Source organism: Trinickia mobilis, assembly GCF_017315705.1.
GTDB lineage: Bacteria > Pseudomonadota > Gammaproteobacteria > Burkholderiales > Burkholderiaceae > Trinickia_A > Trinickia_A mobilis.
Window position 1 is genome coordinate 113,289 of sequence record NZ_JAFLRF010000001.1, and the last position, 41,013, is coordinate 154,301.

At 65.6% G+C, this 41,013-nt stretch carries 47 protein-coding genes (1 of these 47 cut by a window edge); 12 read left to right on the forward strand and 35 right to left on the reverse strand.

Annotated features, from left to right (window positions below):
- Together J3489_RS00530 and J3489_RS00535 are read left to right on the forward strand one after the other, a co-directional pair.
- Positions 1–543 carry the final stretch of an ABC transporter permease gene (locus J3489_RS00530; RefSeq protein WP_206995142.1) on the forward strand. The gene continues 1,053 nt to the left of window position 1, outside the view, so the window shows 543 of its 1,596 coding nt (coding positions 1,054–1,596); the start codon falls outside the window, past its left edge; its stop codon occupies positions 541–543.
- Between the two features lie 56 nt (positions 544–599).
- Positions 600–1,670 carry an ABC transporter ATP-binding protein gene (locus tag J3489_RS00535; RefSeq protein WP_206995144.1) on the forward strand — a complete coding sequence of 357 codons (1,071 nt, stop codon included), beginning with the start codon at positions 600–602 and terminating at the stop codon, positions 1,668–1,670.
- Positions 1,671–1,682: 12 nt separating this feature from the next.
- Here the strand turns inward: J3489_RS00535 and J3489_RS00540 are convergent, their stop codons facing one another.
- The 27 genes from J3489_RS00540 to fliE all read right to left on the reverse strand — a co-directional run bounded on the left by J3489_RS00540 (position 1,683) and on the right by fliE (position 23,294).
- The gene (locus J3489_RS00540; RefSeq protein ID WP_206995146.1) at positions 1,683–2,120 is read right to left on the reverse strand and encodes a transposase; all 438 of its coding nucleotides are present in this window, start codon (positions 2,118–2,120) and stop codon (positions 1,683–1,685) included.
- Positions 2,117–3,229, reverse strand: a complete 1,113-nt coding sequence (locus tag J3489_RS00545) for a hypothetical protein (RefSeq protein WP_206995148.1) — start codon at positions 3,227–3,229, stop codon at positions 2,117–2,119. Before J3489_RS00545 ends, J3489_RS00540 begins: the two co-directional genes overlap by 4 nt.
- Positions 3,230–3,241: 12 nt before the next feature.
- Entirely contained in the window at positions 3,242–4,153 is a 912-nt protein-coding gene (gene flgL / locus J3489_RS00550) for a flagellar hook-associated protein FlgL (protein WP_206995149.1), read from the reverse strand.
- A 20-nt stretch (positions 4,154–4,173) separates the two neighbouring features.
- Complete coding sequence (flgK, locus tag J3489_RS00555) at positions 4,174–5,523, reverse strand: flagellar hook-associated protein FlgK (protein ID WP_206995151.1); 1,350 nt, start codon at positions 5,521–5,523, stop codon at positions 4,174–4,176.
- A gap of 101 nt (positions 5,524–5,624) precedes the next feature.
- Positions 5,625–5,969, reverse strand: coding sequence for a peptidoglycan hydrolase (locus tag J3489_RS00560; RefSeq protein WP_206995153.1), 345 nt, complete (start codon positions 5,967–5,969; stop codon positions 5,625–5,627).
- Between the two features lie 11 nt (positions 5,970–5,980).
- Positions 5,981–7,123 (reverse strand): flagellar basal body P-ring protein FlgI, encoded by a 1,143-nt coding sequence (locus J3489_RS00565; protein WP_206995155.1) that lies wholly within the window; start codon positions 7,121–7,123, stop codon positions 5,981–5,983.
- An 11-nt stretch (positions 7,124–7,134) separates the two neighbouring features.
- On the reverse strand, positions 7,135–7,797 hold the full coding sequence (gene flgH / locus J3489_RS00570; RefSeq protein WP_206995157.1) for a flagellar basal body L-ring protein FlgH: 663 nt from the start codon (positions 7,795–7,797) through the stop codon (positions 7,135–7,137).
- Entirely contained in the window at positions 7,794–8,582 is a 789-nt protein-coding gene (gene flgG / locus J3489_RS00575; protein WP_206995159.1) for a flagellar basal-body rod protein FlgG, read from the reverse strand. Before flgG ends, flgH begins: the two co-directional genes overlap by 4 nt.
- A gap of 23 nt (positions 8,583–8,605) precedes the next feature.
- Positions 8,606–9,334, reverse strand: coding sequence for a flagellar basal body rod protein FlgF (locus tag J3489_RS00580; RefSeq protein WP_206995162.1), 729 nt, complete (start codon positions 9,332–9,334; stop codon positions 8,606–8,608).
- Positions 9,335–9,338: 4 nt separating this feature from the next.
- Entirely contained in the window at positions 9,339–10,508 is a 1,170-nt protein-coding gene (locus J3489_RS00585; protein WP_206995163.1) for a flagellar hook-basal body complex protein, read from the reverse strand.
- Positions 10,509–11,309 (reverse strand): flagellar hook capping FlgD N-terminal domain-containing protein, encoded by an 801-nt coding sequence (locus J3489_RS00590; RefSeq protein ID WP_206995165.1) that lies wholly within the window; start codon positions 11,307–11,309, stop codon positions 10,509–10,511.
- A gap of 12 nt (positions 11,310–11,321) precedes the next feature.
- Positions 11,322–11,741 carry a flagellar basal body rod protein FlgC gene (flgC, locus tag J3489_RS00595; protein WP_206995167.1) on the reverse strand — a complete coding sequence of 140 codons (420 nt, stop codon included), beginning with the start codon at positions 11,739–11,741 and terminating at the stop codon, positions 11,322–11,324.
- A 5-nt stretch (positions 11,742–11,746) separates the two neighbouring features.
- The gene (flgB, locus tag J3489_RS00600) at positions 11,747–12,121 is read right to left on the reverse strand and encodes a flagellar basal body rod protein FlgB (RefSeq protein ID WP_206995168.1); all 375 of its coding nucleotides are present in this window, start codon (positions 12,119–12,121) and stop codon (positions 11,747–11,749) included.
- A 17-nt stretch (positions 12,122–12,138) separates the two neighbouring features.
- Entirely contained in the window at positions 12,139–12,930 is a 792-nt protein-coding gene (locus tag J3489_RS00605) for a glycoside hydrolase family 73 protein (protein WP_206995169.1), read from the reverse strand.
- Positions 12,917–13,342: a flagellar protein FlgN gene (locus J3489_RS00610; RefSeq protein ID WP_206995170.1), complete on the reverse strand. Its 426-nt coding sequence runs from the start codon at positions 13,340–13,342 to the stop codon at positions 12,917–12,919. The genes J3489_RS00605 and J3489_RS00610 overlap by 14 nt, the downstream gene beginning before the upstream one ends.
- Positions 13,339–13,623 (reverse strand): flagellar biosynthesis anti-sigma factor FlgM, encoded by a 285-nt coding sequence (locus J3489_RS37265; RefSeq protein WP_242539674.1) that lies wholly within the window; start codon positions 13,621–13,623, stop codon positions 13,339–13,341. The genes J3489_RS00610 and J3489_RS37265 overlap by 4 nt, the downstream gene beginning before the upstream one ends.
- A 29-nt stretch (positions 13,624–13,652) precedes the next feature.
- On the reverse strand, positions 13,653–14,312 hold the full coding sequence (fliA, locus tag J3489_RS00620; protein WP_242539675.1) for an RNA polymerase sigma factor FliA: 660 nt from the start codon (positions 14,310–14,312) through the stop codon (positions 13,653–13,655).
- A gap of 32 nt (positions 14,313–14,344) precedes the next feature.
- Complete coding sequence (locus J3489_RS00625) at positions 14,345–15,640, reverse strand: flagellar hook-length control protein FliK (protein ID WP_206995172.1); 1,296 nt, start codon at positions 15,638–15,640, stop codon at positions 14,345–14,347.
- A 5-nt stretch (positions 15,641–15,645) separates the two neighbouring features.
- Positions 15,646–15,948 carry a hypothetical protein gene (locus J3489_RS00630; protein WP_206995173.1) on the reverse strand — a complete coding sequence of 101 codons (303 nt, stop codon included), beginning with the start codon at positions 15,946–15,948 and terminating at the stop codon, positions 15,646–15,648.
- On the reverse strand, positions 15,932–16,327 hold the full coding sequence (fliS, locus tag J3489_RS00635; protein WP_206995174.1) for a flagellar export chaperone FliS: 396 nt from the start codon (positions 16,325–16,327) through the stop codon (positions 15,932–15,934). Before fliS ends, J3489_RS00630 begins: the two co-directional genes overlap by 17 nt.
- A 22-nt stretch (positions 16,328–16,349) precedes the next feature.
- Positions 16,350–17,732 carry a flagellar filament capping protein FliD gene (fliD, locus tag J3489_RS00640; protein ID WP_206995175.1) on the reverse strand — a complete coding sequence of 461 codons (1,383 nt, stop codon included), beginning with the start codon at positions 17,730–17,732 and terminating at the stop codon, positions 16,350–16,352.
- A gap of 46 nt (positions 17,733–17,778) precedes the next feature.
- Positions 17,779–18,216: a flagellar FliJ family protein gene (locus J3489_RS00645; RefSeq protein ID WP_206995176.1), complete on the reverse strand. Its 438-nt coding sequence runs from the start codon at positions 18,214–18,216 to the stop codon at positions 17,779–17,781.
- Positions 18,213–19,520: a flagellar protein export ATPase FliI gene (fliI, locus tag J3489_RS00650; protein ID WP_206995177.1), complete on the reverse strand. Its 1,308-nt coding sequence runs from the start codon at positions 19,518–19,520 to the stop codon at positions 18,213–18,215. Before fliI ends, J3489_RS00645 begins: the two co-directional genes overlap by 4 nt.
- Positions 19,517–20,260 carry a flagellar assembly protein FliH gene (gene fliH / locus J3489_RS00655; protein WP_206995178.1) on the reverse strand — a complete coding sequence of 248 codons (744 nt, stop codon included), beginning with the start codon at positions 20,258–20,260 and terminating at the stop codon, positions 19,517–19,519. The genes fliI and fliH overlap by 4 nt, the downstream gene beginning before the upstream one ends.
- The gene (locus J3489_RS00660; RefSeq protein WP_206995179.1) at positions 20,257–21,273 is read right to left on the reverse strand and encodes a FliG C-terminal domain-containing protein; all 1,017 of its coding nucleotides are present in this window, start codon (positions 21,271–21,273) and stop codon (positions 20,257–20,259) included. The genes fliH and J3489_RS00660 overlap by 4 nt, the downstream gene beginning before the upstream one ends.
- Positions 21,254–22,885, reverse strand: a complete 1,632-nt coding sequence (fliF, locus tag J3489_RS00665) for a flagellar basal-body MS-ring/collar protein FliF (protein ID WP_206995973.1) — start codon at positions 22,883–22,885, stop codon at positions 21,254–21,256. The genes J3489_RS00660 and fliF overlap by 20 nt, the downstream gene beginning before the upstream one ends.
- Before the next feature lie 82 nt (positions 22,886–22,967).
- Positions 22,968–23,294 carry a flagellar hook-basal body complex protein FliE gene (gene fliE / locus J3489_RS00670; RefSeq protein ID WP_242539676.1) on the reverse strand — a complete coding sequence of 109 codons (327 nt, stop codon included), beginning with the start codon at positions 23,292–23,294 and terminating at the stop codon, positions 22,968–22,970.
- Between the two features lie 823 nt (positions 23,295–24,117).
- On the opposite strand from fliE, the gene J3489_RS00675 reads away from it, so the two are divergent.
- Genes J3489_RS00675 through J3489_RS00705 form a run of 7 tightly spaced genes read left to right on the forward strand, consistent with a single transcriptional unit; the run spans position 24,118 to position 30,378 of the window.
- The gene (locus tag J3489_RS00675; RefSeq protein ID WP_206995180.1) at positions 24,118–24,978 is read left to right on the forward strand and encodes a FliM/FliN family flagellar motor C-terminal domain-containing protein; all 861 of its coding nucleotides are present in this window, start codon (positions 24,118–24,120) and stop codon (positions 24,976–24,978) included.
- A gap of 3 nt (positions 24,979–24,981) precedes the next feature.
- Entirely contained in the window at positions 24,982–25,329 is a 348-nt protein-coding gene (locus tag J3489_RS00680) for a FliM/FliN family flagellar motor switch protein (protein WP_206995187.1), read from the forward strand.
- The gene (fliP, locus tag J3489_RS00685) at positions 25,326–26,066 is read left to right on the forward strand and encodes a flagellar type III secretion system pore protein FliP (protein ID WP_309491303.1); all 741 of its coding nucleotides are present in this window, start codon (positions 25,326–25,328) and stop codon (positions 26,064–26,066) included. Before J3489_RS00680 ends, fliP begins: the two co-directional genes overlap by 4 nt.
- Positions 26,067–26,070: 4 nt before the next feature.
- Positions 26,071–26,343 (forward strand): flagellar biosynthetic protein FliQ, encoded by a 273-nt coding sequence (locus tag J3489_RS00690; protein ID WP_206995189.1) that lies wholly within the window; start codon positions 26,071–26,073, stop codon positions 26,341–26,343.
- A gap of 12 nt (positions 26,344–26,355) precedes the next feature.
- Positions 26,356–27,156 carry a flagellar biosynthetic protein FliR gene (gene fliR / locus J3489_RS00695; protein ID WP_206995190.1) on the forward strand — a complete coding sequence of 267 codons (801 nt, stop codon included), beginning with the start codon at positions 26,356–26,358 and terminating at the stop codon, positions 27,154–27,156.
- Positions 27,149–28,288, forward strand: a complete 1,140-nt coding sequence (gene flhB, locus J3489_RS00700; RefSeq protein WP_206995192.1) for a flagellar type III secretion system protein FlhB — start codon at positions 27,149–27,151, stop codon at positions 28,286–28,288. The genes fliR and flhB overlap by 8 nt, the downstream gene beginning before the upstream one ends.
- Positions 28,285–30,378, forward strand: coding sequence for a flagellar biosynthesis protein FlhA (locus J3489_RS00705; RefSeq protein ID WP_206995194.1), 2,094 nt, complete (start codon positions 28,285–28,287; stop codon positions 30,376–30,378). Before flhB ends, J3489_RS00705 begins: the two co-directional genes overlap by 4 nt.
- Before the next feature lie 61 nt (positions 30,379–30,439).
- Here the strand turns inward: J3489_RS00705 and J3489_RS00710 are convergent, their stop codons facing one another.
- A complete protein-coding gene (locus J3489_RS00710; RefSeq protein WP_206995196.1) occupies positions 30,440–30,667 on the reverse strand; it encodes a SymE family type I addiction module toxin in 228 nt (75 codons plus the stop codon).
- 827 nt (positions 30,668–31,494) lie between these two features.
- Here J3489_RS00710 and J3489_RS00715 point away from each other — a divergent pair.
- On the forward strand, positions 31,495–31,779 hold the full coding sequence (locus J3489_RS00715; protein ID WP_206995198.1) for a hypothetical protein: 285 nt from the start codon (positions 31,495–31,497) through the stop codon (positions 31,777–31,779).
- Here the strand turns inward: J3489_RS00715 and J3489_RS00720 are convergent.
- A complete protein-coding gene (locus J3489_RS00720) occupies positions 31,746–32,837 on the reverse strand; it encodes a hypothetical protein (protein ID WP_206995200.1) in 1,092 nt (363 codons plus the stop codon). The genes J3489_RS00715 and J3489_RS00720 overlap by 34 nt on opposite strands.
- Before the next feature lie 371 nt (positions 32,838–33,208).
- Positions 33,209–33,670: an Lrp/AsnC family transcriptional regulator gene (locus J3489_RS00725; RefSeq protein ID WP_206995202.1), complete on the reverse strand. Its 462-nt coding sequence runs from the start codon at positions 33,668–33,670 to the stop codon at positions 33,209–33,211.
- A 441-nt stretch (positions 33,671–34,111) separates the two neighbouring features.
- Here J3489_RS00725 and J3489_RS00730 point away from each other — a divergent pair, with 441 nt between their 5' ends.
- Together J3489_RS00730 and J3489_RS00735 are read left to right on the forward strand one after the other, a co-directional pair.
- Positions 34,112–35,035 carry an ATP adenylyltransferase family protein gene (locus J3489_RS00730; RefSeq protein WP_206995203.1) on the forward strand — a complete coding sequence of 308 codons (924 nt, stop codon included), beginning with the start codon at positions 34,112–34,114 and terminating at the stop codon, positions 35,033–35,035.
- 100 nt (positions 35,036–35,135) lie between these two features.
- Positions 35,136–36,728, forward strand: a complete 1,593-nt coding sequence (locus tag J3489_RS00735) for an SH3 domain-containing C40 family peptidase (protein WP_206995205.1) — start codon at positions 35,136–35,138, stop codon at positions 36,726–36,728.
- A gap of 23 nt (positions 36,729–36,751) precedes the next feature.
- On the opposite strand, the gene J3489_RS00740 is transcribed toward J3489_RS00735, so the two are convergent.
- The 5 genes from J3489_RS00740 to J3489_RS00760 form a co-directional block, all read right to left on the reverse strand.
- Complete coding sequence (locus J3489_RS00740; protein ID WP_206995207.1) at positions 36,752–37,657, reverse strand: OmpA family protein; 906 nt, start codon at positions 37,655–37,657, stop codon at positions 36,752–36,754.
- A gap of 16 nt (positions 37,658–37,673) precedes the next feature.
- Positions 37,674–38,531 (reverse strand): flagellar motor stator protein MotA, encoded by an 858-nt coding sequence (gene motA / locus J3489_RS00745; RefSeq protein ID WP_206995209.1) that lies wholly within the window; start codon positions 38,529–38,531, stop codon positions 37,674–37,676.
- A gap of 70 nt (positions 38,532–38,601) precedes the next feature.
- A complete protein-coding gene (locus J3489_RS00750) occupies positions 38,602–39,129 on the reverse strand; it encodes a hypothetical protein (protein ID WP_206995210.1) in 528 nt (175 codons plus the stop codon).
- A gap of 131 nt (positions 39,130–39,260) precedes the next feature.
- Positions 39,261–40,241, reverse strand: coding sequence for a flagellin N-terminal helical domain-containing protein (locus J3489_RS00755; protein ID WP_206995211.1), 981 nt, complete (start codon positions 40,239–40,241; stop codon positions 39,261–39,263).
- A 249-nt stretch (positions 40,242–40,490) separates the two neighbouring features.
- Entirely contained in the window at positions 40,491–40,778 is a 288-nt protein-coding gene (locus tag J3489_RS00760) for a hypothetical protein (RefSeq protein WP_206995213.1), read from the reverse strand.
- Between the last annotated feature and the right edge of the window lie 235 nt (positions 40,779–41,013).

The window sequence follows — 41,013 nt, forward strand, 5'->3', positions numbered from 1 at the left end:
TTCCTGCTCGTGCGCTATCCCGGCAGGATCGCGACGCTCTTCGAGCGCACCGTCTTCATCGCGCAGGGCATGCCGGGGCTCGTGATCGCGCTCGCGATCGTCTCGCTCGCCGTGCGCTTCCTGTTGCCGCTCTATCAGAGCGCGGCGCTGCTCGTCGTCGCCTACGCGATCCTGTGCCTGCCGCTCGCGCTCGTGAGCGTGCGCGCCGCGTTGATGCAGTCGCAGCCGCGTCTCGAAGAGACCTCGCGCGCGCTCGGTCTCAACGCCTTGCAAACGGCGTGGCGCGTGCTGCTGCCGCTCGCCGGGCCGGGCCTCGGCTCGGCCGCGGCGATGGTGTTCATCTCCGTCGTCACCGAATTGAACGCGACGCTCCTGCTCTCGCCGATCGGCACGCATACGCTCGCGACGCAAGTGTGGACCGACACCTCCACGCTCGCCTTCGCCGCGGCGGCGCCCTACGCGGCGCTGCTCGTCGGCATCTCGCTCTTTGCGTCGGGCGTGCTGTTCGCGCTGCTCGGCAAATCGGCGGTGCTCGAGCGCTGACGGTGCGCCGGCCGGCACGGCGGCACGGGCGAACGATTTACGAATGAGTCACATCGATGAGCAATCTGAACATCAGCGGCTTGAAGAAGTCGTTCAAGGGCACCGCGGTGCTGCACGGCATCGACCTGACGGTCAAGAGCGGCACGCTGCTCGCGCTGCTCGGTCCGTCGGGCAGCGGCAAGACCACGCTGCTGCGCGTGCTGTGCGGGTTCGAGGAAGCCGACGCCGGGACGGTCGAGATCGACGGCCGGCGCGTGGCGGGTCCCGGCCTGCACATGCCTTCGGAGCAGCGCCGCATCGGCTACGTGCCCCAGGAAGGCGCGCTCTTCCCGCATCTGTCGGTGGCCGACAACATCGTGTTCGGCCTGCCGCGCAGGTTGCGCCGCACGCGCCATCGCGTCGCGGAACTGCTCGAACTCGTGGGATTGCCCGCGTCGTACGCGGAGCGCGCACCGCAGCAGCTCTCGGGCGGCCAGCAGCAGCGCGTCGCGCTGGCGCGGGCGCTCGCGCCGTCGCCGACGCTCGTGATGCTCGACGAGCCGTTTTCGTCGCTCGACGCGGCGCTGCGCATCGAAACGCGGCAAGCGGTCGCCGATGCGCTCGCAGCGGCGGGCGCGACCGCGGTGCTCGTCACGCACGATCAGTCGGAAGCGCTATCGCTGGGCCATGAAGTGGCGGTGCTCTGGCACGGCAAGCTGATCCAGACCGCGACGCCCAAAGCGCTCTACCGGCGGCCGGTGTCGCGCGAGCTGGCCTCGTTCGTCGGGGAAGCGGTGTTGTTGCCGGGGGTGGCGGCGCACGATGCCGTCGATTGCCAGCTTGGGACGCTCAAGCTCGCGGCCCCGGCCAATGCCGGCCCCGTCCATGTGATGGTGCGTCCCGAACAGATCCGCATCCTGCCCGCCGGCGTCGGCGCAGCCTCGCAGGGGGACGGCGATGCGTCGTTGCATGCGGCGACGGTGCGCGAGGTCGCTTTCTTCGGCCAGGACGCCAGCATCGGCCTCATGCTCGACGCGGCGCCCGGCTTGTCGATACGGGCGCGCGTGCCCGGCTATTTGAGCCCGCAAGTGGGCGACAAGGTCAGCGTCGCGGTGGATGGAGAGGTGACGGCGTATCCCTGCGCTTGAGCGAGGCGTGCGCTACTCCGGCGCACGCGCGCCGCTCGCGCGCTGCCTCGACCGCTTCGACAGGCTCAGATAGAGTGCCACCCCGTACTCGCCATACAAACGCTCCGCGAGCTGGCGCAGCGAGCCATCGTTCCGCCAGCGCTGATAGCGCCGATGACACGTTTGATAAGGCGGATAGCGCGCGGGCAGCTTCGACCACCCCTCTCCGCTGCGCATGATCCACAGCACGCCGTTGAGCACGGCGCGCGTGTCCGCAAGCGGGCGGCCGCAGCCGCGATAGGGGCCCGACTCCGGCATCATCGATCGCGCGATCTCCCATTCGCGATCGCTCAGGTCGCGCTGCGGAATCGGCACCTGATGCGCGCGCGGCTCCAGTTGAGTCCGGCTCCCCGTTAGATTTCCGTGCGCGTGCTGCCACGCTTCGCCGTGTCTGTCGAATACTGAGTTCATGAGCCGCTCCGTCTGACGCCGGCCGCGGCGGGCCGCGCTGCCGCCTGCCCCGGCTCGTTGGCCGCCCTCATCGGGATCGGCAGCTTCAGCAGCGAACGCACGCGGCCGGCGTCGATATGCGCGGCTGCCTGGGCGGCCGCCGCGAAACTTTCGAAACCATCCGCCGAGCTCAACTGCGCCTTGAATTGCGCGCTGCAGCCATCGGCCCGGCGCTGTTCGGCAGCCCCTGCCGCGCGCCCGATGGTCTGCTGCGCCCGGTCCAGTTTCGTCTGCAGGGCGGTTTGCACCCGCGCGATCTGCTTGAGCGCATCGGCGACGCCGCGCAACGACTCACGCAGCCCGGCGTCGCTATCCGTCTTCCAGTTTTGCGGCGCAATCGACCCCGGCACGGCCTCGGCCTGAATCCGGTTCGGGCGGCCGCTCGGAAAGCGAATTCCGCCGCCCGCGATCGTCAGGCTGGCCTGAAGCTCCGGCCAAGCCGCTTCCGGGATCGAGAACGTGATGCGGCCCGCGCCGTCGGACGCCGCGGAAATCCCGCCGCGAGCGAGCGCGTAGTTGAGGCGGGCCGCTTGCTCGTCCCCGTACATATCGGCATCGAAGCGCACGAGCATCGGCGCCGAGCTTGCGGCGGTATGAAAGACCAGCGTTTCCGGCTTGTGCGATTGCGTCGAGTACGCGTCGAGCCCGCAAATGCGAAACGCCTGGCGCGCGGATGCGGCCTCGCCGTACTCGAGCTGGGCGCTCAACCGCCCGCCTGTCGCGGCACTGCGCGTCTTCCAGCAAGCCGCGAATTGCGCGATCCGCTCGCCGACGGCGTGGTCGTCCTGCGTTTTGCCGCTGATCCGCGCGACGACCGCGCCCTTGACTTGCGCGAGCTGAGAGGCCGCACGGCTCAGGAACGCCAGCGTCTGCTGGGCGCCCGTGACCTGCCGATTGAGCCGCAGGTGCGCCGCGACCGCGTCGCCGCGCCGATAGCCGGTGAGACTGGGTCCCCGCGCCGGGCCTGCGTTGCGCGCCTTGCCGGCCGCATCCAGACCCGTCGCGGCCGCGGCCGCCGGCGCATTCGCCGCGTGCGCCGCGCCAATCGTCGATAGCCGAACGCTCGTCATGGCTGCCTCGCGTTACAGCACGTCGAACAGCGACATCTGCATGACCCTGCCGTAGACCTTTTGGGTCGCCTGCACGGCGGTCATGTACCCGTTCAGCTCGGTCATCGCCGAACCGTAGTCGACTTGCCCCAGCTGCAGCGTCGCCTGATCGTTGGCGAGGCCGACCGCCTGCTGATTGATTTGCAACTGCGCGAGCATGTTGCGCGACGCGCCCATCTGCGCGGTCTTGGCGCTGACCGTGCCGATTGCCGCATCGATCTGATCGAGACAGTCGGCGAACGCTTGCCGCACGGCGGGATCGTTCGGGTCGACGTCAGGGTCGCTCGCCGTCTCGGCCGCCGCGTCGAGGCGGTTCAGCAACTCGGCCATGTCGTCGAGGCTCACGTTGCCCGCGGCCGTCGTGCCGTTGCCCACGGCCGCCATCTGCGCTTCGGTGTTGCCCGTGAACGTATAGCGCTGGCCGGCCGGCGCGTTCGGGTCGTAGGAGAGGGCCGGCCGGTCCGTGGCCGTGCCCGAGAAAAGGTAGTTGCCGTCGCTGTCGCGCGAATTGGCCGTGATCATGATGCTGTCGCGCAAGCTCTTGATCGACTGCGCCATCGCGTTCAGGTCGCTCGGGGCGGCGCTGCCGTCGGAGGCCCACACCATCAGGTCGCGCGCCGACGTCATGTCCTGCGTGATGCCGCTGAGATAGGCTTCGCTCTTTTGCAGACGGACCCCCAGTTGATCGATGTTCGTCTGGTACTGCGCGAGCTGACCGCTTTGCTGCGCGATCAGCGACAGGCGCACCGAGTTGATCGGATCGTCCGACGGACGCAAGATGCGCTGGCCCGTGGCGATCTGCTGCATCAGGTCCGTCATGTGCTTGTTCGAGTTCTGCAGGGTCGCGTTCATCAATGCGGCGTATTGGGCGGTGGAAACACGCATGCTGGTTTTCTCCCTTGTGATCAGACCGCGTCCATGACGGTCTGGAACAACTGGTTCGCGACCGAGATGACTTTCATGTTGGCCTGATACATCTGCTGGTATTGAACGAGGCTCACCGCCTCTTCGTCCTGGTTGACGCCGCTCACCGACTGCCATGCCGCCACGGCCTGCGCGCGCACCGCGCCCGCGGTATGGGCCGATTGCTGGTTCTTCTGGCTCGCGGCGCCGATCGCGCCGGACATCGCCGCAGTGGCGGAGCCGAATTTGACGGTGCCGAGGCCGTCGAGCGTCACCTCCCGGCTCTCCACGTCGATCAGTTTCAGGAGATTGTCCGTATTGGCCGGCCCGTTCGGGTCGCTGGAGAACGCGAGGTCGTCGGCGGTCACGGACGAATCGATGTTCAAGTTGCCCGATGCCGGGTCGTAGACGAAGAGCGGCTTGCCGGGCCGGCCGTTCATGTCGTAGCCGGCGGCAAGCTGGTCGTTGAAGGTCTGCGCGAATTGCTGCTTGAGCTCGTTCAAGGCCTGCATTTGCGGGCGCAGCGTTTGCGTCTCGTAGTCGTGCAGGCCGGCGAGCGCGCCGCCCAGCTTGTCGGCGGGCACGCCGAAAGTCTGATTGCCGAATTGCACCGAGATCTGCTGCAGGCCGTTGCCGTCGCGCTCGACGCTCATCGTCGCGGACTTGCTGCCCGCGACGAGCGGCTGGCCGCCCGCGAGCGAGACGTCGGCCGTGCCGTTGTCCTGCATCACGACGCGCACGTCGGCGTATTCGCTCAGCCGATCGATCGCGTGGTCGCGCTGGTCCTGCAGCGCGGACGTGTCGCTGCCGCTCGCCTGCGCCGCCGCGATCTGCTTGTTCAGGTCTGCGATCGATTTCGACAGCCCGTTGACCTGATCGACGGTCGACTGGCGCTGCTGCTCCAGCGTGCTCACCTGATCGGAGAACACCCTCGACATGTTGTTGAACGCCTGGCACATGCCGTTGGCCGCGTAAAGCACGCCGTTGCGGTTCGCGCTCGCGGTCGGATCGCCGCTCGCGGCTTGCAGCGCGCTGAAGAGCGCCCCCATGCCGAGGCTCAGGTCGCCCGACGCATCGCCGCCGCCGAACGCCGCCTCGAGCTGGTCGAGATAGGTCTGGCTGGCGTTGTAGTGGCCCGCTTGCGAGTTCGAGGCCCAGAGCTGCTGGGTCTTGTAGGCGTCGTTGAAGCGGATGAGCGCCGGCGTATAGACCCCGCCGGCGGCCAGCGAGGCGATCAGCACGCCCTGGCGCGAATAGCCCGGCGTCATCAGGTTCGCAAGGTTGTTGCTCGACGCGTTGAGGGCAAGCTGCGCGGCAAGCGTGCCGGACAGCCCGATTGAGATCATGTTCATCGTCGTTCCGAAAGTAGTGTGCAACGGCTCCGGTCAGCGCCCGGACGTTGCGGAATTCATCGATCGCTCAACGCTGGTAAGCGACCCGCGCACTGCATTCATTAAGCCTTCGTCTCGAGCTGACCCGGCGCCAACTGCCGCACGATGAAGTCCGAGATGCCGAACGCGTGCTGCGACGCCAGCGCATCGGCGACGAAGGTGCTCGCGTAGTCGAGCATGTCGTTGGCGGCGGTGTCGCGCAGCGGACTGTCCGGCGCGCTCATGGCGCGCGTCGCGTTGTTCATCTCGCGCAGCATCTGCTTGATGAACATCGCTTCGAATTGCTCGCTCGCGTGGCGCAAACGCTTGTCGTCGGCCGGCTGCGGCGCGGGTGCGTCCTGGCCAGCCGGCGCGGCTTGCGCGAGCGGGAACGCCGCGCGGCTCTCGAGAGGTTTCAGCATCGTCATCGTCCGCTCCGTCAGATCACGACCAGTTCGCCGTTCAATGCGCCCGCTTCATCGATCGCCTGCAGGATCGCCATCAGGTCGTCCGGCGTCGCGCCCATGGCGTTGACCGTGTCGACGATGGTTTGCAGCTTCACGTTGGCCGGCCACTTGAACATGTGCGCGCGATCCTGCTCGACCTTCACGGACGTGGCCGGCGACGTCACCGTGCGCCCTTTGCCGAACGCGTTCGGCTGGCTGACTTCGGTGCTCTCCGAGATCACCACCTTGAGCGAGCCGTGCGAAACGGCGACCGGCTTGACCGTCATGCCGTCCGAGATCACGACCGTGCCCGTGCGGGAATTGATCACGGCGCGCGGAAGGCCCTGGCCCGCCGTGACATCGAGTGCGTCGAGCTTCGCGACGAACGCCACGCGTTGCGTCGGATCGGCGGGCGCGGCCACCTCGACCGAGGTCTGGCCCTGCGCCGTCGCCGTTTCGGCGCCGAGCGAGCGGTTGATCGTGTTCACGATGTTGGTCGCGGTCTGGAAGCTCGGGCGCTTGAGGCTCAGGCGCACGGTCGGCTTGTCCGCGAAATCGGTGCCGATTTCGTTTTCGATCGTCGCGCCGTTCGGAATGCGGCCCGCGGAGGTCGAGTTGATCGTGATGCTCGAGCCGCTGTTGCCTTGCGCGTGAATGCCGGGAATCACGACGTTGCCTTGCGCGAGCGCATAGACCCGGCCGTCGACGCCTTTGAGCGGCGTGAGCATCAGCATGCCGCCGCGCAGGCTCTTCGCGTCGCCCATCGACGACACGGTCACGTCGATCTTCTGCCCTCTCGCATAGCCCGGCGGAAACGTGGCGCTCACCATCACCGCCGCGACGTTCTTCGAGCGCAGGTTCACGTTCTCCGGCATCTTGACGCCGAACTGCTTGAGCGTGTTGACGATCGACTGGCCCGTGTACTTGATCTGCTGGCCGTCGCCGGTGCCGTTCAGGCCGACGACGAGCCCGTAGCCGACGAGCTGGTTCTCGCGCATGCCCTCGATGTTGACGAGCGAGCCGAGCGGCGCCGCATCGGCGCTCGCCGCGAGCGGCCCGAAGAGACAGACGGCGAGCGCGAGCACGAGGCGCAGTACCGCGCGCCGAGCGATCCGGTTGATGAGGTGAGGTTTCATGATTGTTCTATTCAGAAAGGCATGAACGCGCTGTTCAACGCACGCGTGAGCCAGCCTGCCTGGTTGGAATCCGCGAGCGCGCCGCGGCCGACATATTGAATATTCGAGTTGGCGATGCGTTGCGAAGACACACGGTTATTCGTATCGATATCGGAGGTGCGCACGTAGCCCGAGAGCCGCACCGCTTCCTCGCCCTGATTGAGCGCCAGCATTTTTTCGCCCTTGACCTCGAGCAGTCCGTTCGGCAGCACTCGATGGACGACGACGGTAATCTCGCCGCGCAGCGCGTTTTGCTGCTCGCTCGTGCCCGAGCCGTCGAAGCCTCGGCTCGCGCCCATCGACGTGTCGAACGGCAGCGTCATCGTCGCGAGCACGCCCGGCTTCACGTCGACGCTGCTTTTCTTGCCGAACGACGTGCCCGCCTTCTTGCGCGCCTGCGTGTCTTCTTCGAGCAGCACGGTGAGCGTGTCGCCGGGACGGAACGCATGGTTGTCGGAGGTCAGCGACCACGGCGCCTGATCGACGAACAAGCCGCCGGACGTCCCCGCCGGCTGCGCCGCGACCGGCGGCATGTCGTAGCCTTCGGCATGCATCTGCTGGGGCATGACCACCGTGCAACCCGAGAGCGCAGCGGCCACCGCCAGCACGGCGGCCGCGGTTGACCGAACGCTCATCTCGCCACCTGCGCCAGTTGCTGAAGCATGTTGTCGGCGGCCGTCAGCACCTTGGTGTTCATCTCATAAGTGCGTTGCGCAGAAATCATGTCGACCATTTCCTCGACCACCTGCACGTTCGAGCCCTCGAGCTGGCCTTGCTTGATCGTGCCGAGGCCGTTGGTGCCCGGATCGCCCTCGTTCGGCGCGCCGCTTGCCACCGTCTCTTGATAGAGGTTGTCGCCGAGTGCGAGCAAGCCCGTCGGGTTCACGAAGTTCGCGAGTTGCAGCTTGCCGAGCTCCTGCGGCGTGGCCGAGCCCTGCACGGTCGCGGTGACGGTGCCGTCTGCGCCGATCGTGACGCCCGTCGCGTTTTGCGGAATCGTGATTTCCGGCTGGATCGGCAGGCCCTGCGCGTTGACGAGCGTGCCGTCCGCGTTCACCTGCAACTGGCCGGCGCGCGTGTAGGCCGTTTCGCCGTCCGCGGTCTGCACTTGGAGAAAGCCGTTGCCGGCGATGGCGACGTCGAGCGGCTGTCCCGTGTTTTGCAGGGCGCCGTTCGTAAATACTTTCTGCGAGTCGACGAGGCGCGTGCCGGTGCCGAGCTGAATGCCCGACGGCGACGCGACGTTCTCGCTTTGCTGGCCGCCCGGCTGCTGCTCGATCTGATAGAACTGATCTTCGAACACGAGCCGGTCGCGCTTGAAGCCCACCGTATTGGCGTTCGCGAGGTTGTTCGCGATCGCCTGCAGCTTCGCGTCCTGCGCTTGCAAGCCGGTCTTGCTGATCCACATTGCCTGATTCATCTTGATCCCTTTCTGCTGTTTCGTTAGCCGCGGATGAGGCGGTTGCCGGCATCGGCGTTGTCGTCGGCCACCTTGAACATCCGCATCTGGACTTCAAAGTCGCGATTGAGCGTCATCGTCTTCAGCATCTCTTCGATCGGCGAGACGTTGCTCGACTCGAGATGACCGGGCGTCACCGCCACCGTTTGGTCGTCGAGGAGCGGCGCGCCGCTCCTCGACACGATGAGACCCTCTTCGTTCTTGATCACGTCGCCGGGCATCGTCGCGACGACGAGCTTGATCTTGTCGGCGATCTGCAGGTCCGTTTCGCCGGGCGCGCGGATCGAGATCGTGCCGTCTTCGCCGATCTTGACGGCGTCGAACTCGGGCAGCACGATCGGGCCCGCTGCGCCGAGCAGCGGGTGGCCGTTCGTCGTGAGCCGGCCTTCGCCGTCGATCTTGAAGTTGCCGTTGCGCGTGTAGGCCTCGCCTTGATCGGTATCGACGGCGAAGTAGCCGCCGCCGCTGATCGCGACGTCGAGGTTGCGGCCCGTTTCCACCATGTGCCCCTGCGACACGTCCACCATGTCGGCACTCAGCGTCACCGAATGCCGCGCGTCGTAGCCGAAGCCCCTTACGCCGCTCGTCTGCGCGAGTTCGAGGTCGGCGCGAAAGCCGTCGGTCTGCGCGTTCGCGAGGTTGTTGGCGTGCATCTGCAGCGAGTACTGCGTGCGGTCCGCCGCGCTCATGATCGTGTAGATGAGCTTGTCCATGGCGTTACACCGCTTGCATGAGCGCCTGCATCATCTGGCTTTCCGTCGAGATCACCTTCGAGTTCGCCTGATAGTTGCGTTGCGCCGTCGTGAGATTCACCAGCTCGGACGTCATGTCGACGTTCGATTGCTCGAGCGCGCCGACCGTCAGCTTGCCGGGCAGGCCGGTGCCCGGCGTGCCGTAGAGCGCCGTGCCCGACGTGTTGGTCGCTTTCCAGCAGGTGCCGTCCACGGCTTGCAGGCCGTCGTCGTCGGGGAACGTCGCGAGCGCGACCTGGCCGACCGTTTCCTTCTGGCCGTTGCTGTAGCGCGCGATGATCGAGCCGTTTTCGTCCAACGAGACGTCGGTGAGCGAACCGGCTTGATAGCCGTCGGTCTTGTTGGTGGTGGTCGTCATGTCGCCCGCGTATTGCGTCGTGCCCGCGTAATCGAGGTTCACGACCAACGCCGCCGCACCGTCCGGCGTGCCGAGATCGAGCGCGACCGGGCCCGTCGGCGCCGTGAGCTTGCCGTTCTCGTCGAACGTCAGGTTCGAGGTCGCTTGCAGGTCGCCGCCGTCCATCGTGTAGTGCACGTCGATCGAACCGTCGTCCTTCTTGACGAAGTACTGCGTGACCGAATGCTCGCGGCCGAGCGAATCGTAGACGGTGGACACCACCGAGCTGTTGAAGGACTGCGCGTCGTCCTTGTCGAACGTCGTCGAGGCGGGCGGCGTCCAGTCGGCGGACATGTTGCCGACATACGAGAGCGAGCCGCTCGCTTTGGCGGGGATCGAGCCCGTCGGCACGCTCATGTCGCCGAAGCCGCCGGCCGCCGAGTAGCCCTGCACGTGGCGGCCGAAGCTGTCGACGACGAAGCCGTCCTTGTCCGTGCTGAAGATGCCCACGCGCGAGTACAGCATCGAGCCGTCGCTATCCTTGCTGACGAAGAAGCCCTTGCCCTGGATCGCGGCGTCCATGCCGCGGCCGGTCTGCAGCACGTTGCCGCCGATGTCGATCGTTTGCGTCACCGAGCCGATGTACACGCCGCTCGGCTGCATGCCGGCATACGCGGCGGCGAAGTTGGCGCGGCCCGCTTTGAAGCCGAAAGTGCCGGTGTTGGCGATGTTGTTGCTGATCGAATTCAATTGGCCGTTGACCGCGTTGATGCCGGACAGTGCGATATCGAAACTCATTTAGAAGACCTTTTTAGAAAAGAGGGAAAGCGGGAGCCGCGGCTCGGGCTTCAAGTTGTGATCGGGGTTGCCGTCCGGGGCGCTGCCTGGATTCCCCAGAAAACGTGTGATGTCTGCCGTCGTGACGTCGCCGATGCCGGCCACGCTCAAGATCACCTGGCCGTTGTCGCCGAGGCGCACGCTCTGGAGCTTGCCCTCGATCTCGACGGACGGCGTCTGCGCAGTGCCGGCGTCGCCGGAGCCCGCCTGCACGGCCACCGTGTAGCGGCCGGCCGGCAAGCCGAGCTGCGCCGGATCGATATCGAACTTGACCTCGCCCGCCTTCTGCGCACCGAGATCGATCTTGTGCGGCACGCCGTCGGAGCCGGTGACGGTGACCGTCGTGCTGTCGGCCGACGCATCGAGATTGAACGCGCCGTGCACCGCGGTGCTGCCGTCGAGATCGACCGCATCGGTCTTGACCATGACGTTCGAGCCGACCTGCCCGCCGAGCGACACCACCAGCATGCTTTCGAGCATCGCGGAATTCACTTGCGACAGCGCCGCCATGTTCTGCATCGCCTCGACCTGGCTCATTTGCGTGAGCTGCGTGACGAACTGCTCGGGCTTCATCGGTTCGAGCGGATCCTGGTTCTGGATCTGCGCAACGAGCAGCTTCGTGAACATGTCGGACATCGAGCCGGAACTGGCCGACGGCATGCCGGTGTTGCCGTTGCCGTCGTCGGCGCCGACCGGGCCGTTCGCCGCCCCGTCGGCCGCGCCGAGCGAATGATAGTGATCTGTGGCAGAAAAGAGCTGCATGGTTTCGGGTCCTTATGATTGGCCGAGTTTCAACAGGTCCTGTTGCATCGCGTTCAGGCGCGAGAGCACCTCCACGTTGGTCGAGAACGCGCGCGAGGCCGACAGCATGTCGGTCATTTCCGCAACCGGATCGACGTTCGAGTAGAAGACGTTGCCGTCGGCATCCGCGAGCGGGCTGTTCGGCTCATAGCGTTTCTTCACCGGCTCCCGGCTTTCCACCACGTCCATCACCTGCACGCGTGCGCCGGCCACGTCGCCTTCGCCGGTCGGCGAATAGACCGTCGCGAACACCGGCTGGCGCGCGCGGTAGACCTGGTCTTCGGTCTTGGCCGACGAATCGGCATTGGCGAGGTTGCTCGCCACCGTGTTGAGCCGGATGGTCTGCGCCGTCATGGCGGAACCGGCGATTTGTGCGATATCCCTGAATCCCATGGCAATCACCCGTTTCCGTTGATGGCCATATTGAGGCCCTTGAATTTGGCGGTCAGGAACGTCAGTCCCATTTGAAAATCGGCGGCGTTCTGCGCGAACGCGGCTTGTTCGACGCCGAGCTCCACCGTGTTGCCGTCGATCGACGGCTGGTTCGGCAGGCGGTACAGCAAGTCGGGCTGCTCGCCGCCCAAGTCGCCGAGCGAGCCCGCTTGCGCCGTGCTCATCTCATGCTGCAGCGCCGCCTTGAAGTCGAGATCGCGCGCCTGATAGCCGGGCGTGGTCTCGTTGGCCAGATTCGACGCGAGCACCTTGCTGCGTTCGACGCGCAATTCGAGCGCCTGCGGATGAACGCCCAGCGCCTGGTTCAGATGAATTCCCATGAATCAACTCCTTATGTTCAATCGTCGGCCGAGACCGCGGACAGCGCGGCCGGCAGCTTCTCGCGGGCGAATGCCGCCGTTTGCGCTTTCACGTCCGCCACGACGCGGGTCAGCTTGTGCGTGTACACCGGGTCGGTGGCATAGCCCCCGCGCGCGAGCGCTTTGGCGAATGCCGCGGCGTCGCTGCCGGTGCCTTGCGCGCGGCTGAAGCGCGGATTCGTCTGCAGCAGGTTCACGTAGTCGGCAAACGCGCTCTGGTCGTCGGCATAAGCGCGAAAGCGCTCGATCGTCTTGATGCCCGCGCCCTTCACGTATTCGGTCGTCGTGATGTCGGCGGTCTTGCCGTCCCAGCTCGAACCGGCCTTCAGGCCGAACAGGTTGTGCGTATCGTTGCCCTTCGCATCGCGCACCGGACGGCGTCCCCAATCGGATTCCAGCGCGGCATGCGCCACCAGCAGATCCGGTGCGACGCCGAGCTTTTGCGCCGCGAGCTTCGCCCACGGGCTCACGCGGTCGACGAACGACGCCTTGTCCCCCACGGGTGCCGAGCGCCCTTGCGTCGCAGCCTGCGCCTGCAGCGGGTTGTTCAGCATCCACGCGGTTGCGGCCGTTTCGGTTACGGCCGTTTCGGTCGCGCCGCTTTGAAAGCCGTTCTTGACGGTGCCTTCGATGTCGCTCTGCAACTGCTGCACGCTCATCGAAAACGAGCCCGCGCCCGGAGCGCCGTTCGGCTGCGGCGCGGCGAAACCGCTCGCCGCGTCGAATACGTTGCCGGCCGCCGGCACGCCGCTCATTTCAGTGCGGAACATAGATGTCGTCCTTCATGGCAAGCGCGCGCTGCATCACTTCGAACTGCGCCATCACGATGCCCGCATTGCGCGTATTGAGCCGCTTGCATTCGGCGACCCGCTTCACCAGGCGCGCCCATTCACGTGCGAGCAGCTCGCGCGGCGCACCCTTGAGCTTGGCGACGAGCGTGTCGACGCTGGTCGGCCGATCGGTCGCGGCGACGACGCGCACGAGCGCGCGCCGCTCCTTCAAGCTGCGGCTCAGCACCTCGGCCAGTTCCAGAATTTCCGCGCCGATGCGGCTCAGTTCAATCGCGTCGTGCTGCAGGGCCGCCGAGAACTGCTGCTCGAGCAGCCCGTTGAATGCTTCGTACTTCGCATGGTCGCGGCGCAGGCTCACGATCAGGTTCTTGAAGGCATCGTTGCGTGTCATTTCTTGCTCCCGTGATAGCGCTGAATCAGTCCAGCCAGCTTCGCGGCGTCGAATTCGATGCGCCCTTCCGCCAGCGCGGCGCGCAACTCGGCGACGCGCCCGGCGTCGAACGCGCGCGCCTCGCGCGGCTTGCCGCGTGCCGCGCCGTGGCCGCCGCGCGCTTGCGCGTCCGGAGCCTGCTGTGGTGTCTGCCGCCCGCTTTCCGCGTCGACGGCACGAACCGGCGCCACGCCGTTGACCGGTGCGATGTCGCGGGCATCTCGTTTGAATGTCACTCGCATGATGGCTTCCTGATTTCCCGAGCGAACGCTCACGCGTCCGCCAATACGACTTTCATCTTCTTGAGCGCGCCGCGCCGGATCTGGCACACGCGAGCCTCCGTCAAATCGAGCACCGCCGCGATCTCCTTCAAGCTCAGGTCGTACTCGTACGAGAGCTGCACGACGCGCTGCTCGCGCTCGTCGAGCTCGATCAGCGCGCGCGCGAGGCTCGAGCGAATCGTCATCTGATGTTCCGGGTCGTTCTCGTCGCGCAATGCGTCGTCATGCAGCTCGTCGAAGCTCACCAGCGACTCCGCGCGCGTCGCCGCGGCGCTTGCCTGGTACTCGGCCTGCGTCACGCCGAGCGCAATGCACATTTCCTTCTCCGTCGGCTCGCGGCCATACTCGCGCGTCAGCGTGCGCGTCATGTCGCGCATGCGGTGCGCGTCGCGCCGCACCGAACGCGGGCGCCAGTCCTGGCGGCGCAGCTCGTCGAGAATCTCGCCGCGCACGCGCAGCCACGCGTAGCCGCCGAATTTCTCGTCGGGAACGCCGTAGCGGCGAATCGCGTGCAACAGGCCGACGAGGCCGATCTGTTCGAGATCCTCACGTTCGCTGATGCCGCCGATCTGCGTGCTCAGTTGCGAGACGATACGCTTGACGAGCGGCGCGTATTCCAAGATCCACTCTTGCTCGACTGCTCTGTTCATTTCAGGTTGTTTAAGCGCTGCGTAGCCCACTTTCATGCCCCTGCTGCGTTGTTGTGATCGGTACCCGATGCGTAGGCATCGTCCAGGGCACGTCCGGGAGTGCGTCGCTCGTCATGCTCGCGAGGCTGGCCGCGTCCTTCGCCCTGCCCCGTCTGGCCGCCGTTGCGCACGACGACGGCGACGTCCGTGTACTGCTTCTGCGCCAATTGGTTCTGCAGCGCCTGGCTGATCGTTTCCAGCTGGCGCGCGACCTCGTCGTGCGTCGCGACGAGATGCACTTGCAACGCGCCGTTCTCGTGACGAATGTCGATCTGCACGCTGCCGAGCATCGGCGGATCGAGCCGGATCGTCGCATTGCCGATGCCGTGCTTCATCTGCACTTCGACGCGTTCGCCGAGCGCGTCCATCAGTTGCCCTTGCCATGCCTGCGGCGCGGCGCCTTTGAGCGCGACCGGCAGCCATTCGCGCGCATCGCCTGCGTGCAACGCGGTGAGCGCACTCCAACCGTTGCCGGCGGCCGCCGCGACAGGCTGCCCGGGCTCGACGCCGCGCGCGCCGCTGTCGGCGCGAGGCTCGGCGGCTTCCTGGCGAGTGCTCGCGGCCGCACGCTCGGTCAGGCGCGCCACGGCTGCCGGTTGCGCCTCGGCATTCGCCGCGCGGTCATTCGCCGCGCGATCGCCGAACGTCGGCGCCACGCCGGCGAGATTCGGCAGCCGGCTTGCCGGCTGCGACACGCCGTCGCCGGCGCCGCGCGCCGTGTCGTTCGAGCGCGTCTCGTCATGCCGTTCTTCCGGCGCTTCGTGCAACGCCCCCAGCGCGGCGCTCGCCGTTTTGCCGAGCGCAGGCAGCGGCGCGCCGCCCGGGACCCGCGCCAGCAGGTCCTGCATCGCGGGCAGATCCGCCGGGAACGCGCCGGCCAAACCGGCCGCGTCGCGGCTCGCTGCACCGCTTGCCGCGCCGGCCTCGAGCGCTTCACCTTCGGCATCGCCACCTTCGGCACGGCCGTCCCCCAACGCGCCAAGCGCCGCGCCGGCCAACCCGGCAGGCGGCTGCATCGCCGACATGGCTTGCGTCATCACCTGCAGCCATTGCGCCGAACCGGCGTCGCTTGCCGCATCGCCGCCGCGAGTGCGCGAGCGCGTCCGCGTGCTGCCGGAATCGGATGCCGATTCGGACGTGCCGGTAGCGGACTCGCCGGCAGCCGCGGGCTTGCGCGCGTCATGCTCCGAATGCGCGCCGGCCGAGTGCGGCTCGCTCATGCTGCTTTCGGTTTGCGATCGCGGCACGGCGAGCTGCACCTGCAATCCGGCTACATTCATTGCGCTCATGTCCATCACCCGTTCAGTTCGGTGTGCCGGCCATAGGCCAGCCGCCCTTCACGCGTCCGGCCAAGCCCGTCGAGCTTCGCTGCGAGCTCGCCGTGGGCGGCGAGCACGAGGCCCATCGCTTCGACGTAGCGCTCGCGGATGCGCGGCAGTGCCTGACGCAGCGAACCGCCCATCGCTTCGCCCTGCGCTGCCTCGGCCAGCAGTGCCGCAAACTCGCCATGCGCGTCTTGCGCCTGGCTCCATTCGGAGCGCCGCACGTGCTCGCCGAGGCGCTTGAGCGCGCGCACCAGTTCAGCGAGCTTGTCCATGAGCGGCCTCCGCGCCTTCCCATGCGTCGTCGAGCACCGTCATCAGCCGCACGACCTCGTCGAGAGGCTCGACGTCGAGCGAGATGCCGGCCTCGTTCAGCCGCCATGCGCAGTAGTCGTAGAGACGCGCGAGATTGCCGACGACTTCGCCGCCCGCGTCGGTATCGAGCGCGCTCGCGAGCCCATTGAGCATGTCGATGCACTTGCCGATGCTCGCGCCCTTCGCTTCGTAGCGGCAGGCGACGATATGCGCCCTGGCGCGCGCCATCTCTTCCAGCAGGCCGGTCGTCAGCAGGTGGACGAGCTGCACCGGCGAAGCGCTTGCGATCTGCGCCTCGAGGTTGGCGGCATGGTAGTTTTGGTAACCCACGGTGTTCATGTTCGTTTCCTTGATCGGGGAATCACTTCTTCGAGGAAGCGGTGTCCAGGCTGTCGAGAATCGACATCGTGTTGGCCATCTGCGCCTGAAGCGCCTGTACTGCCGTGAATTGCTTCACGTACTTTTGGTACATCGATTCCTGCAGGGCGGCGAGGGCGGACAAGTTTTTGTTCGTCTGCTTCTGCTGCTTTTCAACCGTGTCCTGGCGGGACTTCAGTTGACCGTTCCCGGCGTCGAGCCACGTGTCGAGGTAGCTCTCCATCGCGCCGACGAAGCCGGTCTTCGCATCGCCGAACAACTGGTTCAGCGCGTTCGGGTCTTTGTCGATGGCTTTCGCGAGCTTGTCCCTGTCGAGGCTCAGGCGGCCCTCCTTGTCGGCCGAAATGCCGATCGCCAACAAACTCGTGCCGCCGGCCGGCTGGCGCATCAGCTCATTGATCTTGTTGACCAGCGCGGTCATGCCGGAGTCGCCGTACAAGGGGCCCGCCGCTTTGCCGTTGGCCGGGTCCCCGCTGAACGTCAGCGTGTTGAGCGTGTCCTTCAGGCTGTTGTAGGCGTCGACGAACTTTTGCAGCGCGTCGGCAGTGGCATCCGCATCGCTCGCGATCGTCAGCGTCGCGGGGCTTTCGCCGTCCGCCATCGCACGCGTAAACTTCATCGAGACGCCGTCGATGCCCGTGAACGTGTTCGAGGCTTGCGTGATCCGCGTGCCCGTGGTCTTGTCGCCGAGCCAGATCACCGCGTCCTGCGCGGCCACGAGCACTTTGCCGTCGCCGAGCGCGGCCTTCAGGGCCGGGTCGTTCACGTTGCTGGCATCGACCGTGATCTGGCTGTCCGCGCCCGTGTTGGCGGCCGTGATGACGAGTTGCTGCTTGCCGTCGACCGTGATCACCGACGCGTTGAGCTTGCCGCTCGCAGCGGGGTCCTGATTGATCGCACGCGCGATTTCGGCCGGGCTCACCTGGCCGTCGCCGTCCTTGTCCGCCTGGGAAAGGTCGACGTCGATCGTCGTGCCGTCGCCAAGCGATACGGAGAACGAACCGGCCGTGTTCGGGTCGACGGACGGCATGCCGTTCGTGCCGCCGAACGCCTGCTGGTTCGCCGTCGCCAGCTGCTCGACGAAGAATTGATACGTGCCGGGCTGCGCCGAACCGCTGACGGTCGCCGTCCCGATCGTCGGATCCGAAAACGTGCCCGTCTGCTGGATCACGCCGTTGCCGCCGGACACCAGCGCATTGAGCGCGCTTTCGAACGATTGCATCGCGGATTGCAACGACGTCAAGGCATCCGCCGTCGTCTTGAACAACGCCATCTGCATGTTCAGAAAGCTCTGCCGTCCCTGGGTCATGAACTGCACCAGGTAGGAGGCCGAGCCTTTGGGGTCGCTGAAATCGATACCTGCCATTTCCTTCTCCGTTAATGCGTTAAGCGATAAACCGTCCGGCTCGCGTTCAATGCCGCGAGCGCAGCCAGGATTGCGAGGCCATTTCGTCCTGGCGCTTTTGTTCGCGCACGTTCTGCTGACGAACCAGCGCGCCGCGGCGCAACTCGAGCGCCTTTTGCCAGCGCTCGCGTTGCAGCACGAGCTCGGTCAGGCGGCGGCGCGCCGCCTGCAAATCGGCTTCTTGAAGCGCCAGCAGGCGCCGGTGTTCAAGGGCGAGCGTGGCCATCGAGTGCTGATAGCCCGCGCAATTGACGGCCAGCGCCGGCAAGCTGCGGTCCGCCTTCTTGGCCGCGTCGGCGCGCAAGCGGTCGATCGCGTCGATCTGTTCGCGATAGCGGCTGCACGTGCTCTGGCGGTTCGCGACCTCGGTCGTCAAACGGTCGATGCGCCCTTGGCGCGCGGCCATGAGGCCGCCGATGCTCTTGACGGTGCGCTCGGCGGTCATTGCGCGAGCGCCTTCAGTTGCGCGACCGTATCGGCGATCGAAACCGGTTCGTTCGCGCGCTGCCGCAAGAACGCTTCGATGCGGGCAAAGCGCGCGACGGCGCGGTCGGTTTTCGGATCGGCGCCTTGCACGTAGCCGCCAAGCGGGATCAAGTCGCGCACTTGTTCATAGCGCGCGAGCAGTTCCTTCAGCGTGCGCGCGGCCTCTACGTGCTCGCTCGAGACGACCTGGCTCATGCAGCGGCTCACGGAGCGCGACACGTCGATGGCCGGGTAGTGGCCTTGGTTCGCGAGCTCGCGCGACAGCACGATGTGCCCGTCGAGCACGGCGCGCGCGGTATCCACGACGGGGTCTTGCTGGTCGTCGCCTTCGGCGAGCACCGTGTAGATCGCACTCATGCTGCCCGCGCCTTCGCCGTTGCCCGCCGTTTCGACGAGCTGCGGCAAGAGACCGAACACCGACGGCGGATAGCCGCGCGTCGCCGGCGGCTCGCCCAAGGCGAGCGCGATCTCGCGCCGCGCCATCGCATAGCGCGTGAGCGAATCGACGAGCAGGAGCACGTTGCGGCCGGTGTCGCGAAAGTGCGCCGCGATCGAATGGCACAGCTCGGTGGCGCGCATGCGCATGAGGGCAGACTCGTCGGCGGGCGCCACGACGAGCAGCGCTTTCGCGAGGCCTTCGCGGCCGAGCGAATCGTCGATGAACTCGCGCACTTCGCGGCCGCGCTCGCCGATCAGGCCGACCACGACGACATCGGCATCGGTATGCCGCGTCATCATGCCGAGCAGCACGCTCTTGCCGACGCCGCTGCCCGCCATCAGGCCCACGCGCTGGCCCTTGCCGAGCGTCAGCGCGCCGTTGATCGCGCGCACGCCGACGTCGAGCGCATCGCGCACGGGGTTTTTCTTCAGCGGGTTCACGCTCACCGGATCCGCCGCGAGCAGATGCTCGCCGCCGAGCGCGCCGCGCCCGTCGATCGGCTCGCCGACGCCGTTGACGACGCGCCCGAGCCAGCTCATGCCGATGCGCAGTTGCGCGTCGTCGGCGACGGGCAGCACGCGCGCGCCGGCAGCGAGGCCGAGCGGCTTCTTGAACGGCATCAAATACGATTCGTCGCCGCTGAAACCCACTGCCTGGGCCTCGATCCAGTCGCCCGAAGCGGTTTCGATCGTGCAGCGCCGGCCCGTTTCGAGCGCGCAGCCGGTGGATTTCAGAAGCATCCCCGAGACGCCGGTCAGGCGCCCCGTGGGCCGCGCGACGGGGACGTCGGCGAGCTCGAGGTTTTGCAGGGCAGCGGCGATCATGGCGCGCCCTCCTGCGCCGGCGCCGCGGCGTCATCTGCGCTGTGCGCTTCTACGTTGCGCTCCGGCAGCAATTGCTCGCGCACTTGCTCCATGCAGGTATCGAGGCGCTGCTTGCAGCCCGCGTCGATTTCGCGTCCGCCGGCCTTGATCCGGCATTCGCCGAGCTCGAGCCGGGCATCGGCAATCAGGTTCCACGCTTGCGCGCGCTCGGGAGCGAGCGCGGCGATGCGCTCGCACGCTTGCGGCTGCAGATAGATTTCGATCGGATCGGTCACGGGAGGCAGCGTCGCGACGGCTTCGTCGATCAGCGCGAGCAATTGGGCGGGCTGCGCCGTGAGCTCACAGCGAATCACCTGGCGCGCGACCTTCTCGACGAGGTCGATCAGCTCGGTGTGCAGCGCAGCGGCGAACTCGGCCTGCAATTGCTTGAGCGCGGCGACGAGGCCGTCGGCCGTGTGCGCGACGCCTTCGAATGCGGCTTGTGCCGCGCGTTTCGCTTCGTCCGCGCCCTGGCGCAAGCCTTCTTCCTGTCCGCGTGCAAAGCCCGTGTTGCGGCCTTCGATCTCGCCGCGCTCGAAACCCGCTTCGTAGCCGCGCGCCGACGCTGCTTGCGCGTCGTCTTGCAGGACCGACAGGCCGAGGTCGGGATCGTCGCCGCGGCCCGCGCCGGGCACGGTGCTCGCGACGGCCGGCGACACGCTCGTGAGCGGCGGGAACCGGTACGGCACGTAGCGCCTCACGCGACCACCTCTTCGTCGAAGAGCCGCAGTTCGATATCGCCGGCATCGGCAAGCGACTTCACTTCGGCCATGATTTCGCGGCGCGCTTCCTCGATGCGGCTCATCGGCACCGGGCCGCTCCTGCGCATCGAGTCTTCGAGCGATTGCACCTGGCGGCGCGGCATCGCCTTCATGATCGCCTGCTGGATGCCAGGCTCGGCGCCCTTCAAGGCGATGGCCCAGCGCTCGATCGGCACGGCCTCGAAGATCTGCATGACCGTCGCTTCGCTTTGGCGCGACAGCACGAAGAAGTCGTACATGCTGACTTCGATTTCGGCGGCCACTTCCGGATCGGCGGCGCGCATCTGCTCGATGAGCTGCGCGCGATCGCCCGGCAGGCGGTTGATGATTTCGGCGGCCTGCTTCACGCCCTCGACGCTCGTGCCTTGCATGCCGAGGTCCTGCATGCACGAATCCACGACTTCGTTGAGTTCGATGAGCAGGTCGCGGTCGACGTCGCTCATGCGCGCCAGATTCATCAGCACGCCGTCGCGGTGTTCGGCCGGCAGCGCAGCGAGCACTTCGCTCGCGAGCGCAGGCGGCAGGAACGCGAGGAACAGCGCCTGCATGCAGACGTGCTCGGTCATGATGCGCTGCGAGAGCCAGCGCGGCGACACCCACTGCAAGCGCGCCATCTTGGGGCGGATGCTGTCGCCGTAGATGCTGTTGAGCACGCTGTGCGCGATATCCGGGCCGAGCGCGGAATCGAGCGAGCGCTGCAGGAACGTGCGCGATGCGCCGTGTACGCCGCTCTGCTCGCGGTAGTTGTCGAAGAACAGCGCGATCGCCTCGTGCACCGTGCCGACCTTGATGCCCGAGAGACCCGACATCACTTGCGTGACGGCGAGCAGCTCATCGCGCGAGAGGCAGCGCAGCACGCTCGCGGCCCGTTCTTCGCCCATGCTCAGAAGCACGATGGCCGCTTGTTCCACCGTCCCGAGACGGACGCTTTCCTCAACCCGCTGCTTGTCCATTTTTCCGCACCCATTGTTTGACCACTTCAGCGACCCGCTCCGGTTCCTTCTCGGAGAGCGACCGCAAATGCTCGACCATCACGTCGACGCTGGAACCTGCCGGAGGCAGCTCGTAGGCCGCGAGCAGCGGGACCATCGAGCCTTGCGTGGCGGCTTCGAGCGCCGCTTTCGCCGCGTCGCCGTCATCGGCATGGCCTGCTTGGCTGCCGCCGGTGAGCGCCGTTGCCGTTGCCGTTGCCGCCTCGGCAGCGGGCACGCCGTAGCGGTGCTTGGCCCATTGCTGAGCGATGCGCAGCAGCGGACGCACGATCAGCAGGAAGGCAAAGAGGCACCCGAACGCGTAGGCGGCGTAGCGGCCGAGGTCGAACAGCGTGTCGCGGTCCTGCCACCACGGCGCGTCCGCCGCTGCGGCCGGCGCGGGGAAGTCGAGCGCCGTGACGGCCAGCTGATCGCCGCGCGCGCTATCGATGCCGAGGCCGTTGCGCAGGAGCGTGTCGATCCCCTTGAGCTGCTCGGGCGTCCACGGCTTGCCCGCCGCGGGCGACGCCGCGTTGTTCATCACGACCGCCACGGAAAGCTTCTGCAGGCGGCCGCGGCTGCGCTTGATCTGCACGATCTCGCGGTCGTACTGGTACTGGCGGGTCGAAGCGGCGCGCACGGAGCCCGAGTCCGCCGCCGCGGCGGACGCCGCGCCGGAAGCGGGAGGCACCGGCACCGGACGGTTGCTGAGCGAGCCGGGCACGCCGAGCGCCGGGCGGTTGTCGCTGCGCTCTTCGCGCGTCGCCTCGTTGGTCAGCTTCGGCGTTTCGCCGTATTGCTCGCGGGTTTCCTCGACCTTGTCGTTGTTCACCTCGGCGGTCACGCTGGCTTTGAAGTTGCCGGCGCCGACCGTCGGCGCAAGCAGGTCGCGCACGTTGCGCAGCGCCTCGTCGCGATAGCGCTGGCTCGCATCGTGGGTCGCGTCGTAGCTGTCGCTCGAATCCACGCGCGACGACAGGTAATCGCCGGCCTGGTCGACCACCGTCACGTTCGCGGGATCGAGATTCGCCACGCTGTGCGCGACCAGGTTGACGATTGCCGCGATCTGCTCGTTGGTCAGCGTGCGGCCCGCCTTCAGCGTGAGCACGACGGAAGCGGAACTCTTGTCGGCGTCCGAGACGACGAACGAGGTCGATTTGCCGATCGCGAGGTGAACGCGCGCCGCTTGCACGGGATCGAGCGTCGCGATGCTTTGCGCCAGCTCGCCTTCGAGGCCGCGGCGGAACCGCACGTCCTGCACGAACTGGCTGGTGCCGAGCGGATCGTTCTGATCGACGAGCTCGAGGCCCGCGGGCAGCTTCGCGACCACGCCTTTGGCCGCGAGCAGCATGCGCACCTTGCCGAGCTCGGCGTCGGGCACGAGAATCTGCCCGCTGTCGGGGTGAATGCGGTACGCGATGTGCGCGCCGTCGAGCGTCGCCACCATGTCGGTGACCGGCACCTGCTCGTGCGCGCCGAACACCGGCTTGTAGCGGCCTTCGTCGTAGCGCAGGTAGACCGTCGACAACGCCGTGATCCCGATCGCGAGCACGACGATCGGCATGATCTTCGTCATCGCGGCCGGCGTCGGCATCAGCGCCGACACTTGCGAGAGCTTCAGGCCGGTGAGTTTGGATTTCAGAGTGTCCAGCACGTCTTATCCTTTGCGTGACGCGTTACAGCGGCATCTTCAGAAGGTCGTCGAGCGCGCTGACGACCTTGTTGCGGACCTGGGTCAGCATCGAGAACGACACGCTCGCCTGCTGGTTCGCGAGCATCGCGCCCACGAGGTCGTCGGAAGCGCCGCTGTCGACTTCGGTCATCTTGGTTTCGGCGGCTTGCTGCGCGTCGTCGACGCTGCGCACGGCGGACTTCAGCGCGTCCGAAAAAGTCGGGCCGCCGGCGGCGTCCGCCTGCTCGGCGACAGGCCGGGGCATCACGGCGTCCGGCAGGCTGACAGCCGCTTTGCGGATCTGCTCGACATCCATCTGTATGGGCTGCATCTCGCACCTTTATTAATTGGCGGGTTGGGAATCGGGTTTTATCTGCCTCTGCCCGGGTTTCGCGCCGGGCCGGGATATCGCTTTGAATCGGCGACGACTCCGAGGCCTGCCGCACATTCATCCCAAAACTCAACGAAACTTAAAAATCATTTCAATCATGGGAGCGCGGCGAATTCATCCCAAAACATTTTCAATCAACAAGACGAATCATCGACCAAGCCAGCTCATATCCGCCGCCGATTCATCTCAAAACAATTCTGCTTTCGGATTGAATTATGAAGATGCACCGGACTCGATGCCAGGCAATATTCATCAACAAATCGGAATTGTTATGAGATGACCGACAGCCCGTTTTAAGGCGGGGGTTTTCGGCCATTTATCCTTACGCCGAGCGAAGCGCGCGGGGTGCCGCGCTTGAGTCTCACGACGGGCGCTTCAGGAAGATTCAGGGCAATTTCGATTCGATCACATCTATTCGGGCGCCATTGTTTTACCCCGCTGCTAAACTCCGTCCTGTCATTAAACACATTTGAACGCCGCCATCGAGCCACGTGAAATCGATCGCCAAACAGAATGCGGGATCAAGAGACAGCATTGCGCGGACTTAAAATCCGCCGGCCACTTGATAATGCCGCTTTGATCAGCGATCCACCCTGCCCTCCGAGTCAAAGCGAAGCACGGGCCGATACTCCGCGATATTCGAAGGCGGCAAGCATTTAAACTGTTTTGAGATGATTGACGGGCGACTGGAATATCGGCTACCGCATGAATGCCGATATCCAGCCATATATGAACAACCGCTGATACTTATCACCGAATTGCGATGTCAAGGCGATCCCATATCAAGACAGAGAGCGCGCGAACTTTCCAGACGCTCGACCCCTGCACGCTCGGCCGGCCGACGCACCTGCTCGGCCGGTTCAGCGCCACGGCGCAGGAACGGCTCGCGCACTTTTTCGACACGCGCCTGAACCCGCGCTACGGCACCTCGTTCGAGGTCGGGCCGGTCACCTTCGCGACGCGCGGCGGCGCATTGCCGTTCGCTGAACTCCCGGGCGGCACGGCCGCGACAGCCGGCATCGCCGCGGCGCTCGAACGCCCTGTGCTGCTGCGCATTCTCGAATGCCGCTACGGCCGCCACGGCGTCGACAGCGCGCAGGAAGACGGCCGGCCGGTCAAGCCGCACGCGGCCACCGCCTCCGAGCGGCGCATCGCCGCGCAACTGGGTGCCGAGTTGCGCGAGCTGCTCGCCGAATGCATCGGCCGCGACGAACGGCAAGTCGCCGCCAGCCCTGGCGCGCCGCCGGCGCATCGCACGCAGACGGATCTGTCCTTTGCGTGCCGCATCGGCGACTTCACGCAAGGCGAGCTCGGCCGCCTGCATTTCACGCTCGACGCGCAATGGCAAGCACGCGTGTTCGCGCGCCTCTCGTCGGCGCGCAGCCGCGCCAAGCGCGAGCCCGGCGCCGATCTGCAAGCGCGGCTGCCGCTCACGCTCGCCGTGCGCCTGATGGAAACGGGCATGCCGCTCGACGCGTTGCTCAAGCTGCGCGCGGGCGCCGTGATTCCCGTGCAGCTCGGCACGCGCGCCCAAGTGCTGGCCGGCGCCACGCCGCTATTTACCGCCCAGGTTGCCGAGGACAACGGCAGGCTGTGCCTCACCGCTTTCGAAGACATGGAGTGAACGATGGACGCAATCGACGATACCGACTTGGACCCACTGCTCGACGACCTGCGGGCCGACACCGCGCCGAGCGCACCGGTCGAGGCTGCGAAGCCGCCGCGCGACAACCTCAAGCTGCTCGCGCGCATTCCCGTGACGCTCACGCTCGAAGTCGGCTCGGCGACGCTCTCGCTCGCGGAGCTGATGCAGATCGGCTCCGATTCGGTGCTCGAACTCGACCGCCTCGCGGGCGAGCCGCTCGTCATCAAGGCGAACGGCGTGGCCGTCGGGCTCGCCGAAGTGGTCGTCGCGGGCGAAAACTACGGGCTGCGCGTCGTCGAGATCGGCAATCTGCAGGGACTCGGGTCGTGAAGCGGCGCCTCCTGAAAAGCGCTCTCTTAGTCGGCCTTTTCATCTCGCTGCCGGCTGTCGCAGGTCAGTTGCCGCTGATGAACGGCACGGTCGGCGGCAGCCCGGTCGATTTCACGATCAAGACGCAGATCCTGCTCTTCATGACCGTGCTCGGGCTCCTGCCCGCGCTGATGATGGTGATGACGAGCTTCACCCGCTTCGTCATCGTGCTTTCACTTTTGAGACAGGCCCTCGGTCTGCAGCAAGGCCTGCCCAACCGCGTGATCACCGCCGTCGCGCTCATGCTCACGTTGCTCGTGATGCGCCCGGTCGGCCTGGAGATCTGGAACCGGGCCTACGTGCCCTACGACCAGGACAAGATCACGCTGCAACAAGCCATTCAGACCGGCGAAGCGCCGCTCTCGCGCTTCATGCTTGCGCAGACGAGCAAGGCCGCGCTTGCGCAGATCTCGCAACTGTCCGGCGAGGGCGGCATCGCGAAGCCCGAAGACCACAGCTTCGTCGTCAAGGCCTCCGCCTTCATGCTGAGCGAGCTGAAGACCGGCTTCCAGATCGGCTGCATGCTGTTCATTCCGTTCCTGATCATCGACCTCGTCGTGTCGTCGGTGCTGATGGCGATGGGGATGATGATGCTCTCGCCGCTCGTGATCTCGTTGCCGCTCAAGCTGCTGCTCTTCGTGCTGGTGGACGGCTGGTCGCTCACCGTCAACACGCTCGTCACGAGCGTCCGGGGGTAACGCCATGCTCACGCCCGATATCGCCGTCAACCTCATCGCCGGTGCACTGCGCGTCGTCATGCTGCTGGTCGCCGTGCTGGTGCTGCCGGGGCTCGTCGTGGGCCTCGTGGTCGCGCTCTTTCAAGCCGCCACGCAAATCAACGAGCAAACGCTCGGCTTCTTGCCGCGCCTCTTTGCCACGCTCGGGGTGCTGATCGCCGCCGGCCACTGGATCACGCACTACCTGATGGAATACTGCGTCGAGACGTTCCGGCGCGCCTCCGAACTCGTGGGTTAGGGGCGCGCCGCCATGGACGCTGTCTTCGCACTGCTGCCCGTATCGGTCATCAAGATCGCCTGGCCCTTCTTTCGCATCCTCGCGGCGCTCAGCATCGCGCCGATCGTCGGCGATGCGATCGTGCCCGTGCGTGCGCGCATTGCCGCGTCGTTCCTGCTTGCGGCGGCGGTCCTGCCCGCGCTCGCCGACGCGCCCGCCATCGACCCGCTGTCGGCGCAGGGCATCGCGCTCGTCTTCGAGCAGATCCTGATCGGCGCGCTCTTCGGCCTCGTGTTTCATCTGGTGCTCGGAGCGTTCATGACGGGCGGCTTTCTGATCGCGTCGCAATTGGGCTTCGCGATGGCCGTGATGAACGACCCGCAAAACGGCACGTCGTCCGATGTCGTCACGCAATTCCTCTATCTGCTCTTCGTGATGCTGTTCCTGTCGATGGACGGCCACCTGCTCGTCGTGCAGGTCGTGTTCACCAGTTTCAAGGCGTGGCCGGTGGGCAACGGCTTGAACGTCGCGTCGCTGCGCGACTTCGCGTACATGATCGGCTGGATGCTGTCGGCCGCCCTGCTGCTCGCGCTGCCCACCGTGTTCGCGACGATGGTCGTGCAAGTCGGCATGGGCCTGCTCGGACGCGCGGTGGCGCAGCTCAACGTCTATTCGCTCGGGTTTTCGGTGACGATGATCGTCGGCCTGCTCGTGGTCAGCCACCTCGTCTTCGCGGTGCCCGGGCACTACGCGCACATGACCGAGCGCGCGCTCGACTTCCTCGCCCGCGAGATGGGAGCGGCCGCGGGTGTGACGGGAGGCGCGCATGGCTGACCGGGGCACTGGCGACAAGACCGAAAAGGCCTCGCCCCAGAAGCTGCGCAAAGCGCGCGAGCAAGGCCAGGTCGCCCGTTCGCGCGACATCGCCGCGGCCATCGGCACGGTCGTGAGCCTGAAGGTGCTCACGCTGCTCGCGCCGTCGTGGCTCGGCGAGTTCCGGGCGATCTTCGCGCTGTGCCTCGCGGATCTTTCCGGCGTCGGCGGCATCGCCAACGCGTGGTCGATTCTGTTTCCGGCGGCGTTCACGCTGCTCGCGAAAATGCTGCTGCCGCTGTTCATCGTGCCGCTTTGCATCGCCGCCGGCTCGATTTTCCCCGGCGGCTGGGTGCTGACGTTCTCGCAGTTCCAGCCCAAATTTTCGCGGCTCAATCCGCTCGCCAACCTGGGCCGCCTCGTATCGGGCAAGCACTATGCGCAACTGGGCATTTCGATTGCGAAAGCGGTCGCGCTCGGCGTCACGCTCTATTTCGTCGTGCGTTCGAGCCTGCCCGAATTCGTGCATCTGCAATCGGTGCCGCTCCTGCGCGCGATCGCCGGCAGCGCCGGTTTGCTGCTCGACGCGGCGCTCACGCTCACCGCGGTCGTGGTCACGTTCGCCCTCGTCGACATGCCGGTCCAGTACTTCCTCTTCATGAAGAGCCAGCGCATGACCAAGCAGGAGGTGAAGGAGGAGTACAAGACTTCGGAAGGACGCCCCGAAGTCCGCAACCGCATCCGCCAGCTGCAGCGGCAATTGTCCCAGCGCAGCATCGCGAAGGCGGTGCCGCAAGCGGACGTCGTCATCGCGAATCCGACGCATTACTCGGTCGCGCTCAAGTACGACGCGAAGCGCGCCGATGCGCCGTACGTGCTCGCGAAAGGCGTCGACGAAATGGCGCTTTACATCCGCGAGCTCGCCAAGGAGCACGGCGTAGCGGTTCTCGTGCTGCCGCCGCTCGCGCGCGCGATCTACAACACGAGCCAGGTCAACCAGCAGATTCCGGCCTCGCTCTACCGCGCGGTCGCGCAAGTGTTGACGTATGTGATGCAACTGAAGGCGTTTCAGGCCGGCCGGCGCCGCGCGCGCCCCGTTCAACCGTCCGGCCTCGGCCTGCCGGACGATTTTTTGTCTCCCCCTAAGCGATGAAATCCCTACTCCAATCACTCGCCGGTTTGCGAGGGCACCGCCTGGCGAGCCCGATTCTGTTGCTCGTCATGCTGTCGATGATGATCCTGCCGTTGCCGCCGATGGTGCTCGACGTGCTGTTCACGTTCAACATCGTGCTCGCGATCGTGGTGATCCTGGTCAGCGTCTCCGTCAAGCGGCCGCTCGAGTTCTCGGTCTTCCCGACCATCATCCTCGCGAGCACGCTGATGCGGCTCACGCTCGGCATCGCCACGACGCGCGTCGTGCTGCTGCACGGCCACAACGGCACCGCGGCGGCCGGCCACGTGATCGAATCGTTCGGCAAGGTCGTGATCGGCGGCAACTTCGTCGTCGGTCTCGTCGTGTTCGTGATTCTGATGATCATCAACTTCGTCGTGGTCACGAAGGGCTCCGAGCGGATCTCCGAAGTGTCGGCGCGCTTCACGCTCGACGCGATGCCCGGCAAGCAGATGGCGATCGACGCCGACTTGAACGCCGGCCTCATCAACCAGGAGAAGGCGCAGGCGCGGCGCCGCGAAGTGGCGATGGAAGCCGACTTCTACGGCGCGATGGACGGCGCGTCGAAGTTCGTGCGCGGCGATGCGATCGCCGGGATTCTCGTGCTCGCCATCAACCTGCTCGGCGGTCTCGCGATCGGCGTGATGATGCACGGCCTGTCGATCGGCGACGCGTTCCGCACCTACTCGCTGCTCACCATCGGCGACGGCCTCGCGGCGCAGATTCCGGCGCTCTTGCTCTCGTCCGCGGCGGCGATCATCGTCACGCGCGTCTCCGACTCGGGCGACTTCGAACGCCAGGTCGGCAAGCAGATTCTCGCGTCGCCGAACGCGCTCTTCTGCGCCGCCGCGCTGATGTTCGTGCTCGCGATCATTCCCGGCATGCCGTGGCTGCCGTTCCTGAGCTTCGCGGCCGTGCTCGCGTTCGTCGCCTGGCGCGTCTCGCAGCGCACGCCGAGCGAAGCGGACGAGGACGGCGAGCTCAAGAAAATCGAAACCGCGCTGTTCTCGTCGAAGGACGAGCCGCTCAATTGGGACAACATCGGCTATGTCGATCCGATGTCGGTGTCGATCGGCTTTCAGCTCGCCGGGATGATCGACAAGGCGCAGGGCGCGCCGCTCACGCGCCGCCTCGAAGGGCTGCGCCGCAGCATGAGCAATGCATCGGGCTTCCTGCTGCCGGCCATCTCCGTGCGCGACGACCTCGGCCTCAAGCCTTCGCAGTACGCGATCGCGATCAACGGCACGGAAATCGCGCGCGGGGTCCTGCATCCGGACAAGCTGATGGCGATTCCGTCGCCCGACGTCTACGGCGACATCGACGGCACGCCCGAGGTCGACCCCGCCTATGGGATGCTCGTCACGTGGATCAAGTCCGAAGACAAGCCGCATGCCCTTGGGCTCGGCTACCAGGTGGTGGAAAGCGCGGCGGTGATCTCGACGCACGTGGCGAAGGCGATGCGCGACCATCTGCCCGAGCTGTTCCGGCACGACGACGTCGCCGCGCTGATGCAGCGGCTCGAAGCGATCGCGCCGAAGCTGTCGGATGCGCTCGACAAGGCGATGACGCAGAACCAGATGCGCAAGGTGCTGCGCGTTTTGCTGGCCGAGAATGTGTCGCTGAAAAACATCGGGAGCATCGCCACCGCGCTGCTCGAAGCGAGCGAAACGACCAAGGATCCGATCTTGCTCGCGGCCGAAGTGCGCTGCGCGCTGAAGCGCGAAATCGTCGCGGAGCTCGTCGGCGCGAGCGCCGAAATCGAGGCCTTCAGCCTCACGAGCGAGCTCGAAGGGATGCTGTTGTCGTCGCTTCAGCAGGCGCAGCAAACCGGCGCGGTCAATCTCGAGAACTTCCCGATCGACCCGAATCTTCTCGCGCAATTGCAAACGCGGATGCCCGCGATACGCGAGCAGATGAAGCAGCAGAGCCTCACGCCGATCCTGCTCGTGATTCCGCAGTTGCGGCCGCTGCTGGCGCGGTATGCGCGGCTCTTTGCGTCCGGGTTGAACGTGCTGTCGTACAACGAAGTGCCGGAGGCACGCAACGTCAATATGCTGGGGGCGCTGGGGTGATCGGCCTGCAGCGAACCCGGCCTTGGCCGGGGACGCTGCTGCTATTGACCTGACGCGTTGATCAACCGCGCGTGATGATGAGCTTGCCGTGGTGAATCTCGACAGAGAGGCGTTGCCCAGCGGAGAAGCCAGCGCGCTCGAGCCAGCGGCCGGAGAGCCGGAACCAAGGGAACAGCGGCGGGTTGGTGCGATAGCCGCCGAGCTTTATGGGCCGGTAGCGTCGCGACTGTTGGATGGTGACGAATCGCCGGGTGGGGTCAGGACGTGCGTTAAGATAGGCGTCAGCCATGATCGACTCCTCTGGAGAGTTGGTGGTGGTCAGCGGGCCGTGAGTGCTGGTAACACTTGCGGCCCGCGCTTCGTTTACAGCGTCAGATGCGTACGTGCCTCCTGTTAGCTGCTGGGATTGATGCATGCGATCGACGAATCACTGCATGGATAATCAGTTATCCGATCAATATATCCGTTCGGGATAGGGAAGCCGGGGCGTGTCTGGGTGCGAGTGGACACAGAGCCTTGCTGAGTCTGGAGCAGCCGTTCCTAACCGATAACACCGGTTTGATTCGTCAGCTGCGGCAAGTTGCGGGTCCCGCGCCGGGGTCTGAGGCTGGAAAACAAACCACAAACCGTCGAACTCGAACGCCGAAGACGGAAACGTGAGCCCTCGACCGTGAAGTTCGAGTGTTTGAAGGCGGGACGCGAGCCCCAAACCGGCGCATTCGACTGTTGGAGGGCCGAACGCTGAGCCTCACGCCGACGACTTCGACTCTTTGAGGGCGGAACGTCGGCCTCAGACCGAGGACTTCGGATGTCCGAGGGCGGAACGTGGGCCTCAGACCGTGGAGTTGTCCACGCTTTGAGAGTGGAACGCGAGCCTCAGACCTCGGAGTTCGACTGTTTGAGCTGGCAGCCCGCGCCTCACACCTCCGAATTCCGCTGTCGAAGGAGAAAACATGAGGGGCAGGCTGACGAATTTGCGGGTTTGAGACTCGAACGAAAGCCTTGGCGAACGACACAACACCAGCGCACGGCCGCAAAACAGCGTATGACATTCCGCGGCGCCAGTCGGTCCCATGCTACGATTTCCGCCTCTTACGCAGAGCGGAGGAAACCATCGTGAACCGCAAGACGCTCAACGCATCCCGGCTGCAAGACGAAGTAAGCCGGCGCATCCATCGCATTCACGAGGTCGTCGAAGACGGCGTAAAAATCCGCGTGCCGCGGCCGCAAAAACAAGAGCCCGACAAAACCGGCTGCAACTGGACCATGAAGCACTTCGGCAACGCGATCGGCTACGAGCGCGTCGTCTCCGAAGTGCTCGATGCGGTGCGCGCCGAATACAACCTGTCGGAAGACACCAAGGACATTCACAGCCTCTTCGGCGACCCCGTGGGCTCCTGAGGCCCGCTCGGCTCCGTGCCGGTCTGCCGCTCCGTGCCGGTCTGCCGCTCCCGGCCGGACATCGCGCGCATTCCGGGACGCGGCACGCGCGGCAGCAGCGACTTCACCATGCAGCGGATCAAGCCGGCTTTGTGCGCGTTCGCCACCGCGCGCCAAAAGCGCGCCGGATCGAACTCGGCGAATTGCGCTTCGCGCTCGATGAGCGGCTTGTTGCCGGGAAGGTGGACGAACGTGCAATGCTTGTACCAGTGCAGATTGCGATGCGTGTTGCCCGGCCAGTGGCGCCCGACCGATTGATACGCGCCGACATCCAGAATCGGCTGCCCCTCGTCCGCCATCACGTTCAGCGCCGCCGATATGAACGCTTCGTCGCCGAGATGATTCAAGCGCGACATCTCGGCGAGGTAGTGATCGAAGTATTCCTTCCCTAGCGCAACGAGCCGTTTGAGAAACGCGGGCGTCGCAAGCAGGAATTCGCCCCCGTACCAGCGCGGATTCTGCAGCCTGCGCCCCGCGACGATCTCCAGATCGGCAATCACGCGCGAACTGCCGTACGCCGGAAAAACCTGATCGGATATATCGAACGCCCCTGCGCCGAGCGCCGCGCAGCGCTGGATCACGTTGGCGTCGAGCGAGCGCATCGCCGCCATGTCCGTGTCGAGCAACAGCAGCAGCGCGTCTTCCGGCAGCCGCTCGCTCACCTGGCTCAGCAAATCGAGCTTGAAATGCGCCGCGTAGAACGGCGTGCTCTTCGGCAGATCGATGCCCGTCGCGCTCAACGCGTGGACTTCAGGGCGCACGTCCGCGGGCACGCCGGCCAAGAGCGCGGCGACGCGGTCCACGGCGTTCGTGAAGACGTTCAGCCGCGGCATGCCGGCGCGCAGCAGCGACTTGTTCAGGCACAGCGCCTGCCAGACATAGCCGAGCGGATTCTTGCTGCGGCTGTTGGGGCTCGACGCCCCTGCGGGGTCCAGATAGACGAGCGCACAAGGATAGATCGAGCGCGTCGCCGATGGGGACCGCCTGGCGTGGTCCGGCGCGCGACGCCGCTTGGCCATGCTCGATACGATGCGACGGAAATCAGCCGACACGATGAAATACCCCCACGCTCACTATTGTTCGCTGTCGACCGGAGTTGGCGCTTTAGCGCTTATTCCGGTCCCATGCAAAGCTCCCCCGAGGGGGCATCACCTGCATACGTCGCCCCCCGATCCGACTCGACGGGAGAGTCAATGGTATGAGGGACCGCACGCATGCATGCGCCACAATGCTGTTGCCTGAAGCCATCGGCAACTCGCCGGCGCAGGCGAAAAGACAGGGACACATTGCGGCGGGCCCGTTGCTGCAGGGAGTGCGCAAGCGGCGTTCCCAGCCGCTCGCCGCGCTGTACTTTGGCGGCTCCTGTCCCCCGCACGAGCTCAGCGTTCGCTCACAGCAGCGGCAAGCCGCTATGGCGCTTCACTTCGCGCAGCGACAGCACCGATTCGACCGCCGTCACGCCCGGCAACGCGCGCAGCACGTCGCGCATGAACACGCCATAGTCCTCGAGATCTTTCGCGACCACTTGCAACAGATAGTCGGCGCTGCCGGAGATGTTGTGGCACGAGACGATGCGCGGAATCGCCTGGATTTCGCGCTCGAACTGGTCCGACAGCTTCCTGTCGTGGACGCCGAAGCGCACGAGTGCGAACGCAACGACGCCGATCTGCAACGCCGAACGGGACAGCACGGCTTGATAGCTTTCGATGTAACCCTCGGACTCGAGCCGCTTCAAACGCCGCGCGCATGGCGTTTCGCTCAGGCCCACGGCATCGGCGAGGCTCGCGTTCGTCGCCCGGCCGTCGGATTGAATTTTCATCAGGATCGCGCGATCCGTTTTATCGAGCTTCATGATGCCTCGCGCCGGGCCGTCCCAAGCGAGGCATCCGCCCCCTCGGGGGGCAGCGAACGATAGTGAGCGTGGGGGTGGTCGATTCTCTCGCGCCGGGCCGCCCCAAGCGAGGCATCCGCCCCCTCGGGGGGCAGCGAACGATAGTGAGCGTGGGGGTGGTCGATTCTCTCGCGCCGGGCCGCCCCAAGCGAGGCATCCGCCCCCTCGGGGGGAGCTTTGCATGGGACCGGAGTAAGCGCTAAAGCGCCAACTCCGGTCGACAACGAACGATAGTGAGCGTGAGGGTAGTTCATGAGTCGGTCTCCAAGAACGCGCGGAATCATAGTGTATTCCCCCAATGCATCGGTCTCGACGGGCGAAAATAGCGCGGGTCGAGGCTAGCGGTGCGTAAAATGCGTTCAGGAAGATCGGATCGGGCACCGCCCCCCCAAGAAACACATCATGAATCCTGCTTGCAGACTGCAACCCGGCACACTGTGGCCCGCCATCCAGAAGCAAACGGCGCATGCCCTGAGTTGCGGCGCGCTGCAACCGATCGCGTCCGACGAACGGACCATCGACGACTCGGGTATCCGCTTCATCGTCCGTCAGGTGTCGAGCCTCATGCGCAAGGAGGCGGCCAAGCCGGCGCCCGATCCGCGCCTCGCCCCGAGCCCGCCCGCCAATCCGTTCCTGCCGCACGATCCAAACCTCTTCGTCGCCGATGTCTCCGACACGCACATCGCGTTGCTCAACAAGTTCAACGTGATCGATCACCATCTGCTGATCGTCACGCGCACGTTCGTCCGTCAGGAAACCCCGCTCGACACCGCGGACTTCGCCGCATGGTTCGCGTGCCTGACTCAGTTCGACAGCCTGGGCTTCTACAACAGCGCCCTCGAAGCGGGCGCAAGCCAGCCGCACAAGCATCTGCAGATCGTGCCGTTGCCGCTCGGCGCCTCGGGAGGGCGGCTGCCGGTCGAGCCGCTCCTGGCCGCGGCGCACCTGCGAGGGACGCTCGGCGTCGTGCCGGGCTTGCCGTTCCGTCATGCGTTCGCGACGCTCGATCCTGCCTTGGGCGCGTCGCCAAAGGCCGCTCGCACGGCTGTCGACAGCTATCGCGCGTTGCTCGACGCCGTTGGATTGGGAACCCCCGACGCGAACCTCGAAACGCAACCGCATGCGCCTTACAACTTGCTGATTACGCCAAGCTGGATGCTGCTCGTGCCGAGATCGACGCCGAGCGTCGAGGCCGTCGCGGTGAACGCATTGGGATTCGCGGGGTCGCTTTTCGTGCGCGATGCCGCGCAGCGGCAGACCGTCGAGCGCCTCGGTCCGATGAACGTGCTTCGCCGCGCGGCACTGGCGCCGGACGCCGAACGATGAGGCCGCCTCGCAGCGGCATGGCGAGCCGGCAGAAATCGACACCGCAGACGCCGCAACTCACCGTATCATCATGGCCTTCGTGCCAACCCCTGCGAGCATCATGCCTTTTGCCGTCCCCGTTCCCTTCCAAACGGACACCGCTTCCTCGTCTTCACACCGCGCCGCCGCACGAGCGGCCGCATGGCTTCGCCTGCGCATTCCGGCTGCGATCCTCTGCGCGGCGTTGGCCGCGTGCGGCACGACCGCGCCGGTGTCCTCGGGACCTGCGGCCGAGATCGACCGCGTCGGCCTGTTCCCGATGGCCGCCTACGATCAGGACGTCGATCACTGGATCCGTCCCGCAAGCCCCGGCTACGACACGCCGTTCCTGAGCGCGAGCGACCAGCAAGCCCAATTCGAGGCGCTCTACGCGCGCGAGTTCGGCACGGCCGCCGATAGTCCGTCGCCCTGGAACCCTGCGTTTATCGACGGGCGTGCCTACCGGAACCACGGGAGCGACATCGCCGGCTTGCAGCAGAGCCGCCTCGCGCGTTACGACAACACCGGCAAGAGCGCGCCGCTCATCGGCTACGGCCAGAACTTCCGTCCGTACACGAAGGCGTGGATCGACGCCATCGCCCAGAACATGGACGTCGGGCAGTTCGAGCGCAACACCGCCTACAGCGCCTCGCGCCGCGCGATCGCGACCGGCAATCTGCTCGTGCGCGAGCTGCCGACCCTGGACCCGTTCTTCTACTCGCGCCAGGTTGCGGGCGAAGGCTATCCGTTCGATAACCTGCAAATCTCCGCGATCCGCCCCGGCACCCCGCTCTACGTGCTCGGGCGCAGCGTCGACGGCGGCTGGGACTACGTGCAGACGCCCGATGTCCAAGGCTGGGTGCGCAGCGGCAACGTGAGCTTCGCGGACCACACGTTCATCGATGCCTGGCGCCGCAGCGCTCGCCGAGGGCTGGGCGCGGTCATTGCGGCGCAGGCGAGCGTCACCGACGGCGGCGGCACGTTCCGCTTCGACGCGCCGGCCGGCACGCTGCTGCCGCTCTCGCCGCTGCAGCTCGGCGCAAGACCCAAGATGCGCGTCGTGCTGGTGCCGGCACGCGACCTCGACGGCCGCGCCGTCATCCAGACCGCGGCACTGAGCGACGCGCAGTTCGTGCCGATGCCGTACGCCGCCACGCCGCGCCATCTCGCGACGCTCCTCAAAGCCCTGATCGGGCGCCCGTACGGCTGGGGCAACACGGGTTTCTACAACGACTGCTCGTCGGAATTGCAAAGCGTGTTCGCCGCGTTCGGCGTGTGGCTGCCGCGCCACTCGTCGACGCAAATGAGCGCGGGGACGGAGGTGGATCTGTCGTCGTCGAGCACCGCGGAGCGCCTCGATTATCTGGTTCACCACGGGCAACCGATGCGCACGCTGATCTACATCGGCGGCCACGTGATGCTGTACCTCGGCAACACGACCCGCGGCACGCAGACCGTTCCTGTGGTCTATCAGGACATATGGGGGCTGCGCCCTGCCGACAACAGCCGGCGCGCGGTGATCGGCGGCTCGGTCATCTTCCCGCTGCTCGCAACGATGCCTGAGGACCCCGCGCTGCAATCGCTCGCCGGCACGCCGATCTTCCAGGTCGGCATTCTCGGCGCGCCTCAGAGCGGCACGCCGCCCGAGCCCGACGAGGACAATCCGGCGAGCTGACGAGCGCGCCGCGCGCACCGGGCTTAGTTCGACACTGCCGCGCCGCTCGCCAGGCGCACCTCCGGACCGCCGCCGACGGGCGTCGCTTTCACCCCCTCCATGCGGAAGAAACGCATCCAGTCTTGTTCGGCCTTAGTCGTCAGAAGCATCAGCTCGACCCGGCGATCGCGCGAGCCCGTCGCGTCGCTCGCGGCAGCCGGCACCTTGTCGGCCAGCGCGACGACCTGGAACACTTGCTGATCGTCAAGGCCGCCTTCTTCCAGTGTCCGGCGCACGCGCAGCGCGCGGCGGCTCGACAGATTCCAGTTGTTGGTGAAGACGCTCGAATCCGCGTATTGCGCCGAGTCGGTATGCCCCGCGATGACGACCTTGTTCGACACCGCCTTCAGCACCGGCGCGAGGCGTCGAAACAGCGCGTCGATCTGCGGCTGTAGCCTGTCGCTGCTGCGCACGAACATGCCGCGGTCGGCCGAATCGTGCACGATGATGCGCAGGCCGTCCTGCGTCGTCACCGTCTCGATGTTCGCGTCGAGGTCGAGCACCTTGGCTTGCTCCATGATTGCGGCAGCGAGCTTTTCCTGCTGCCCGATCGAATCGGCCGAAGCCGATTCGCCGTCGCCCATTTCCCCATCGCTGCGCCCCTCGCCCGCATCCGGAACATACGGCCCGATTTGCGGCGTCTTGCTGTTCTGCTCGAAGATGCCGACGCCCCCGGTCAGAAACGGCCTTCCGCTCACCTGAGCGGCGATCTTCATGCGCTCTTCCCGCGTCGACGCCGTCGTCACCCACAGCACCATGAAGAGCGCCATCAACGCCAGCGTAAAGTCCGCAAACGCCACCTTCCACGCGCCGCCGTGACGCTCTTCGTGATGCCTGCCGCGGCGCTTGATGATCGCGGAACCGTGACCGTGTGCGTCGCCTTTCTTCATCTCGCCTCTCCCACGTTCATTTTCTGAGTTTCGTGATCCACGACTCGAGCGTCGCGAAACTCGGCTTCACTTCGATCGGAATCAGCTTGCGGCCTGCATCCACTGCGAGCAGCGTGGGCTTGCCCGCCACTTGCGCGCACAACACGACCTTGATGCACTCGAACGACGACGCCTCCGATTTCACCCGCAGCACCATCGCGCCGGCCAGCGGATCGAGAAAGCCGTAGCAAAGGAGAATGCCCAGGAACGTGCCGACCATCGCCCCGGCCACTTGCACGCCGATCTCCGCTACCGAGCCGCCGATGTTGCCCATCGTCGTCACGATGCCGAGCACCGCCGCCAGAATCCCGAAGCCGGGCATCGCCTCGGCGATCTTGCCGAGCGACTTCGACGGCTGCAGCAGTTCGCCTTCGATCGCCTCGATTTCCTGGTCGAGCATGCTCTCCAGCTCATGCGGGCTGATGCGCCCCATCGCCATCAAACGGAAGTTGTCGACGATGAACGCCGTGAGCTTGCGCTCGGCAAGAATCTTCGGATACTTCTGGAAGACTCCGCTTTCCTCCGGGTTCTCGACGTGCTGATCGAGCACCTTGAGGCCCCCGTCGCGAACCATTTCGAGCAGTTCGTAGAGCAACAGCAGCAGCTGGCGCTGGAACTCGCCGTCGTGCTTGCCGCGCGAGACGACCTTCTTGATTTGCGCCAGCATCTCCATCAGCACGTGCTTCGGGCTGCCCATGACCAGCGCCCCGAGTGCCGCGCCCACGATAATCAGAATCTCCGTCGGCTGCCAGATCGCATGCAGCGATCCGCCGTGCAGGACAAACCCCCCGAACACACAGACGATGACAAATAGTCCACCTAATAAAATCTGCATTTCACACCCTTTTATATGCCCCCGCTTGATGTTGCATCGAAAACCGCACCGCCCGCCGACCTATCGGCCATCACTCGCACAGCAGTTGAGTGATGACTGCCGCGTTGAACGGACGATCCATGTGACGGCTAGCGGCGATGCTCAAGATGCGCGTGCCGACGTCCTCTTGCAATTGCTCGAGCGGCACTTTCCTGACTTCGGCGTACGTATGCACGGACAGCGCCTGTACCGCGAAACTGCGCACCAGCGGCATCAAATTGCGAAATTTTTCATGGTCCTTGTCGCCGATCTCGAACGCCATATCTATCGAGCAGACTCGATAGATCGACGACGCGGAACCATCCGGCCCGGCCGATATCGGCAAAGAGACCATGATCTTGGTCAGCTCGACGTAGCTGAACGCTTTCGCCTTCTTGACCACCTTCACGGCTTCGCTGCGACCATCTCGAAACCCGTTAATTTTTTGAAACAGCAGTGCCCCGCTGGCGCCGCCCGCAACCAACAAACACAGGCCGACAGCCGCAATGACCGGCTTGCTCTTGAAGATACTCATGGTTTTTCTCGTTGATTGATTGCGAGCCGGCGTGACCCCGCTCACGCCAGCCCGCACTCAACGTCAAATTTGAACCGCCTTGACGGCCCACGTGCGGTCTAGCCTTGCCGATCAGCTGCGCCCTCCGAAACACCGGACAGCGCCACTCATCTGCATGACTAAACAGCAAGCTCCGCTTATTGCAGCAGCGACAAAACCATTTGGTTGATTTGCGTGCTTTGCTTGAGCATCGACGTACCCGCTTGCATCAGGATCTGCTTGGACGACGAGTTCGCGGTTTCGCTTGCGTAGTCGACGTCCATGATCCGGCCGGTGGCGTCGGTCGTGTTGGTCGACATGTTCGACAGGTTGGCCGCGATGGACGACAGGCGGTTTTGCTGTGCGCCGATGTCTGAAGACAGCGCACCGACCTTGTCGATCGCATCGTTGAGCTTATCGATCATCTGGTTCGCCGAGCCGTCGTCGGTCAGTTCTGTACCGGGAGCGGCCAGTGCGGCTCGGAAGCTACCACCGCCATTCCCGCCGCCGTCGCCGCCGTCGCCGCCGTCGCCGTCACCGCCGTCGCTGCCGTCGTCACCGCCAAACGCCGCGCTAGCAGCCCTGAAGGCCACAGCAACAGCCTCAAGCGAGACCGAGAAATCGACCGTCATCGTTTCGCTCGAGCTTGCACCGACCTGGAACGTCAATGCCTTCGAAAACTTGCCGGCACCGACGATATTGCCCGAGCCGTCGTCGACGCCCTCGCTGAACAGCTTTTCGCCGCCGTACGCCGTGTTGGACATTACGTTTTTCAGTTGCTCGCCAAGCGCGTCGTATTCCGCCTGCATGGCCACCTTGTCGGCGGCCGAAGACGAATCGTCGGCCGCTTGCGTTGCCAGATCCTTCATGCGCATCAGGACGTTCTTGATTTCGTCGAACGCGCCGTTGGCCGTTTGCATCAGCGAAGTCGCATTCTGCGTGTTGCTCGCCGCGACGGCCATGCCGCTCGTTTGCGCGCGCAGGCGGGTTGCGATTTGCAGGCCGGCAGCGTCATCGGCGGCGGTATTGATCCGATAGCCGGTGCCGAGACGGATCATCGACTTGGTAACGTCGGATTGGGTTCGCGACACGGCGCTCTGAACCATCAGCGAAGCCATGTTGGTGTGAAGACTAAGCACGATTTTTTCTCCAGGAATTAAGACTCAAGAAACGTCACATGACGTCCTCACCCACCCAAAGGCGGCGCCTGGTTTCGAAACCTTAAGGCCTTTTCGACAAACTTTCGGCTCTATAATGCGGGCCGTTCTCACTCGCACCGTCGGCACGATGCCCATCAGATCCGTCACATTCCGGTTTAAGTTTTTACCGCTGATCTTCATCGCAGGCATGGCATCCGCCCGGGCGGATGCGCCGGTCGTTACACAAGTTCAACATCGATAGATCGACGACGCGGAACCATCCGGCCCGGCCGATATCGTCAACGAGACCATGATCTTGTCCAGCTCGACGTAGCTGAACGCTTTCGCCTTCTTGACCACCTTTACGGCTTCGCTGCGACCATCTCGAAACCCGTTAATTTTTTGAAACAGCAGTGCCCCGCCGGCGCCGCCTGCGATCAACAAACACAGGCCGACAGCCGCAATGACCGGCTTGCTCTTGAAGATACTCTTGGCTTTTCTCGTTGATTGATTGCGAGCCGGCGTCGTCCCGCTCACGCCAGCCCGCACTCAACGTCAAAATCGAACCGCCTTGACGGCCCACATGCGGTCTAGCCTTGCCGATCAGCTGCGCCCTCCGAAACACCCGACAGCGCCACGCATCTGCACGACTAAACAGCAAGATCCGCTTATTGCAGCAGCGACAAAACCATTTGATTGATTTGCGTGCTTTGCTTGAGCATCGACGTACCCGCTTGCATCAGGATCTGCTTGGACGACGAGTTCGCGGTTT

Bases quoted from the DNA above. Each gene is read 5' to 3' on its own strand.
- J3489_RS00680 (WP_206995187.1), top strand. From the start codon at position 24,982: ATGGACGCAATCGACGATACCGACTTGGACCCACTGCTCGACGACCTG.
- flgB (WP_206995168.1), bottom strand. From the start codon at position 12,121: ATGGGAATTCATCTGAACCAGGCGCTGGGCGTTCATCCGCAGGCGCTC.
- J3489_RS00720 (WP_206995200.1), bottom strand. From the start codon at position 32,837: ATGGCCAAGCGGCGTCGCGCGCCGGACCACGCCAGGCGGTCCCCATCG.
- J3489_RS00585 (WP_206995163.1), bottom strand. From the start codon at position 10,508: ATGAGTTTCGATATCGCACTGTCCGGCATCAACGCGGTCAACGGCCAA.
- fliE (WP_242539676.1), bottom strand. From the start codon at position 23,294: ATGCAGCCCATACAGATGGATGTCGAGCAGATCCGCAAAGCGGCTGTC.
- fliI (WP_206995177.1), bottom strand. From the start codon at position 19,520: ATGATCGCCGCTGCCCTGCAAAACCTCGAGCTCGCCGACGTCCCCGTC.
- J3489_RS37265 (WP_242539674.1), bottom strand. From the start codon at position 13,623: ATGCGAGTGACATTCAAACGAGATGCCCGCGACATCGCACCGGTCAAC.
- J3489_RS00580 (WP_206995162.1), bottom strand. From the start codon at position 9,334: ATGGACAAGCTCATCTACACGATCATGAGCGCGGCGGACCGCACGCAG.
- flgL (WP_206995149.1), bottom strand. From the start codon at position 4,153: ATGCGTGTTTCCACCGCCCAATACGCCGCATTGATGAACGCGACCCTG.
- J3489_RS00625 (WP_206995172.1), bottom strand. From the start codon at position 15,640: ATGAGCGCAATGAATGTAGCCGGATTGCAGGTGCAGCTCGCCGTGCCG.
- J3489_RS00730 (WP_206995203.1), top strand. From the start codon at position 34,112: ATGAATCCTGCTTGCAGACTGCAACCCGGCACACTGTGGCCCGCCATC.
- flgK (WP_206995151.1), bottom strand. From the start codon at position 5,523: ATGAACATGATCTCAATCGGGCTGTCCGGCACGCTTGCCGCGCAGCTT.
- J3489_RS00740 (WP_206995207.1), bottom strand. From the start codon at position 37,657: ATGAAGAAAGGCGACGCACACGGTCACGGTTCCGCGATCATCAAGCGC.
- J3489_RS00725 (WP_206995202.1), bottom strand. From the start codon at position 33,670: ATGAAGCTCGATAAAACGGATCGCGCGATCCTGATGAAAATTCAATCC.
- fliA (WP_242539675.1), bottom strand. From the start codon at position 14,312: ATGAACAGAGCAGTCGAGCAAGAGTGGATCTTGGAATACGCGCCGCTC.
- J3489_RS00560 (WP_206995153.1), bottom strand. From the start codon at position 5,969: ATGACGATGCTGAAACCTCTCGAGAGCCGCGCGGCGTTCCCGCTCGCG.
- J3489_RS00590 (WP_206995165.1), bottom strand. From the start codon at position 11,309: ATGCAGCTCTTTTCTGCCACAGATCACTATCATTCGCTCGGCGCGGCC.
- flgC (WP_206995167.1), bottom strand. From the start codon at position 11,741: ATGGGATTCAGGGATATCGCACAAATCGCCGGTTCCGCCATGACGGCG.
- J3489_RS00735 (WP_206995205.1), top strand. From the start codon at position 35,136: ATGCCTTTTGCCGTCCCCGTTCCCTTCCAAACGGACACCGCTTCCTCG.
- J3489_RS00645 (WP_206995176.1), bottom strand. From the start codon at position 18,216: ATGACCGCCGAGCGCACCGTCAAGAGCATCGGCGGCCTCATGGCCGCG.
- flgG (WP_206995159.1), bottom strand. From the start codon at position 8,582: ATGAATCAGGCAATGTGGATCAGCAAGACCGGCTTGCAAGCGCAGGAC.
- J3489_RS00605 (WP_206995169.1), bottom strand. From the start codon at position 12,930: ATGTTCCGCACTGAAATGAGCGGCGTGCCGGCGGCCGGCAACGTATTC.
- motA (WP_206995209.1), bottom strand. From the start codon at position 38,531: ATGCAGATTTTATTAGGTGGACTATTTGTCATCGTCTGTGTGTTCGGG.
- J3489_RS00710 (WP_206995196.1), bottom strand. From the start codon at position 30,667: ATGGCTGACGCCTATCTTAACGCACGTCCTGACCCCACCCGGCGATTC.
- J3489_RS00630 (WP_206995173.1), bottom strand. From the start codon at position 15,948: ATGGACAAGCTCGCTGAACTGGTGCGCGCGCTCAAGCGCCTCGGCGAG.
- fliD (WP_206995175.1), bottom strand. From the start codon at position 17,732: ATGGCAGGTATCGATTTCAGCGACCCCAAAGGCTCGGCCTCCTACCTG.
- flhB (WP_206995192.1), top strand. From the start codon at position 27,149: ATGGCTGACCGGGGCACTGGCGACAAGACCGAAAAGGCCTCGCCCCAG.
- fliR (WP_206995190.1), top strand. From the start codon at position 26,356: ATGGACGCTGTCTTCGCACTGCTGCCCGTATCGGTCATCAAGATCGCC.
- J3489_RS00610 (WP_206995170.1), bottom strand. From the start codon at position 13,342: ATGACACGCAACGATGCCTTCAAGAACCTGATCGTGAGCCTGCGCCGC.
- fliS (WP_206995174.1), bottom strand. From the start codon at position 16,327: ATGAACACCGTGGGTTACCAAAACTACCATGCCGCCAACCTCGAGGCG.
- J3489_RS00565 (WP_206995155.1), bottom strand. From the start codon at position 7,123: ATGAAACCTCACCTCATCAACCGGATCGCTCGGCGCGCGGTACTGCGC.
- J3489_RS00545 (WP_206995148.1), bottom strand. From the start codon at position 3,229: ATGACGAGCGTTCGGCTATCGACGATTGGCGCGGCGCACGCGGCGAAT.
- J3489_RS00705 (WP_206995194.1), top strand. From the start codon at position 28,285: ATGAAATCCCTACTCCAATCACTCGCCGGTTTGCGAGGGCACCGCCTG.
- J3489_RS00535 (WP_206995144.1), top strand. From the start codon at position 600: ATGAGCAATCTGAACATCAGCGGCTTGAAGAAGTCGTTCAAGGGCACC.
- J3489_RS00660 (WP_206995179.1), bottom strand. From the start codon at position 21,273: ATGGACAAGCAGCGGGTTGAGGAAAGCGTCCGTCTCGGGACGGTGGAA.
- flgH (WP_206995157.1), bottom strand. From the start codon at position 7,797: ATGAGCGTTCGGTCAACCGCGGCCGCCGTGCTGGCGGTGGCCGCTGCG.
- J3489_RS00690 (WP_206995189.1), top strand. From the start codon at position 26,071: ATGCTCACGCCCGATATCGCCGTCAACCTCATCGCCGGTGCACTGCGC.
- fliF (WP_206995973.1), bottom strand. From the start codon at position 22,885: ATGCCGACGCCGGCCGCGATGACGAAGATCATGCCGATCGTCGTGCTC.
- J3489_RS00675 (WP_206995180.1), top strand. From the start codon at position 24,118: ATGTCAAGGCGATCCCATATCAAGACAGAGAGCGCGCGAACTTTCCAG.
- J3489_RS00540 (WP_206995146.1), bottom strand. From the start codon at position 2,120: ATGAACTCAGTATTCGACAGACACGGCGAAGCGTGGCAGCACGCGCAC.